The sequence below is a fragment of the Paenibacillus sp. YIM B09110 genome (assembly GCF_037167145.1).
In the GTDB taxonomy this organism is placed as follows: domain Bacteria; phylum Bacillota; class Bacilli; order Paenibacillales; family Paenibacillaceae; genus Pristimantibacillus.
Genome location: NZ_JBANSP010000012.1, coordinates 1 through 57,671 on the forward strand (window position 1 = coordinate 1; position 57,671 = coordinate 57,671).

The 57,671-nt window shown below is 49.8% G+C and carries 45 protein-coding genes and 1 riboswitch (1 of these 46 running past the window's edge); of the genes, 39 read left to right on the forward strand and 6 right to left on the reverse strand.

The window, feature by feature from the left end; genetic code table 11:
* Both V8F51_RS18240 and V8F51_RS18245 read left to right on the forward strand, forming a co-directional pair.
* Nucleotides 1–299 (forward strand): hypothetical protein (locus tag V8F51_RS18240; RefSeq protein ID WP_337101784.1); only part of this gene is annotated, 299 nt, incomplete at its 5' end.
* Nucleotides 277–3,030 carry a CARDB domain-containing protein gene (locus V8F51_RS18245; protein WP_337101786.1) on the forward strand — a complete coding sequence of 918 codons (2,754 nt, stop codon included), beginning with the start codon at nucleotides 277–279 and terminating at the stop codon, nucleotides 3,028–3,030. The genes V8F51_RS18240 and V8F51_RS18245, both read left to right, overlap by 23 nt.
* A gap of 57 nt (nucleotides 3,031–3,087) precedes the next feature.
* On the opposite strand, the gene V8F51_RS18250 is transcribed toward V8F51_RS18245, so the two are convergent.
* Nucleotides 3,088–3,306, reverse strand: a complete 219-nt coding sequence (locus tag V8F51_RS18250; protein WP_337101787.1) for a hypothetical protein — start codon at nucleotides 3,304–3,306, stop codon at nucleotides 3,088–3,090.
* A gap of 348 nt (nucleotides 3,307–3,654) precedes the next feature.
* Between V8F51_RS18250 and V8F51_RS18255 the strand changes: the two genes are divergently transcribed.
* The 11 genes from V8F51_RS18255 (at nucleotide 3,655) to V8F51_RS18305 (ending at nucleotide 20,001) form a co-directional block, all read left to right on the forward strand.
* Nucleotides 3,655–4,611, forward strand: a complete 957-nt coding sequence (locus V8F51_RS18255) for an ABC transporter permease (protein ID WP_337101788.1) — start codon at nucleotides 3,655–3,657, stop codon at nucleotides 4,609–4,611.
* A 10-nt stretch (nucleotides 4,612–4,621) separates the two neighbouring features.
* Nucleotides 4,622–5,509, forward strand: a complete 888-nt coding sequence (locus tag V8F51_RS18260) for a carbohydrate ABC transporter permease (protein ID WP_337101789.1) — start codon at nucleotides 4,622–4,624, stop codon at nucleotides 5,507–5,509.
* 91 nt (nucleotides 5,510–5,600) lie between these two features.
* Nucleotides 5,601–7,214 carry an extracellular solute-binding protein gene (locus V8F51_RS18265; RefSeq protein ID WP_337101790.1) on the forward strand — a complete coding sequence of 538 codons (1,614 nt, stop codon included), beginning with the start codon at nucleotides 5,601–5,603 and terminating at the stop codon, nucleotides 7,212–7,214.
* A gap of 73 nt (nucleotides 7,215–7,287) precedes the next feature.
* A complete protein-coding gene (locus V8F51_RS18270) occupies nucleotides 7,288–9,516 on the forward strand; it encodes a helix-turn-helix domain-containing protein (RefSeq protein WP_337101792.1) in 2,229 nt (742 codons plus the stop codon).
* Nucleotides 9,517–9,542: 26 nt separating this feature from the next.
* Nucleotides 9,543–11,639: a glycosyl hydrolase 115 family protein gene (locus V8F51_RS18275; protein ID WP_337101793.1), complete on the forward strand. Its 2,097-nt coding sequence runs from the start codon at nucleotides 9,543–9,545 to the stop codon at nucleotides 11,637–11,639.
* 331 nt (nucleotides 11,640–11,970) lie between these two features.
* Complete coding sequence (locus tag V8F51_RS18280; protein WP_337101794.1) at nucleotides 11,971–15,471, forward strand: NEAT domain-containing protein; 3,501 nt, start codon at nucleotides 11,971–11,973, stop codon at nucleotides 15,469–15,471.
* A gap of 155 nt (nucleotides 15,472–15,626) precedes the next feature.
* Nucleotides 15,627–16,520, forward strand: coding sequence for an AraC family transcriptional regulator (locus tag V8F51_RS18285; protein ID WP_337101795.1), 894 nt, complete (start codon nucleotides 15,627–15,629; stop codon nucleotides 16,518–16,520).
* Nucleotides 16,521–16,703: 183 nt separating this feature from the next.
* Complete coding sequence (locus V8F51_RS18290; RefSeq protein WP_337101796.1) at nucleotides 16,704–17,711, forward strand: zinc-dependent alcohol dehydrogenase; 1,008 nt, start codon at nucleotides 16,704–16,706, stop codon at nucleotides 17,709–17,711.
* Nucleotides 17,712–17,726: 15 nt separating this feature from the next.
* Nucleotides 17,727–18,563 carry a sugar phosphate isomerase/epimerase family protein gene (locus V8F51_RS18295; RefSeq protein ID WP_337101798.1) on the forward strand — a complete coding sequence of 279 codons (837 nt, stop codon included), beginning with the start codon at nucleotides 17,727–17,729 and terminating at the stop codon, nucleotides 18,561–18,563.
* A 17-nt stretch (nucleotides 18,564–18,580) separates the two neighbouring features.
* Nucleotides 18,581–19,468, forward strand: coding sequence for a sugar phosphate isomerase/epimerase family protein (locus tag V8F51_RS18300; RefSeq protein WP_337101799.1), 888 nt, complete (start codon nucleotides 18,581–18,583; stop codon nucleotides 19,466–19,468).
* Between the two features lie 56 nt (nucleotides 19,469–19,524).
* Entirely contained in the window at nucleotides 19,525–20,001 is a 477-nt protein-coding gene (locus tag V8F51_RS18305) for a DinB family protein (protein ID WP_337101800.1), read from the forward strand.
* A 70-nt stretch (nucleotides 20,002–20,071) separates the two neighbouring features.
* On the opposite strand, the gene V8F51_RS18310 is transcribed toward V8F51_RS18305, so the two are convergent.
* Nucleotides 20,072–21,175 carry a helix-turn-helix domain-containing protein gene (locus V8F51_RS18310; RefSeq protein WP_337101801.1) on the reverse strand — a complete coding sequence of 368 codons (1,104 nt, stop codon included), beginning with the start codon at nucleotides 21,173–21,175 and terminating at the stop codon, nucleotides 20,072–20,074.
* Between the two features lie 258 nt (nucleotides 21,176–21,433).
* Here V8F51_RS18310 and V8F51_RS18315 point away from each other — a divergent pair, with 258 nt between their 5' ends.
* The 9 genes from V8F51_RS18315 (at nucleotide 21,434) to V8F51_RS18355 (ending at nucleotide 34,284) form a co-directional block, all read left to right on the forward strand.
* The gene (locus V8F51_RS18315) at nucleotides 21,434–22,831 is read left to right on the forward strand and encodes an MFS transporter (RefSeq protein ID WP_337101802.1); all 1,398 of its coding nucleotides are present in this window, start codon (nucleotides 21,434–21,436) and stop codon (nucleotides 22,829–22,831) included.
* Nucleotides 22,831–24,882, forward strand: coding sequence for a hypothetical protein (locus V8F51_RS18320; RefSeq protein ID WP_337101804.1), 2,052 nt, complete (start codon nucleotides 22,831–22,833; stop codon nucleotides 24,880–24,882). The genes V8F51_RS18315 and V8F51_RS18320 overlap by 1 nt, the downstream gene beginning before the upstream one ends.
* Nucleotides 24,883–25,064: 182 nt before the next feature.
* Nucleotides 25,065–26,705: a response regulator transcription factor gene (locus tag V8F51_RS18325; RefSeq protein WP_337101805.1), complete on the forward strand. Its 1,641-nt coding sequence runs from the start codon at nucleotides 25,065–25,067 to the stop codon at nucleotides 26,703–26,705.
* Between the two features lie 53 nt (nucleotides 26,706–26,758).
* Nucleotides 26,759–28,465 (forward strand): sensor histidine kinase, encoded by a 1,707-nt coding sequence (locus V8F51_RS18330; RefSeq protein WP_337101806.1) that lies wholly within the window; start codon nucleotides 26,759–26,761, stop codon nucleotides 28,463–28,465.
* A gap of 232 nt (nucleotides 28,466–28,697) precedes the next feature.
* Nucleotides 28,698–29,630: an ABC transporter permease gene (locus V8F51_RS18335; RefSeq protein ID WP_337101808.1), complete on the forward strand. Its 933-nt coding sequence runs from the start codon at nucleotides 28,698–28,700 to the stop codon at nucleotides 29,628–29,630.
* Nucleotides 29,631–29,652: 22 nt separating this feature from the next.
* Complete coding sequence (locus V8F51_RS18340) at nucleotides 29,653–30,564, forward strand: carbohydrate ABC transporter permease (protein ID WP_337101809.1); 912 nt, start codon at nucleotides 29,653–29,655, stop codon at nucleotides 30,562–30,564.
* An 88-nt stretch (nucleotides 30,565–30,652) separates the two neighbouring features.
* Nucleotides 30,653–32,254: an ABC transporter substrate-binding protein gene (locus tag V8F51_RS18345; RefSeq protein WP_337101810.1), complete on the forward strand. Its 1,602-nt coding sequence runs from the start codon at nucleotides 30,653–30,655 to the stop codon at nucleotides 32,252–32,254.
* Nucleotides 32,255–32,279: 25 nt separating this feature from the next.
* Complete coding sequence (locus V8F51_RS18350; RefSeq protein WP_337101812.1) at nucleotides 32,280–33,638, forward strand: hypothetical protein; 1,359 nt, start codon at nucleotides 32,280–32,282, stop codon at nucleotides 33,636–33,638.
* Nucleotides 33,631–34,284, forward strand: a complete 654-nt coding sequence (locus V8F51_RS18355; protein WP_337101813.1) for an SGNH/GDSL hydrolase family protein — start codon at nucleotides 33,631–33,633, stop codon at nucleotides 34,282–34,284. Before V8F51_RS18350 ends, V8F51_RS18355 begins: the two co-directional genes overlap by 8 nt.
* 84 nt (nucleotides 34,285–34,368) lie before the next feature.
* Here the strand turns inward: V8F51_RS18355 and V8F51_RS18360 are convergent, their stop codons facing one another.
* Together V8F51_RS18360 and V8F51_RS18365 are read right to left on the reverse strand one after the other, a co-directional pair.
* Nucleotides 34,369–34,767 (reverse strand): VOC family protein, encoded by a 399-nt coding sequence (locus V8F51_RS18360; RefSeq protein WP_337101815.1) that lies wholly within the window; start codon nucleotides 34,765–34,767, stop codon nucleotides 34,369–34,371.
* 346 nt (nucleotides 34,768–35,113) lie between these two features.
* The gene (locus tag V8F51_RS18365; RefSeq protein WP_337101816.1) at nucleotides 35,114–35,827 is read right to left on the reverse strand and encodes a hypothetical protein; all 714 of its coding nucleotides are present in this window, start codon (nucleotides 35,825–35,827) and stop codon (nucleotides 35,114–35,116) included.
* A gap of 107 nt (nucleotides 35,828–35,934) precedes the next feature.
* Between V8F51_RS18365 and V8F51_RS18370 the strand changes: the two genes are divergently transcribed.
* The 7 genes from V8F51_RS18370 to V8F51_RS18400 all read left to right on the forward strand — a co-directional run bounded on the left by V8F51_RS18370 (nucleotide 35,935) and on the right by V8F51_RS18400 (nucleotide 44,039).
* The gene (locus V8F51_RS18370; RefSeq protein ID WP_337101817.1) at nucleotides 35,935–37,734 is read left to right on the forward strand and encodes a sensor histidine kinase; all 1,800 of its coding nucleotides are present in this window, start codon (nucleotides 35,935–35,937) and stop codon (nucleotides 37,732–37,734) included.
* Nucleotides 37,709–38,770: a response regulator transcription factor gene (locus tag V8F51_RS18375; RefSeq protein WP_337101818.1), complete on the forward strand. Its 1,062-nt coding sequence runs from the start codon at nucleotides 37,709–37,711 to the stop codon at nucleotides 38,768–38,770. The genes V8F51_RS18370 and V8F51_RS18375 overlap by 26 nt, the downstream gene beginning before the upstream one ends.
* Nucleotides 38,771–38,871: 101 nt before the next feature.
* The gene (locus V8F51_RS18380; RefSeq protein WP_337101819.1) at nucleotides 38,872–40,161 is read left to right on the forward strand and encodes an ABC transporter substrate-binding protein; all 1,290 of its coding nucleotides are present in this window, start codon (nucleotides 38,872–38,874) and stop codon (nucleotides 40,159–40,161) included.
* 28 nt (nucleotides 40,162–40,189) lie between these two features.
* A complete protein-coding gene (locus V8F51_RS18385; RefSeq protein ID WP_337101820.1) occupies nucleotides 40,190–41,077 on the forward strand; it encodes a carbohydrate ABC transporter permease in 888 nt (295 codons plus the stop codon).
* The gene (locus V8F51_RS18390) at nucleotides 41,074–41,913 is read left to right on the forward strand and encodes a carbohydrate ABC transporter permease (protein WP_337101821.1); all 840 of its coding nucleotides are present in this window, start codon (nucleotides 41,074–41,076) and stop codon (nucleotides 41,911–41,913) included. The genes V8F51_RS18385 and V8F51_RS18390 overlap by 4 nt, the downstream gene beginning before the upstream one ends.
* A 26-nt stretch (nucleotides 41,914–41,939) precedes the next feature.
* The gene (locus V8F51_RS18395; RefSeq protein ID WP_337101823.1) at nucleotides 41,940–43,574 is read left to right on the forward strand and encodes a glycoside hydrolase family 5 protein; all 1,635 of its coding nucleotides are present in this window, start codon (nucleotides 41,940–41,942) and stop codon (nucleotides 43,572–43,574) included.
* 333 nt (nucleotides 43,575–43,907) lie between these two features.
* Nucleotides 43,908–44,039: a hypothetical protein gene (locus tag V8F51_RS18400; RefSeq protein ID WP_337101825.1), complete on the forward strand. Its 132-nt coding sequence runs from the start codon at nucleotides 43,908–43,910 to the stop codon at nucleotides 44,037–44,039.
* Here the strand turns inward: V8F51_RS18400 and V8F51_RS18405 are convergent.
* Both V8F51_RS18405 and V8F51_RS18410 read right to left on the reverse strand, forming a co-directional pair.
* Nucleotides 44,036–46,396 (reverse strand): MMPL family transporter, encoded by a 2,361-nt coding sequence (locus V8F51_RS18405; protein WP_337101826.1) that lies wholly within the window; start codon nucleotides 46,394–46,396, stop codon nucleotides 44,036–44,038. The two genes, V8F51_RS18400 and V8F51_RS18405, sit on opposite strands and share 4 nt — an antisense overlap.
* Nucleotides 46,397–46,442: 46 nt before the next feature.
* Nucleotides 46,443–47,057 carry a TetR/AcrR family transcriptional regulator gene (locus V8F51_RS18410; protein ID WP_337101827.1) on the reverse strand — a complete coding sequence of 205 codons (615 nt, stop codon included), beginning with the start codon at nucleotides 47,055–47,057 and terminating at the stop codon, nucleotides 46,443–46,445.
* Nucleotides 47,058–47,401: 344 nt separating this feature from the next.
* Between V8F51_RS18410 and V8F51_RS18415 the strand changes: the two genes are divergently transcribed.
* From V8F51_RS18415 to V8F51_RS18460, 10 genes are all read left to right on the forward strand, one after another.
* A complete protein-coding gene (locus V8F51_RS18415; protein ID WP_337101828.1) occupies nucleotides 47,402–49,156 on the forward strand; it encodes a DUF5605 domain-containing protein in 1,755 nt (584 codons plus the stop codon).
* Nucleotides 49,157–49,358: 202 nt separating this feature from the next.
* Nucleotides 49,359–49,793: a MarR family winged helix-turn-helix transcriptional regulator gene (locus V8F51_RS18420; protein WP_337101829.1), complete on the forward strand. Its 435-nt coding sequence runs from the start codon at nucleotides 49,359–49,361 to the stop codon at nucleotides 49,791–49,793.
* A gap of 203 nt (nucleotides 49,794–49,996) precedes the next feature.
* Complete coding sequence (locus tag V8F51_RS18425; RefSeq protein WP_337101830.1) at nucleotides 49,997–51,760, forward strand: ABC transporter ATP-binding protein; 1,764 nt, start codon at nucleotides 49,997–49,999, stop codon at nucleotides 51,758–51,760.
* 43 nt (nucleotides 51,761–51,803) lie between these two features.
* Nucleotides 51,804–53,540, forward strand: a complete 1,737-nt coding sequence (locus tag V8F51_RS18430) for an ABC transporter ATP-binding protein (RefSeq protein ID WP_337101965.1) — start codon at nucleotides 51,804–51,806, stop codon at nucleotides 53,538–53,540.
* 61 nt (nucleotides 53,541–53,601) lie between these two features.
* Nucleotides 53,602–53,703: riboswitch (guanidine-I (ykkC/yxkD leader) on the forward strand.
* Between the two features lie 88 nt (nucleotides 53,704–53,791).
* A complete protein-coding gene (locus tag V8F51_RS18435) occupies nucleotides 53,792–54,133 on the forward strand; it encodes a DMT family transporter (protein ID WP_337101831.1) in 342 nt (113 codons plus the stop codon).
* Nucleotides 54,130–54,444: a DMT family transporter gene (locus tag V8F51_RS18440; protein WP_337101832.1), complete on the forward strand. Its 315-nt coding sequence runs from the start codon at nucleotides 54,130–54,132 to the stop codon at nucleotides 54,442–54,444. Before V8F51_RS18435 ends, V8F51_RS18440 begins: the two co-directional genes overlap by 4 nt.
* An 81-nt stretch (nucleotides 54,445–54,525) precedes the next feature.
* Complete coding sequence (locus V8F51_RS18445) at nucleotides 54,526–55,248, forward strand: helix-turn-helix transcriptional regulator (RefSeq protein WP_337101833.1); 723 nt, start codon at nucleotides 54,526–54,528, stop codon at nucleotides 55,246–55,248.
* 182 nt (nucleotides 55,249–55,430) lie between these two features.
* Nucleotides 55,431–56,189, forward strand: a complete 759-nt coding sequence (locus V8F51_RS18450) for an SDR family NAD(P)-dependent oxidoreductase (protein WP_337101834.1) — start codon at nucleotides 55,431–55,433, stop codon at nucleotides 56,187–56,189.
* Nucleotides 56,190–56,211: 22 nt separating this feature from the next.
* Nucleotides 56,212–57,213 (forward strand): zinc-dependent alcohol dehydrogenase, encoded by a 1,002-nt coding sequence (locus tag V8F51_RS18455; protein WP_337101835.1) that lies wholly within the window; start codon nucleotides 56,212–56,214, stop codon nucleotides 57,211–57,213.
* Nucleotides 57,214–57,495: 282 nt separating this feature from the next.
* Nucleotides 57,496–57,671: the start of a hypothetical protein gene (locus tag V8F51_RS18460; protein ID WP_337101836.1), read on the forward strand. It continues 913 nt past the right edge of the window; the window shows 176 of its 1,089 coding nt (coding positions 1–176); it begins with the start codon at nucleotides 57,496–57,498; the stop codon falls past the right edge of the window.

Below are 57,671 nucleotides of genomic sequence, written 5' to 3' on the forward strand. Positions count from 1 at the left end.
ACACCAACACCAACACCAACACCAACACCAACACCAACACCAACACCAACACCAACACCAACACCAACACCAACACCAACACCAACACCAACACCTACACCTACACCAACACCTACACCAACACCAACACCTACACCTACACCTACACCAACACCAACACCAACACCAACACCTACACCTACAGTTACGCCAACCTCTTCGCCAACTCCGACGCCTCCTGGCAGCAATATCGCCATAGGCAAGCAAATTACGGCCTCATCCAGCGTATTTACTTATGTGGCGGCCAACGCCAACGATAACAGCACCGATACCTATTGGGAGGGCAGCAGCAATCCAAGCACGTTGACGCTCGATCTCGGCACGAACCACAATTTGACATCGATCGTGCTAAAGCTGAACCCGGCTTCGGCATGGGCAACGCGCACGCAGACCATTCAAGTATTAGGCCACGACCAGGGCACGAACACTTTCAGCAATCTCGTGTCGTCCCAGGCGTACACGTTTAATCCGGCAACCGGCAATACGGTCACAATCCCGGTAACGGCAACCGTGAAGCGAGTCCAGCTTTCGATTACGGGCAACACCGGCGCGTCGGCCGGCCAGATCGCGGAGTTCCAAGTATTCGGAGCGCCTGGTCCAAATCCGGATCTGATCGTGACGAATATGTCTTGGACGCCGTCCTCGCCGATCGAGACGAATGCCATCACGCTTAGCGCTACGGTCAAGAACAACGGCAACACCGGCTCTGCCGCGACGACGGTAAACTTCTACCTTGGCAACGAGCTGGCGGGTACGGCTCCGGTAGGCGCGCTGACGGCGGGATCGTCGGCGACGGTATCCTTTAACGCAGGCGCCAAAACAGCCGCAACGTACCCCGTCAGCGCCAAAGTGGACGAGAACAACGCGGTCATCGAGCAGAACGAATCGAACAATGGCTACAGCAATCCGACGGCTCTCGTCGTAGCGCCGGTTGCAAGCTCCGACCTTATAGGAACGGTATCTTGGACGCCTGGCACGCCGGTCGCAGGCAATTCGGTCGCGTTCTCGGTCAACTTGAAAAACCAAGGCAACATCGCTTCCGCAGGCGGCGCGCATGCCATAACGCTTGCCTTGAAAAACGCTGCGGGCTCTACGCTGCAAACGTTCAGCGGCTCGTACAACGGTTCTCTGGCAGCGGGCGCATCCGTTAACGTGAGCCTGCCGGGTTCATGGACGGCAACGAGCGGAACCTATGCGGCAGCATTGACCATCGCGGCCGACGCCAACGAATTGTCGGTGAAGCAGGCCAATAACAGCAGTACGTCTAACCTGTCGGTTTATTCCGCGCGCGGAGCCAGCATGCCGTATACGCGGTATGACACCGACGATGCATCCCGCGGCGGCGGCGCGGCGCTGCAGTCCGCACCGACGTTCGACCAAGCTCTGACGGCTTCGGAAGCTTCCGGACAGAAATACGTTTCTCTGCCTTCTAACGGCTCGTACGCGGAGTGGACGGTCAGACAAGGCGAAGGCGGAGCAGGCGTCACCATGCGGTTCACGATGCCGGACTCGGCAGACGGCATGGGGCTGAACGGCTCGCTCGACGTGTACGTGAACGGAGTCAAAGCCAAAACCGTTCCGCTCACTTCCTATTACAATTGGCAATATTTCTCCAGCGATCATCCGGCCGACGCGCCGGGCGGGGGGCGTCCGCTCTTCCGCTTCGACGAAGTACATTGGAAGCTGGATACGCCGCTCGTGCCGGGCGACAAGATCCGCATCCAGAAGAGTAACGCCGACAGCCTGGAATACGGCGTCGACTTCCTTGAGATCGAACCCGTGCCGACTGCCATCGCCCGTCCTGCCGGCGCGGTCTCCGTAACGGATCACGGCGCCGTTGCGAACGACGGACAGGACGATCTAACAGCATTCAAAGCTGCGGTTACAGATGCTGTAACTTCCGGCAAAACGCTGTACATTCCGGAAGGCACGTTCCATCTGGGCAACATGTGGGAAATCGGTTCCGCCAGCAATATGATTAACGATATTACGATAGTGGGCGCAGGCATCTGGCATACGAACATCCAATTTACGAATCCAAGTTCCTCGTCGGGAGGCATTTCGTTCCGCGTGCAGGGCAAGCTGGATTTCAGCAACATCTACATGAATTCGAAGCTTCGCTCGCGGTATGGACAGCAAGCGGTATATAAAGCGTTCATGGATAATTTCGGAACGAACTCCAAGGTGCATAACGTCTGGGTCGAGCATTTCGAATGCGGATTCTGGGTAGGGGATTACGCGCATACGCCGGCCATAATCGCAAGCGGACTGCTCATCGAGAACAGCAGGATACGAAATAACCTCGCCGACGGCGTGAACTTCGCCCAAGGAACGAGCAATTCGACGGTTCGCAATAGCAGCTTGCGCAATAATGGCGACGACGCTCTGGCCGTATGGACCAGTAACGTCAACGGCGCTCCTGCAGGCGTTAACAACACCTTCTCCTACAACACGATAGAGAACAACTGGCGCGCGGCGGCCATCGCGTTCTTCGGCGGCGGCGGCCACAAGGCGACCCACAACATGATCATCGATACTGTCGGCGGTTCCGGCATCCGGATGAACACCGTATTTCCAGGCTACGACTTCCAAAATAATACGGGCATCCTGTTCTCGGACACGACGATCATTAACAGCGGCACCAGCCAAGATCTGTACAATGGCGAACGCGGGGCAATTGATCTGGAAGCGTCCAACAGCTCGATCAAAAACGTCACTTTCACGAACATAGACATTCTGAACACCCAACGAAGCGCAATCCAGTTCGGGTATGGAGGAGGTTTTCAGAACATCGTATTCAACAACATTAACATTAACGGAACGGGACTGGACGGCGTCACGACATCGCGCTTCTCGTCACCGCACCCTGGCGCTGCCATCTATACGTACACGGGCAACGGTTCAGCCACGTTTAACAACTTAACGACGAGCAATATCGCGCATCCAAATATTCATTTTATCCAGAACGGCTTCAATTTGACGTTTCAGTAATTATAAACGGGCAAATAAAATCCCTCCAAGCTTCCTTGGAGGGATCCTTTTCGAAGTCTAAGGGGTAGTCGTTGAATCGTCTTCCGCATCCATTGGATCATCAGTCATGATGGGCTCATCGCCGGCAGGCGCATCGGTAATGGTTCCGTTAGAATCGTTATCGTTCGTTCCATCAGCATTATTGTTGCAAGCCGCTGCTGATAATACGAGCATGACGCTCAGAGCAGATACGAGCATGAATTTGGATAATTTGTTTAACTTGCTTTCGTTTGACATCGTTTTTAATCCCCTCTCGGCTAATGATGGTAGTGGTATTGCTTAATGAGTTGTTAAACGCCCAGCCGAAAGTTGAAACGAAATACCCGGTGAGAAATTTCTCATTTGAGGGGGTTGCCTTATCGGCGCCCCCCTTTTTTGTATGCAATCAACTCTATTCCGCCGATGCGCCGAATTCAGATAAACCCAGCAGCAACAAGGGTTTCGGAATTCGGATAACAGTCGGAAATGTGTCTATTGTGCCTTCCGATGCAGCCGCCGTATAGTGTGGTTAGTCGACCCGAGCAGGGCAAGCTTGCGAAGGGCAGATGTAACAACCGATGCTAGTCACAGGGAGAAGGGATGCACATGAATCGAAGTTCTACGCAAAGCAACACACCATTAATACATGCAGGCAAGCGTCGTCGAATAGTAACAGGAGCCTGGAAGGATTACCAGTTGTATTTATTACTCATTCTCCCCATCGCGTATTTTGTTTTATTTAAGTACGTTCCGATGTACGGGGCAGCGATCGCTTTTCAGGACTACAGCATTTTTAAAGGCGTAACCGGAAGTGCTTGGGTCGGATTCGAGAATTTCCAGCAGCTGTTCGGAATGAGTCAGTTCTATCAGGTTGTCCGAAATACGCTGCTGCTGAACTTGCTTGATTTATTGTTTTCATTTCCGGCACCGATCCTGCTCGCTATTCTACTGCATGAGCTAAGGGTTGTCTGGTTCAAAAAAGCGGCTCAAACGATACTCTATCTGCCTCACTTTATTTCATGGATCATTATCGGCGGTCTCGTGTACCAAATGTTCGCTACGAACGGCGGCCTCGTCAACAATCTTCTAGTTGCGATAGGGTTTGATCCGATTCCGTTTCTTACGGATAAAAATAATTGGCTGCTCGTATACCTCGGAACGGGCATATGGCAAAGCGCCGGCTGGGGAACGATTATTTATTTAGCTGCATTAACAGGCATTAACAAAGACTTGTATGAAGCGGCGGAGGTTGACGGGGCAGGCAGATTGAAAAAAATATGGCATATCACATTGCCAGGCATCCGCTCAACGATCGTCGTTATGCTCATTATGCAGCTTGGCCATATTATGACAATAGGTTTCGAGCGTCCGTTCGTCATGAGCAATCCGCTCGTAATGGACTATGCGGAAGTAATAAGTACATTCGTGTACAAGGTAGGTTTGCAGTCGGCACAGTTTTCGCTAGCTACGGCAATGGGCTTGTTCCAGGCATTGGTCGGACTGGTGTTCGTGGTTGGGGCGAATACGATAGCGAAGCGATCGGGAGAACAAGGTCTATGGTAGGAGGTGCGGTATGAAAAATGTCATTCAACAGAAAGTATCCAAGCTGCGGATCTCGGATGTCGTCATTATGTTAGTCGTTAGTGCGGCTTTGATCGTGTGCCTCTTGCCGTTCTTGCATATTATCGCGATATCGCTAAGCTCAAAACATTTCGTGTTATCCAATCAAGTGACGATTTTTCCCCGAGGCTGGGACTTCCATGCCTATGAGATTGTGTTCACCGATACGAGAATGTTATGGTCGATGGGGCTTACGATCGTCCTGACGGTAACGTATACCATCATTAGTATGTTGATGAGCATTAGCGCGGCGTATCCGCTGACGAAGGATCGACTGAGGGGAAAAGCGTTCTTCATGCTGCTCATCGTGTTCACGATGTTTTTCAGCGGCGGCTTAATTCCCGATTATTTGCTCGTCAAGGAGCTCAGGTTATTGGACAGTCTGCTCTCGCTCATCGTTCCGGGTATGATCAGCGCCTTTAACTTAATCATTCTGCGGACGTTCTTCTTATCGATTCCGGCCAGCCTGGAGGAGTCGGCGCAGCTTGACGGCTGCTCTCACATTGGGACGCTAATTCGCATCATCCTGCCGCTGTCTCTGCCGGTTATTGCGACGCTCAGCTTGTTTTATGCGGTCTCTCGGTGGAACGGATATATGGATGCGCTCTTCTACATTACGGACTCGGAATTGTATCCGATCCAGCTGAAGCTGTACCAGATCGTCATGAACAGCATGGTGACGGACTTGACGGCTCAGGAGGGGGCGGCTCAGCTCGATGTCGTTCCGGAAGGCATCAAGGCAGCCAGCATCATGTTCGCTACGACGCCGATCCTAATCGTCTATCCTTGGCTGCAGCGCTATTTTGTATCCGGAGTGATGATTGGTGCGGTTAAAGGCTAAATGATTCTATAACGATCGGTTATCCCTCTGTTTAGGCAGAGTTGTATAACATAGAGGAAAGTTGAAACGATACGTAAAGGGGAGCTAGAAGATGAAGGCGAAGCAAAGGAAATGGTTACTCTTATTAACCGTCGTAATGCTGCTTGCAAGTATGCTGTCTGCCTGCTCGAAACCTGCGGACGATGGCAATTCCGAGTCGACAGGGAACGAGGGAAGCGGCGGGAGCAAAGAGACTGTCACCTTGAAGGTGGAAGTGTTCGACCGAGGCAATGCTCCGGCCGGTGCGGGACCTGTCACCAATAACTTCTGGACGCAATGGATTCAGAAAAACTTCGGCGATCCGAATAACATTAAGCTGGAATTCGTGCCGGTGCCCCGCAACCAAGAGGTGGATAAGCTGAACGTGCTCATGTCGACCGGCGACGCTCCCGATCTTGTGTTTACTTACGACATGAACACCATATACAATTATGTGAAAGACGGCGGCTTGACCGAGCTTGACGGGCTCATCGAAGAAAAAGCCCCGAACCTGAAGAAGTTTCTCGGTGACGAAGTATTAAGCTACGGTATATTCGAAGGCAAGCAATATACGATTCCGGCAAAGCGAACGCTGCAGTTCACGCAGTCATCCTACATTCGCAAAGACTGGCTCGACAAGCTGGGACTGCCGGTTCCAACGACGACCGAGCAATTCTACGAAACAATGAAAGCGTTTAAGGAGAAGGACCCGGGCCAAACGGGCGGCAAAATCATTCCTTATTCCTTCAGCGCGATGAACGGTACGACTATAACGAGCCCTGGCGTCCTGATCAGCTCGTTCGTAAAGGATATGACGGAAGAAGACTTCTACGCGTTGTCTTCGGCGAACTACATCCCCGAACTGACGAAGCCCGGCTACAAAGAGGGCGTGCAGTTTATGAACAAATTGTATACAGAGGGCCTTATCAATCCGGACTTCGCGCTCGACAAGGACGGCAAGCAATTCGAAAGCGACGTGTCGAACGGTTATGTCGGCGCCTTCACCGCTTTGGCTGCCCATCCGACCTTAATGCAGAGCGGCAACGTATTCGATACGCTTAAGAAGAACGTTCCCGGTGCGGAATATGTCGCTATCGATCCGTTCACGAATGAGGAAGGCAAGTCGCCGAAAGCGATCTACGACCCGACGGGCATCCACATAATGATTCCGAAGACGAGCAAACATGCGGCGGAAGCGATCAAATATTTGGACTGGATGTCGCAGCCGGACGTATTGTACGCGCTCACTAACGGACTCGAAGGGCAGCATTATACATTGGAAAATGATATTCCGAAAGCCATTACGACGGACGAAGCGAAGCAAACGTTCTATAATAACAGCGATTTGGCGATCGTCATCAACGGCAAAGATTTTGGTTCACAGGAAAAAAATATCGAAGTCGTCTCGCTTTCCTTCCCGGACTATACCGAACTGGCTAAGCAAACGATTATCAACGCGCTCAAAGACGGCTATACGCTGCCGCGCTTCGATCGCCCGATCGAATCAGAGATCAAATACGCCAAGACGCTCAAGGACAAAGGTGAAGAGACATTGGTGAAGAGCATTTTGGCTAAACCGGATCAATTCGACAAGGTGTTCGATTCCAATGTCGAGGAGTTCCTGAAGCTGGGCGGCCAGGCGGTTATCGATGAACGCAGAACGGCTTATAAGGAAATGAACAACTAAACGCGTAACCGGACAAACCCCATCCATAACATGGGGTTTGTCCATATTTGCAAAGGGAAAAGGATGGGGCCTTATGAAAGTCAACAACAACTACATTAAACGGATGCTGCTCTCATACCTCCCCATTCTGCTTGTCACGATCAGCATGCTCATCTTTGTTTTTTTCTCCGTCATTAACCAGCTGCATGTCCGAAATGCGATTCAGGCGAATGATTTGACGGCCGAATACGTCGCGAATATGGTAGACAGCTCGCTCAAGGGCATTTCCTTCGACGCGCAGAAGATGATCGAGGACGGCGGAGATATGCAGCGTTTTCTCGACGGCCCTTCGGACCGAGCAACGGACTTCGACGCGTCCAACTTGCTGAGCAATCTCATGGTTCGTTACGGGCTGATCGATTCCGTCTATCTGTACCGCGCGAAGGATGGCAAGGTACTGGATCAGAGCACGATTCGTCCGCTTACACAATTTCCCGACCAGGCCTATTTCAGAAGCGTGCTGGAACAGCCTTATACAGGTGTGTGGTCCTCGCCTAGAATGAAAGGAAGCGAAAGGAGCAACGAGGTTCGCGTCAGTTCGTTGGGTTTCAAAATTCCGCGTGATTCCGGAAGTCTTGGTTATGTGATCGTTAATGTCAAAATTGCTTCGCTTGAATCATTTATTGGACAGATGATCGACCCGGCTATTACTGAAGCGGAGCTGTTCGACGCCGCAGGGCAGTCTTTCTTCGAAGACGAGCGTCAGGCATCGTCACGCAACAGGCTTAGCGTGGACATTGTCTCTGATTATACGGGCTGGACGTACCGTATCGGCATTAAGGGCGGACAGCTATTCGATTTTCTGTTTCACGGCAGTACGGTGTGGATCCTTCTTGGTCTTAGCGCCATCGTATTTGCGATTGGGTCGACCCTTTATGTGACGCGAAGAAATTATAAGCCGATCGAATCGATCATGCATCGGATCGAGCGCTTCTCGTCATCCGTTAAGGCAGGCGATCTCAAAGAGAAGGAAAATGAATTCTCCTTTATCGATCAGGCTATCGAGCGTTTAATAACGAACAATATGGTATTTCAAGAACAGCAGCAAGAGCATCTGGTTATTCGAAGACAGCAGTTTCTGCAGCTTCTGCTCAAAGGGGAAGATGAAGGCGAACGTGAGGAATGGGAGCAGGAGCGGGAGTTCTACGGACTTGCTGCGGGTAAATTCATCGTATCGCTCGTAGAGCTCGACTATTATGGACAATTCGCTATGAAGTACAGCCCGAACGATCAATCGTTATTCAAGTTTATTGTCAGCAGCGTTGCAGTTGAGCTCGCCGAGCAGAACGGCCTACGCGTCGTAGCGGAGTGGATAGCAAAGAATCAGCTTGTGATTCTGCTTATTTCGAACGAAAGCGGAGCATTGGAGCATCAGATGCTGCAGTTATCCGAGCATATCCGGGCATGGGTGGATAGCCATCTTGACTTCACCGTCACGATCGGAGTCGGAACGCCTGCGGAGGACGAATCCCGCATAGGGGGGTCATTCGACGACGCTATGGCGGCAGTAAGCCGCAAAGTGTCCTTCGGCGTGAATCAAATTATCGACTCGGTCGAAGTTAAGGGCAAGTCGGACAGCGAATGGTTTGCCTATTTGGAAATGATTCGCACCATCGTTCGCCAGCTCCGTATGTCGGAGGATGAATGGCATAACGAACTGAAGAGACTGTTTAGCGAAATGGCTGTCCATCGCCTGCGCAAAGATGACGTCGATCGTCTGCTGGACTATTTCGTATTTCATCTGGACTATGAATTGGAAGGCGTACTTCCTGAAGTAGTTAAGCCTTGGCTTCAAGAAGCCAAGCCGAACCTGCTCGCCGTCATGGCGCAGTGCGATACGCTTAAGCAGCTTGAAGACGGCTTTGTTGCAACGCTAACCGGGCTCTATCAGCATATTGAGGAGCTTTCGCAGAGCAGGCGCCACAATGTGCTCATGAGAGAAATTCGCGATTACGTCGCGGAACATTTCATGGACCCGAACCTTTCGCTTACGCTGCTAAGCGATCGTTTCCAGATCAATTCCAAATATTTGAGCCAGCTGTTCAAAGAAAGCATCGGCCAGAACTTCAGCGATTTTCTCATCGGACTTCGGATCGATTATGCAAAGCGGCTATTAAGGGACTCTGATGTTACGGTTCAGGACATCTCGGATAGGATGGGATATGCCAATCCAACGTCGTTCATACGAGTATTCAAGAAAGTAGTCGGCTTGTCGCCGGGACAATATCGGGATTCGCGAATGAGGGACACGGAACTAAACTAGGGCGATAGACGAAAGGGAGTTGGATTGTGAATCAACATGTAGTTGGTCAGATGACGCTAAAGGGGAAGGTGCGCATTCAGGCTCCTACCTTGCTGACTCCGCCGGTCCGGCATGCGCTCCGAATGCTGGCTAGAGACTTCGAAGCGGTATTGGGCGAGGAACCCGAGATTGTATCGGAAGCCAGCGGAACGGCGGTTATCACGATAAGATCGGCAGAGGAACGGGATCGCTGCGCGCAGCGTGCCGAAGCATTCTGTTTCCGAGTTTACGAGGATAATTGCACAACAGGTATAAGCATTATAGGGTATGACGAGCTTGGACTCGTATACGGCATTTTGGAGTTCAGCAGAATCTATCTCGGAATTGAACCGTTCTGGTACTGGGTCGATCAACCTATTATTCAGAAGGATGCAATTGCTATTCTGTGCAGTGACTATGACGCTCCAGAGCCGAAGGTTCGTTATCGAGGTTGGTTCGTAAACGACGAAGTATGCTTGATTGGTTGGAAAGACGTGTATCCGCCCTCGAAAGAAGTGTGGGAGCCCGTCTTCGAAGCGCTGCTTCGCTGCGGGGGCAATATGGTTATTCCGGGTACGGACTTGCCACGGGACGGCATCCATTACAAGCTCGCCGCAGAGATGGGACTATGGGTCACGCATCATCATGCCGAGCCGCTGGGCGCCGAGATGTTCCTGCGCGCGTTCCCTGGAAGAACGGCAAGTTACCAGCAGGAGCCGGAGTTGTTCGAGCGCTTGTGGCAGGAAGCCATTGATGAGCAAAAGGATATGAAGGTTTTATGGGTGTTGTCTTTCCGTGGCCAAGGGGATGCGCCTTTCTGGATGAACGACCCCTCCTTCGATACTTCGGAAAAACGCGGCGCCATGATCAGCAAAGTGATTCGGAAGCAGTATGACATGATCAGAGAAGCGGTCCAGAATCCGGTCTACTGCGTCGCTTTATACGGCGAGATTGCCGAGCTGTACAAGGGCGGATATGTCGATCTGCCCTATAACGTCATCAAAATATGGGCCGACAACGGTTACGGCAAGATGGTATCCCGCAGGCACAATAATCAGAATCATCGCGTCTACTCTCTTCCTGCGGAAGATGACGGAGGAAAGCACGGTCTGTATTATCACGTGACTTTCCACGATCTGCAAGCGTCCAATCATTTGACGATGTACCCGGGGTCGGCTAGCTTCCTAAAGGGTGAGATCGAGACGGCTTTCGCAGCAGGGGCGAACGAATATTTGTTGCTAAACTGCGGCAACATTCGGCCCCATGTCTACCAGCTGGATATCATAAGGGAGCTGTGGAGTACGGGGACGATCGATGCCGATCGGCATTTGGGCCAGTACGTAAGTCGCTATTATGACGGCTGTCACGAGGAACTGGCGGAGTTGTACAGCAGCTATGCGGAAGCGGCTATTCCATACGGGCAGAATGGGGACGATCTGGCAGGGGACGAATATTATCATCATCCCGCTAGGCAAATCATCGGCCACTGGCTGCAAGGGGGAGCGGAGCTGCCGGACGCCAGGCAGTTCTGGGCCGTAGGCGACGTTCCTTTTGCAGAGCAGGTGAAGCGATTTGAAGAAAAGCTGGAGCTCGGAATGAAGACGTGGGGAGAGTGGCTTGAGCGCTGCGACGGCGTACTGGCGAAGCTGGATCCGGCGGATCAGCGCAGGGCGGTCGACCAGTTGCGTTTTCACGGGGCATTTCACTTATTCGGCTGCGAAGGCTTTTATTGGTTATGCCGTTCCTACAGAGCTTTCAGCGAGCAACGCTATCCGCAAGCGTTCGTCTATGCCTCGGAATCGATGTGGCGTTATGCGGAGGGGCTCGAAGTATTGCGAGATTCCGAGCATGGGAAGTGGGGGCGCTTCTATGAGGCGGACTGGCTGACGAATATACAGAGCACGGTGCAAAATGTAGATACGCTGCGGCGTTTCATCCGCATGCACGGCGACAGCCCGGACTTCTTCCTATGGTATAAGGAATATCTGATGCCGGAGACGGAGAAGCATATTTATTTGGAAAATACGCATCGTAATCCATTGTCCGACGACGAGCTGGCGCGGCAATTAAAATCCTATTTCTCTCGACCTATTTCTCTAAAGTAACATGATAACGGGATAGAGCAGGCACGTTTAATGCTCCATCCCGTTTTATTTGGTGGATAGACAGGGAATAAGGATCGGGCGAAGGGAAACAAATTTGCAGGACAGTCCTGTTCATTTGTAATCTATTGTTCATCTTCTGTCCATACTTCATTTGTAAAATGGGAATGTTGCGTGTAATAGAGGGATAACCATCATCTCTTACTGATAATGAGAATCATTATCCTGAATATAGACGGAATAGGAGGAATGCTTGGAGTTGAGCTGAAAGGTTCGTTTCATCCGATCTACAAACATCATTTATCAATTAAACGAAGAAAAGGAGTTTTTCGAAGTGAAGATTTTCAAAAAAACGTTTGCCTTTTTACTAACGCTGGCCTTGCTTGCCGGAGTCGCATTGCCTCATTCCGTATCCGCGGCGGTTGATGCCGGAAGCGTCATTCCTGATGGGGAATATCCGATTGTTTTTCGTTATTTGAAGGACGGCACGACAGACACCTCGGCAGCGAACGGGTTTATGGTTGCCGATTCGGGAAAATTGATCGTATCGGGCGGGCAAGCCGTGTTAGAGCACGAAGTGGCGAAAACGACCTTCACCACGTTCGCCTATCTAGGATCTCGTAAGCCGGGGGCTGCAAAAGCAACGATCGTATACAGCGGCAGCCTTCAATCCGCCACTGGTCTCGAAGGTTACGAGGAGGTTACCGTTCGCGATGCGGTTAATCCGGATAATGTAGTGGTACGGCTAGCCATTGAAGACATCTGGAAGAAACAAGACGTGGTCATGCACATTGATGACAAAGAAAATATTTTTGGATTGCCGATCATCTATAATAATTGGTACAATGCTCAATTGCAATTGTTCGCGGAAGACATTACGTTGCCAGTCTCTCCGGAAGAGGAAGAAGAAGAGCAGGGCGTTACGCAGGAGCAGTTCGATGAGCGTCTTGCCGAAGGGTACGCTCTTCATGAAGCCGCGGTAGAAGGAAATTATGACGGCACTTACAAGTCGGGCTCCAAGGCTGAATTGTATGGCAAGCTGCAGTCGGCCGAAGAACTCGCGACGGGATCGTCGGGAGATGCTTCGACGTTGGATGCCGCATACAATATCGCGGCCAAGGCCATCAAGGCGTTCAAGTCGAGCATCGTTATCGTTGAGAAGGCTCGACTAATCCAGTGGATCGAAACCGCGACGGAATGGGTGCAAGGCAAAACAGACCGGGGCGAAGCTGAATCCGGTGTGCCAAGCGCGAATCATTCCATTTCGGATGGCGAATACCTGCCTTTGACTAATGCAGGCAGCGGATATGTAGGGCCGACAACGACATTGAAGTCGCTCATAGCCAGTGCCCAGACTGTAACCGATAACACCTACGCGACGCAGGCTGAAGTGAACGCGATGCGCAACGACGCGATCGCCAAATCCGATTATGAACTGTTCGATAAGCAGCGTGTTGCTGCTTATGATGTTGAAATTATGGTGCTGGATTCAATAGGCGCGGGAGCTCAGATTTCGCCTCACGCTGGGGATATTAGCCCTCATGCGGCTATTCTGCAACAAGCAGGTCCAGACTACTACAACGGATTTGCTAATTTTATTTTCTACAATACAGACAATACGCTGGTTGCGAACTCGATCAGGCAAACATCCGCGGCGGCGGCTACAGGCGGCATCAATACGAGCTATGTGAGCACGGCTGCCCGCGTTGTCAGTCATCCTGACCTGGTAAACGCGCCTGAATTCCTCGCGGAAATCGAAGGCGAGCATGCGGATACGGTCAAGGTGTATCAGTCGGAAGTCAGAAGTGCAAATCGCACGTATTTGCAAACGGATGAATTATGGCAAGGCTTGTGGAGGCTGCAATATCCGATGGCGCTGCCGGAAGCGCAAAGAAAAACGGTGTTTATTAGCTTCAACAAAGCGTATTTGGCTTCTCTGCAAAGCTTGATCGAAGAAGCAGAGCAGCTTCATGACGGAGCGGGCATAGGTGCAGGGGCCGGTCAGCACTCCGCCAATCAACTGGAGAAATTGCAAGCAGCGATCGATGAAGCCGGCTTAACGGCCGAATGGCTTGCCGCGCCAAGGCCGACTATTCTAAGCGCAACATCGCAATTGCAGGATGCAATCGATGCATTCGAAGCATCCGTGACGAAAACAGTGTATTTCTCGGCGGTTGATGCCGCGAAATCCGAATTTTCACGAATGAACGCCTACTTCCAGAAGCCCGCGCTCGTATCGACCAACGACGACGGAAGCCTGCAAGTGACGTTGACGATTACCGGCAGTTCGTCCGTTCCCGAATTTAAAGTGAAACAAGGCGGATTATTTACGGAAGCAACGAACGTATCCAGCAACGAAGCGGCGAATACAAGAGTAGTCACCTTCAAGGCCGACAGCTTGGACGGACTGCTGGACGCTCAGGTGCGTACCGTGGTTCCATCGCAAAATTACGATGTTACCCATGCCATTCGGTTGAATTTCAACGACGCGGACAACGTGGCGCTGATCGCCTTGATTCAAACCGCGAAGACGGCCTACTCGAACGCGGCGTCGAAGCAAGGGCTCGATGCGGCTAAAGCGGCATTGCTCGCTGCCATTGTGCAGGCGGAATCGGAGTCCGTACGGGTACCTGCCCAGCAATCCGATTCCGATGCGGCGTTGCAAGCCTTGCAAACCGCGCTGAGTACGTTCAACCAGGAGGTCGCGAACTCCAATCCAGGTACCGGAAATCCGGGTACGGGCAATCCGGATCCGAATGAGCCGGCATACCCTGCGAACGGCTTCTACTATGTGGACTTCCGAATATTGAAGGACAATACGGATGCCAATTCCATGGCCTATGATTATGTCGTAAGTCCGGCGCTCGTAGAGGTTAAGAACGGCAGCAAAATCGTTAAATTCACGGTGAAACAAAGCAATGAAATCAAATCGTTTACGATAGGCGGCAAAAGCGAATCGGTCGCAAGCCGCAACACGAAAAACAATACGAGAGTCGTGTCCTTCACGTTGACTTCGTTGACGAATAAGCTGAACGGAACCGTCCGAATCGACTGGGACGCATTTAATTATCACCATACTTACGACATTCAATTTTTGTTCGACGAGAGTTCGGCGATTGCGGCTACGGAGAGCAAGCCGTCCGTACCGGGCGCCGAGGATGACGGTAACGTCGGAGTCGATGACGGTAAAGTGGACGAGATCAATGGTGGCGGCGAACCGACGGATGAAGGGGAAGGAACCGCAGAGGGCGAAGAACAAACGGAGCAACCGGGTACTACGGAGAATCCGGGCAATCCATCATTACAATTCACCGACACGGCTAATCATTGGGCGAAAAATACGATCGAGCAAGCGATTAAGCTTGGTATCGTGAACGGCTACAACGACGGAACCTTCCGTCCGAACGGAATCGTAACGAGAGCCGAATTCGCGGTTATGGTTAGTCGCGCATTGCAGTTGGAGGGAGATGGCGACGGCGAAAGCCTGACGGACTGGAGCAGCGTTCCGGCCTGGGCTCAGCCATTCGTGGCACGTGTGGTGGCCGAAGGCATTATTAGCGGCTACGAAGATCAGACCTTCCGTTCCGGCAATTCATTGACTCGTACGCAACTGGCGGTCATGATCGCCCGCGCGGCGAAGCTGGAACTGAGCGACGCCGATGGGCTTTCCTTCGCCGATGCGGCTGATGTGCCTGTATGGGCGCGCAAAGAAGTAGCTGCTGCGGTCAAAGCAGGCTTTATCCAGGGCAAAGGAAACAATACGTTCGATCCGAACGCGACGGCTACACGGGCTGAAGCTTTGACGTTGATCATGCGTTTGTTGGAAGAAAAATAATAGTAGCGATTGAGATAACGGGATGGATCGGCTGTCATGGCTGCTCCATCCCGTTTCGTCTTGTTTGAATTTATTGCTTTACTTTTAATCCCCGCATGGTGCTATGCTTAATACAGAAGCTCAACGTATATTGCATTTTGCCAGGAGGATCGCAATTGAATCATCATTTATGGTTGAATAACATTTCCCCCTTTGTTCGAACAGGAAGAATTATGAAGTCGCATTCTTTAACGGGAGAGTGGATGGATCATGATCATGTCTATACTTATATCGAGCAAGGAGAAGCAGAATTCATTCTTAGTGGCGTTAAATATGAAGTAGGTGAAGGAGATGTGATCGTCATGCATCCGATGATGTCTCATCTTATTCGATCTACATCAGACCTTGCCCTTATTCAATATATTTTTCATTTTGATTTGTTTTATGACGAAAACAGGAGTCAATTGAAGAGCACAAGCGCAGCTCATTTTCGAAGGGATGATATTTTGGCTAAGGAAATGAGCTTGGCTGATATACATCCGGTAGCTCATTTGAAGCTAGCGGATCGAATGGAGTGCAAGAAGCGATTTTTACAATTGCAACAGGAAATAACTAGCCCCGTCCAACAAAATATACTGCTAGTTAAATCGCTTTGTCTGGAGTTGTTGCATTTATTTATCAAAAACCAGCCTGAACATAATCAAAGCAAAGGGAAAATGACTAAAGGCTGGCCGGCCATTGAGAAAGCCATCGTGTGCATGAATCAACGTTATCATGATCCTCTTCTGAAAAACGATGATGTGAGCAGCTATGCGGGCGTAACGCCTAATCACTTGTCTTATTTGTTTAAAAACCAGCTTGGCATAACCGTATATAATTATTTGAAGCATGTCAGGATCGAACAGGCAAAGCTTCACATTTTATCGGGTAATAAGTCGATTACGGAGATTGCGGAAGAAGTTGGCTTCTCTAGTGTTCACCTATTTAGCCGCTCTTTCAAGGAGCATGTTGGAATAACGCCAAGCAAGTATGCCGCATCACAGTCAACAAACATGAAGACCGCGCATTAAGCTTGCATTGTAATAAAAGGTGCCTGAATCTTCCTTCGTTTAAGGGAGTACAGGCACCTTTTTGTATGCGGAGGCTAATCTCAAATTGCGTAGCCACAGACAAAAAATCATTTTTGCAGGCAAAGACATTCTGCTTGCAAGGGTTTACATTAATAGGGAAATAACGATGAGGAGTGAACGTGAATGAATAATAGAAAAATTATGTTCGTAAGTCCTTGGCAAGTAGAAACGGTAGAGGAACCATTCCAAGCAAGAAAACCAGGAAATGGCGAAGCTCTTGTTCAATTAATTTATTCGTTAATTAGTCCTGGTACAGAGCTTGCGATGTTATCTGGCAAGGAAGGCTGGGCGCCGCATCCTGTATGTCCCGGTTACGCCAGCGTTAGCCGTATCGTGGAAGTGGGGGAGGATGTAACTGATTTCCGCAAGGGAGATACCGTGTTCCATTATGGAAGTCATCAGGAATACCAATATGCAAGCACGAAAGACGTGTTTATAAAAGTACCTGAGGGTCTCGATCTAAGATGGGTACCTTTTACCCGTATGGCAACGGTAGCTATGACCTCCGTGCGGGTTTCCAATATTGAGCTGGGCGATTATATTAGCGTATCTGGATTAGGGCTTGTTGGCAATTTAGCGGCACAACTGGCGCGCTTGCAAGGGGCAACGGTTATCGGTGTTGATCTTGCTAAGGAAAGATTGAACACAGCTCGTGCATGTGGATTAGATTATCCGCTAAACGGGTCAGAAGAAAATGCCAGAGATCGAATGATGGAGATTACCGGCGGCAAAGGTGTGTCCACACATATTGAGGCAACTGGTGTACCAAAGGTTGCCGTAGACAGCTTGAGCTATATCGGGTCCTTAGGGGAAATCATATTCTTAGGCAGCCCGCGAGGAGAGTACAACGCAGATGTCACGCATGTGCTGAACCATTGCCACTTGTACAATCTTGGCTGTATTACGTTCAAAGGTGCTCATGAATGGCGTTATCCGACTGAGCCGAATCGGTTCGTTAAGCATTCCCTAGTCAGAAACTCGCATATTGTCTTTGATCTCATGAAGCAGAATCGTTTGAAAATCGAACCATTGATTAGTCATGTTATTAAACCGGATCAAGCGCCAGATGCTTATGAGGGATTGAGAAATAATAAAGATCAGTACAATGGCGTATTATTTGACTGGTCATAAGGAGGGGAAGCAGATATGCTCAGAGGTTTAACCCGCGCGGGTGTCGGAACGATTGGATCGGACGAGGATTACATTCGTAAGGCTGCAAAGTTTGGCTTTCAGTCTGTAGACCTTAACCCTGTAGATTTGATTAGAGAGCATGGTCTAGAAGAGGCCGTTCAATTACTAGAGAGCAATGGAGTAGTTGTGGGGTCCTTTGATCTCCATGTGGATTGGCGTTCATCTGAAGAGCAATTTGTAGAAGGACTGCCTTCATTAGCGGAAGCGGCGGCGGCAGCAGCTTCATTGCGTTGTTTTAAATGCTGCACCTACATTTTGCCTGCAACCAATGAGCCGGCGGCATCCTTTATGATTGCGGCAACAAGGAGACTGCGAATCGTGGCTGAAATTCTCGGAGCTTACGGAATTTCATTAGGATTAGAGTTTGTAGGCAGTCATCACTTACGCACGCAATGGACGAATCCGACGATTTGGAGCATGAAGGATACGCTTAGCTGGATTGAGGCGATTGGGTCTCAAAATGTGGGATTGCTGCTCGATTCCTACCATTGGCACACGAATGGCCTAACGACCGGGGATCTATTGAAACTAAAGCCGCAACAAATTGTCCATGTCCATATTAATGATGCGAAGGACTTGCCTATCGACCAGGTAATCGACAACGATCGTTTATATCCGGGAGAAGGAGTAATTGATCTGAGAGGGTTCATCTCTAGCCTGCAAAGCATTGGTTATCGGGGAGTCGTTGCGCAGGAGGTCATATCTCCATCCGTAGATCAAAGCTCAGATGTTTTGCTAGCTAAGTCTCAGGCGGGATTTGATATGGTGTTTGGTCAGGTAGGCGTAATTTAGGACAAGGAGATTGGTATATGTCTGCTTTTAAAGGAAAGATAGCCGTGCATGCCATTACATGGGGAGAAAATCATCTTCAAGCGATGAAAGATATTTCAGAGCTTGGCTATCGGGCGATTGAACCGTGGGCGTCGTTTGTATATCGCTATGAGGATAATATAGAAGCTTATCACGAGCTATTAGATCAGCATAATCTTCTGTTAACAGGTTTGTATGGAGGGGCTTCTTTTGGCACAGACAAACGCTTTGGCAATGTAAGAGTTCGACAAGAGCTTATTGACGAAAATGTTCGATTGGCAAAGCTCATTGCCAAATGCAACGCGGAAATATTAGTATTGGGTCCGGGGGGAACGGGAGAGCTTCCTTCTACGATCGAGGAGCTTAAGATCATGGCCGATACGATTAACGAAACGGCTAAGGCAACGTATCAGCTGGGTATCAAATCCGCTCTTCATCCACATTTATGGACCGAAATTCAGCACGAGAAAGATATAGATGCGTTAATGGAGCTATTCGTGCCTGAAGTGTTTTTTGCTCCCGATACCGCGCAGCTGCTTGGAGCGGGAATGGATCCTGCAGCGGTCATTCGCCGTTATCGCGATAGAGTAGCTTATCTGCATCTAAAAGATTTGACGATTCAAACTCGGAATACAGAAGGAATAGATGCAGTGAGTAATCAGCAGCCCTTCTTCTGTGAGCTTGGTTTAGGTTCTGTTGATTTCGATAGCGTGTTCAAGGCGCTTAATGACATTCATTATGAGGGCTGGGTAACCGTTGAGGTTGATCAATCTCGTCATACACCAAGGCAAAGCTTAGAAATTTGCCGTCAATATCTTGAAGAGAAGCTGCAAACGAACGCATCTGCTTGGATACCTGACGATGGGGAAGGCCGGCCTAATTTGTAATTGTCCTCTGTCCATAATAGAATGGAACGGACACTGACTTTGGAGGCTAACATCACATGTATCGTAATGCGGAAGATTTTCTGGAAGATTGGTCGGCGACGTCCACAGGCACATTGGCCGTTATGAAAGCGATCACGGACGAGAAGATGAATACGGCAATCGTGGAAGGCCACAACTCGCTCGGCTGGCTTGCTTGGCATCTCGTAGGTTCGGCGGGAGCGTTCGGACACTTCGCCGGTTTGCAAATTCCGGGCGTAGAGCGCGGCACGCCAGTGCCGGCGCATATGGCGGAGATTGTAGAGAAATACGAAGCGGTTATTGAAGCGTATAATCGTGAAGCGAAGGCTCTGTCCGACGAGCAAATGGCGGAAGAAATCAACGGCTTCGGACGAATGACCCCGCGCGGCAAGTTCCTGCGCAAGCTCCTTGACCATGAAACGCATCACCGCGGCCAAATGACCGTGTTGCTTCGTCAAGCGGGCCTCGCGGTACCGGGCGTGCTCGGGCCAACGAGAGAAATGCAAATGAAATAAGAATGACATCATAAGGGAGTCCCAAGAGCCGATGGCTGTTGAGGCTCCCTCTTTATCATTTGGTGTTCAATTACCTCGAACGCTTCCGGTTCCGGTATTGCTTAGGCGTTACGCCAGCGTGTTTCTTAAATACCTTCACGAAATGAGATTGATCATAAAAAGTGAGCCGCTCACTAATGCTTGTAATCGTATCGCCCGAATGGTCGAGCAGTTTCTTGGCCTCCTCGATTCTTTCCCTCTGGATGTAGTTCATGAGAGTCAGACCGGTTTCTTTCTTGAACAATTGTGATAAATATTCGGAGTTAAGTCCGGATACATCAGACATCTGCTGCATCGTCATTTCTTCGAAGAGATGCAGGTAGATGTATTCCTTGCATCTATAGACCGGCTTGGATACGTTGTTATTACGGCATTGGCTGACACGCTCGGCGAAATCCACGATTGCAGCGAATACAACAGCTTCCACCGCAGCCAAATCGGTCAGCTCTTCAATATGCTTAACATGCAAGCCGCATAACGTACTGGATAACTCCTCGTACACTCCGCCTTGGGTAGCCATATGACTGCTTAAGGTGACTCCGCCGATAGCGAGATTTTTCACGTTACGAAGATGGCTTCGTTTCGAATTGACCTCGCTAATATAATCAATGTTGGTCATTTTGGCCAACTGCTTGATTAATTCGTTTTTTTCTCCGCGTTTAATTAATTCCAGCAAATGCCCTTGTCCTGCATTACCATCGTGGAAAATAGAGTACTCCCGGCGATCGGTGAGCTCCCGTTCTTTTTCCTGCTGCTGATCGGATAGGCCGTACTGCAAGGTGGATTCGATTACGTCCGTAATGTCCAGTGCTTGTTGATTGATCATCCAATTAGCCGAAACGCAAATATAGAGTAATCGCAAGCGGTCCACGAACGGGAGACTGCGATAGTATTCCGTCCATTTGGTTCGTTTCTCATGCGGTATTCCATGTTCTTGCCAGAATTCGGCGGACGGTTCCGAATGATTATGCCGGAGAGCCGGGCCGATGACGATGACGGCTTGACATTGCAGGTTTCGAATGACCGGAACGACGGCAAACTGCTCCGTGTAGTTGGTTTCATGTACGACCAGGCAGCTGAGCTCGGTTCCTTTGGCTGCGGCTGAACGGAATAGGTCGGCAGCATCGGAAAACATAGGGTGATCAGGCAAGCCGGCGGCCCAAAAAGATTCCTTTTGCAGCTCGGAATTTAATTTGCAGTAAACAGGGAGACCAAAGCTTTCGTGTATCAATTTACATATATAATCCAAATCGTCTATTTGATCTGCCAAGGACATGGATGACACCTCGATTTTGTACAATTTATATATATAACTTACCATACATGGAGTCGGATGTATGCGATAATCCTAATGTAAGTGCTTTCAAGCAAGCATTTTTTAAGGGGGAATTTTATGGCATCAATTGAGATGACTGAGAAAACGGTCGCCAATGACGGCGAACATCCAAAGCTTAAGATAAGCGAAAAGATTGCGCTTGTTGTCGGAAGCGCGCCGAATACGTTCCATTATCAAATCATTCAAATGTATTTGCTGTTTTTCTACACGGACTTTATGAAAATCGACCCGGCTTTTGTAGCCGCATTATTTCTCATGATTCGTTTTGTCGATGCGCTAATCGCGCCTTTATTCGGCGCATTGTTGGATAAAATCAGAACGCCGTGGGGGAAATACACGCCCTGGTTTTTAATTTTGGGCGTTCCGTTCGGGATTTCCGGATGGCTAACCTTCACGGTTCCCGATATGAGCGAGACCGGAAAGCTTGTCTATGTCGTAGTGACGTATACGATTTATAGTCTTTTCGCCTCAATTATCACGATTCCAAGCAATGCAGTCGTACCTGCCGTGACCAAAAGAATCGAGGAACGAATCTCAATTGCTCAGCTAGGCTTCTTGTTCATTCTGATTGGAGCTTTGATTGTTCAAGTAGGCACCGTGCCGCTATATAAAGCTTTAGGCGGTGGAGACGATGCCAAGGGCTTCTCGATCTTAATGGCTGCGGCGGCAGTGATGACGATTGTAATATCCGTCTTTCAATCGGTACGAGTGAAGGAAAGGTATGTTCTAGCCGTAAATAAAGATCAGAAAACGCCTTCGTTTAAAAAGATGATCGCTGCGACGTTCACGAACAAATATGCCGTCATTTTATATGTGTATTTGTTCGCCGGTTCTATCTCTTCCGGTATTCGGTCCGGCGTTCAAATCCATTTTTATAAATATTTTTTTGAGAACGAAGGATTGATGGCCATTGTTGGAATCGTTGTTTTGATTCCAACTCTCGTCGGAGTCGCATTCAGCCAAAGGGTCATCAGACGGTTTGGACTCAGAAACACGGTGCTGGCTGGCGTGATCGTCGGATTGGCTACATGTCCCGTCTATTTATTCATCCCTGCCAATAATGTTGGTCTCCTGATTTTTATTGCCATTTCGGTTCTCACTGCTTTAATCGGCGGGTTTGCCAGCCCTGCTCAAGGCGCTATGATGCCCGCTGCGATCGATTATACCGAATGGAAGAGCGGTCTGAATTTAAATGCATTTATGAGCTCGTTCAACGGATTTATCCAAACCTTTGCAACAGCTATATCCGGAGCGATCGCAGCCGGCGCGCTGACGGTTATCGGATATGTTCCGGGCGTGGAGCAAAGCGAGGCAACTCTTTTTGGCTTCAAGGTATTGGTAGGCGTTCTGCCCGCCGTTTTCGGCGCATTTGCGATATGCATGTACTGGTTTGATCTTACGGAAAAGAAACAAGCCCAAATATCTCAAGAACTTGCGGAAAGAAGGAAAAAATAATGTCCATACATGAAAACGAAAAAGCAAACAATGAAAATTTGTTATACGACGGTCAGCAGGATCCACAGTTCCAACATCCCTATGTGGATATCGATGAATGGCGGGATGAGCCTGTGCGCCATCGTTACATTCACGGCGGATTCGAGGGCAATGATACCCGGTTTTCGTTCTACTTCCCACCTGCGGAAAGTTATGAGAGACGTTTCTTTCAACCCGTCTACCCGGTTCAGGGCAGTGAGGACGCAGCCCAAAGCCATATTGACGGCGTGGACAATAAAATTGGTTTTGCCATTTCCCGCGGTGCCTATTTGGTAGAAACCAATATGGGCGGAGCGTCCGATGATTTTACCCTTGTGTATCGCGCAAGCGCCGCAGTCGCGCTATATTCCCGGGTCAAAGCGGCTGAGTTGTTCGGCTCTCACCGCCCTTACGGTTATATTTACGGCGGCAGCGGCGGCGGGTTCAAAACGATGAGCTTCATCGAAAATACGACAGGCGTTTGGGACGGCGCAGTGCCGTTCGTCATCGGAACACCTATGGCGATTCCGAATGTGTTCACGGTACGCGTACACGCGATGCGAATTCTGGGGGATAAGTTCCCTGCGATTATTGATGCTCTTGAGCCCGGCGGCAGCGGGGATATGTATGCCGGATTAAATGATGAAGAGAGACAAGCGCTTGAAGAAGTAACTAGAATGGGATTCCCGCCTAAGGCATGGTTTGCCTATAAAGAAATTGGAGATGGAGCGCTGACGGTACTATCTCCCGCTGTTATGAGGATGGATCCGTCTTACTTTGAGGATTTTTGGACCGTTCCCGGATACCTTGGTCATGATCCCGTTAGCTCGGCTTCCAGAGCGCGTCTTCAACATAAGACAATTGTGTCGGAGGTCATTCGTCCGAGACAGAAAGAGGTTTCGAATTCTGAAGCAGCAGTGAAAATGGGAGTCGACGACGCGTGGAAAATGCTTACGCAAGGTCAGGAGTCCATACCTTCCTTTAAGCTGGCCGATGTGCCAGAAGGGGATGCCTATCTGGATGGAGCTTATATTCAGATTACGAGCGGCGAGGCTGCCGGTCTGAAAATTCCTCTTGGCGGGATCAACGGAAACATCGTCACGGTTGGAGCGGCATTCGGATTTTTCACATCCGTTCAGACCTTGGAGCTAGTGAAGCCAGGCGACGAGATCGTGCTCGATAACTCGGACTATATCGCTCTTCAGACGTACCACCGTCACCAGGTTCCGACCAGCGATTATTCGGTGTGGGATCAGTATCGGGACGACAACGGCGAGCCGTTGTATCCGCAGCGTCCATTCCATGTCGGGCCTGCTGTTTCTTTCGGCGGGGCAGGCTCTGTTCAAAGCGGCCGTTTCGAAGGGAAAATGATTGTCGTGCAAACGTTAATGGACGAGAGTGCGTTCCCTTGGCAAGCCGACTGGTATAGAACGAAGGTCAAACAATCCTTAGGGGAAAAGCTGGATGATCATTTTAGACTTTGGTTCGTTGACCACGCTTTGCATGCCGATACGAGCTCGAACCATGTTTTAGACGGACTCCACATTGTCACGTACATCCCTGCTCTGCATCAGGCGCTTCTCGATTTGAGCGCTTGGGTAGAAAGAGGGGTTAACCCTCCTGCGAGCACGAACTATCAAGTTGAAGAAGGACAGGTTGTCGTTCCGTCCACAGCCGCAGATCGCAGAGGCATTCAGCCTGTCATTTCTCTCAAGGCCAATGGCGGCGATCGGGCGGAGGTTTCGGTTGGCGAAACGGTCTACTTCAAGGCAGAGATCGAGGTTCCGCCGAATACGGGTGAAGTCGTATATGCGGAATGGGATTTTGAAGGGGAAGCAACCTTTCCGATCGATGCCAACATTAGCCGCGTCAATGAAGTAGGATCACAAGCGGTGGTAGAGGCAACCTACACCTTCGACAAACCAGGAACTTATTTCCCGGTATTGCGCGCTGCGTCGGACAGAGAAGGCAATAGCGGTGACTTGTATACGCAAGTGATGAATCTGGCTCGAGTTCGAGTCGTGGTGAAATAACCCGCAATTTGAACAATATTAACAGGGGAGCTGCTCCAAAAGCAGCTCCCCGTTTTTGTCTATTTTCACACAACCTACGATGCGGCGCGGAAGCGGTGATATACATCACATAAACCTTGAGATAGATCATCGACAAGGTTACAGCTCTCCCTTATACTGGTAAGAAAATCGTGGAGGTGCCTATGTACAAGATTTTAGTCGTTGATGACGAGCCGAGAGTGAGCATCGGCATCCGAAACTTTCTGCTGGCATCGGATCTCCGCATTTCGAGTGTGGAAGTAGCTTTGAACGGGTTTGAGGCTGTTGATTATTTGCGTATGGAGCAATTCGACTTAGTATTGACCGATATCCAGATGAGCCGGATGAGCGGAATTGAGCTGATGGAGACGATCTACATGGAGCAGCCCAATCTGCCAGTTATCGTCATATCCGCACATGAGAAATTCGACTTTGCCAAGAAGTCGCTTCGATTAGGAGCAAGGGACTATCTAGTAAAGCCCGTGGAAGAGGATGAGCTGCTTCTTGTCGTCCGCCGCGTTCTAGTGGAGAAGGAAGAAATCGGCAAGCAATCGCTGGAGCGTTCCATTCAGGAGCAAGGGAAGAACGCATCCGATCCGGGACGGCGTCGTGAAATATTGATGGAATTGGTCACGGAGCGGGGGTTGTCGAAGAAAGAGCTTGACGACCTGGTGGCAGAGCTAGCAAACGAGCTCAAAGGACCGTACTTCGGCGTCATCTCCGTTCGTCTCGATCTTAGCCAAGGCGGCTTCAGTAAACGTGAAGTGATGCTTCAAGATCGTAAGCTGCTGAAGTATGCAGCCTTGAATATTTTTGAAGAAAGCTTATCCGAATGGAACGGATTAACGTTGAACGGCTTCGGCAACGAGTTGATCGGAATCATTCAATTAAATGATCAGGACTCGTCGGGACGATTCCAGCCTTTGCAATCGCAGCTTCATCTGATCGGCCAATTCGTTTCGGTGAACTTTAAGCAATATTTGAACGTGAATACAACAATCGGCATGAGCAGTCTGCATTCCGATGTAACGCTGCTGTCCAGACTAATGGAAGAAGCTCATACGACTGCGGAGTGGAAGAAGCTTCATCCCGAACAAACGGTGTTCTATTATGAGGATATCGCCGCACAGGACAGCCTGAACATGGTGGAATGGATGAAGAAGGTGGAACAATTCGTGCAGCTTATGAAGGGGAACAGTGAGGACCGGCTGTCTCTTCATGTTCAGGATGTTGTCGGACTGCTGAAGGAGCTTGGTCATACGGAAGAACTGCTTAACAGCTATTGCGGCATGCTGGTCTATCGCATCTATGGCCTGCTGCTGGAATACGGGCAGGGCAACGGAACGACCCTGCGCAGGTTCGATCCGGATGTCTTCTTCCGAGATCTGCCTTTCGCAAGCAAGATCGAACGTCTTGTTCCGTACATGGAAGCGGCCGCCCAAGCAATGACCGATATGGCACGGGAGCGGGAGCGAACGATTCTTGCAAGAATTACAGGGTATATCCAGAAGCATTATCATAATCCTGCGCTCAAAATCCAAGATATTGCCAGCGAGGTGCATTTCAGCTCTGCCTACTTGGGTTATTTGTTCAAAAGAGAGACGAAGCAGAATGTTTGGGACTTCGTAACGGAGCTTCGGATGGAGGCGGCCAAATATTTGCTCGCAACGTCGGACAAGAAGCGGTATGAAATCGCATACGAAGTCGGCTACGAGTCTCCAGAGCATTTCAGCCGAATGTTCAAACGTTATACGGGGATTAGTCCGGCAGATTATCGCAAAGGGTCGGGAGGCGTGTCTGACTGAAGCTAAAATATAAAGTAACGCTTGCGTTCGTTATGTTCATCATTGGCCCCTTTTTGATTGTCGGTTGGATCTCGGCCTATAAGGCGGAGGAGTCGATGCAGGATGAGCTTGGGCGCACGATGCTCCAGCTTGTGAAGCAGAATCATGCAACGATAGCGAAATCGATGTCTGCCGTGAACAATAAAACGACTACGTTTCTCGGCAATCATCTATTTGATCTAGCAGGACAAAACAAGTTCTGGCTGAATATCGAAACGTTAGGTCAAATCAATAGCGCGGACAGTATATTGGAGCGCTGGTCCTCGGATGGAATGGGATATACGCTATTTATGATCAATACAGAAGGAAAACGTACATTAATTGACCTGTCCAATAAAGAAATGGGCTTCAAGTATCTCGAAAACGATAAAACCAAAATGCCCGCATGGGCCGAGCAGGCGATTGCCAAACGCGGGGCTGGCGTATTCCGTTTAATGCGTTCGTCGGAAGGCGCCACGAATGTCAGCTTTATTAGAAGTATTTTGAATGCCCAAAATTATAATGACGTCATCGGATTTCTGGTCGTCTCCCACCTGGAGGTGCAGTTAACGAGAGACATGTTGTCTGTGCAACTTCCGGATCATTCCGGCATTTTTTTATTTAATGACAATAATGAATTGCTCATGAAAGCCGGTTCAGCCGAATTACCTGAGGGGAGCCTATCCAAACTGGCACACAAGGAGGATTCGGGATACAACTTCACGAGTCAGGGGGGGAAGCGCTGGCTTTACGCGTACTCCTACGAGCCCGAATATGACACACGTCTTGTTTATCGCGTTCCGCTGGATTCGATATCGAGCAGCCGAACGGAGTTTCAGTGGGTCATTATGATTTTATCTTTTATTTATCTGGCTTTCGTACTGCTGTTCGTCCTATATTTGCTGAGGATTATCGTCAAACCTTTGTATAGCTTGGTATCAATCACGAAAATATATGAACCGGGCGTCCCGCTGGACGTGGGCGACGGTCGCGAACTGCTCCGTTCGGACGAGTTCGGCATATTGTATGGCGCGTTCTTGCGAATGACTAGAAGGCTGGATCGTTCGTTCGAGGAGAACTACCTGATGAAGATTCAGCAAAAGGAAATGGAGCTTGCGACGCTCCATTCGCAGATTACTCCGCATTTGCTGTATAACACGCTTGATTCCATCTATTGGTATGCCGTTGACAAGGGCAATAAGGACGTTGGGGGAATGGTCAAGGATTTGTCCAAGCTGCTGCGAATAGGCCTCAGCAAAGGGAAGTCAATGATTCCGATCGGCGAGGAAATTGAGCATGTGCAAGCCTATAGCCGTCTGCAGATGAAACGGTATCCTAACAACTTTGAAGTATATTGGGACATTGAGGAAGGCGTGAAAATGTACACGACGCCGAAGGTTATTTTGCAGCCGCTCGTGGAGAACGCGATTTTCCATGCCGTGAGCAGCATGGACGGGGAAGGTTCGATATGGATTCGAATCCGCACTGTACAATCCGGGATCGAGATGACGGTCGAGGATAACGGCTTTCTTCCGGTAGATATGGACAGATTGGATCGTATTACTAGAGGAGAGCTTACGGACAAAGGCTACGGCATTCGAAATGTCCATCAACGCATTCAATTGCACTTCGGTGACGCGTTCGGACTGCGTTACACCCGCCGAGAAGGCGGTGGCGTCTTGGCGGTAATCCATTTGCCGATGCAAGAGCATATATCTATTGATTCTAGCTCCGGCGCATAGCCGGAGTTTTTCTTTTCCCACTCTTTATAAGTTGAATAAGCGCTGTGTACAAACGAGCGAAGTAAGAGAGATGAATCTGGAGAAGCGCCAGCGATCGGAAGATCATCCCTTTTTCGCAGCTGTTCATCGTTCAGTATCTCTCCTCAATTACATCACGCAGCCGCTGGAATAGATCATCGTAATAGATGACGGGCTAACCTATACTGAAATTAATCGAGAGGAGTGAGAGCAGGTGAAGGAGAGAGAAGGGGTCGCATATTTCATCCATTCTCTATGGAAGTTCAGGTTTCTGACGATCATGCTTATTCCGACGCTTATCGTATTGATCGTTAACAACTACATGCCGATGTTCGGGGTGTTTATTGCATTCAAGGATATTAATTATATCGACGGTATTCTCGGAAGTCCTTGGGTCGGATTCGACAATTTCGAGTTTCTGTTCACATCCGGTTCGATCTGGAGAATTACGCGCAATACGGTGCTGTACAGCTTGGCCTTTATGGTAGTCAATACTGTGATATCCGTAGCGATCGCAGTCGCCATCAATGAGCTGCGCGGACGAATGGCCAAAACGTATCAAACGTTTCTTATCATGCCGTACTTCCTGTCCATGATTGTCGTCAGCTATTTAGCCTACGCTTTCTTGAATCCGGATAAGGGCTTCATGAATGCCTCATTCTTGGAATGGTTCGGATTGGATTCCGTTTACTGGTATTCGGAGAAAGCGTACTGGCCGTATATTCTCATTTTCATTAATGCTTGGAAAAATGTCGGCATCGGCGCGGTCATCTATATTGCGGCGATAGCGGGCATCGACAACGAATATTATGAAGCCGCCGTGCTTGACGGAGCAACCAAATGGCAGCAAATCGTTCATATCACGCTGCCGTTAATCCAGCCCATAATCATCATATTGACTATTTTGTCAATGGGAAGCGTATTCAATACCGACTTTGGGTTATTCTACCAAGTCCCTATGGATTCGGGCGCGTTGTATCCAGTTACGGACACGGTCGACACTTATGTCTATCGCGTGCTGATCGAGCTCAACGATATCGGAATGTCGTCCGCTGCAGCATTGGCGCAATCCGTATTAGGCTTCATTCTCGTCCTGCTGACCAATTCGGCGGTACGCAGAATCAACCCCGATCAAGCTTTGTTCTAGATTATGACATGAGGTGAAACCGATGAGCATTCCAATTACCCGGCGGGAGAATACGATCTCTCCTGTCGCCAATACTTTGCTAAACGCCGTATTTATTATTCTATCGTTACTGTGCGTGTTGCCTGTTATTCTAGTCGCTATCGTATCCGTTACCCATATCGATAGTCTAGTCAATGACGGATACCGCTTTATCCCTAAGCAATTATCGTGGATTGCTTATGAAAGCTTGTTCAAGGATTATGGGACGATCGTAAGAGCTTACGCGGTCAGTATCGGGATTACCGTTGCGGGAACGGTTTTAAGCGTCATTCTAATGGCGATGTACGCGTATCCAATCTCTCGCCAGGACTACCCGTTCCGCAATTTTTTCACCTTCTTCCTGTTTTTCACGATGTTGTTCAACGGCGGGGTGGTGAGCAAATATATCGTGTTCACGCAAGTTCTGAATTTGCTGGATTCGTACGCGGCGCTGCTGCTTCCGCTGCTCATTATTCCGTTTAACGTCATCATTATGCGGACGTTCTTTCAATCGACGATTCATCCGGCGCTGATTGAATCCGCGAGAATCGACGGAGCGGGCGAATTCCGAATCTTTGCTCGGATCGTTCTGCCGCTGTCGCTGCCCGTCATGGCTACGATGGCGCTTCTCGGCACGATTTTATTCTGGAATGATTGGTTCAACTCGCTCTTGTTCATTCGTTCCGAAGACAAATATCCGCTGCAATACTTGATGCTGCGCGTGTTGAACGACGTTCAGTATTTGCGATCGAACGTGCAGCTGGCCGCGCAAAACCCGGAGCTCATGAGCAATCTGCCGGATGAATCGCTGCAGATGGCGTTAGCGGTCGTATGTATGGGTCCGCTTCTGCTTATTTACCCGTTCTTCCAAAAATATTTCGTCAAAGGCCTTACCGTCGGCGCCGTGAAAGGTTGACCGACCTGCGAGAGATAGTCCCGGTGCAGCGGACGAAAGTCCCGGAGCCGTCAACTATATTAATATTCCAATTGGAGGGTTACGAGCCATGAGACAAAGAAAGTCATTCCCGGTTATGCTTGCAACGCTGCTGGCGGTCATGATGGTACTGCAAGCCTGCTCGTCGGGCGGCAGCAAGAACGCCGACGAGAAGAACGATGCAACGGCAAACGAGCAGAGCAATTCACCGAGCACGGAAGAGGCAACGAACAAGCCGGCCGAGGCTGAGCTTAAGCCTTACGAAGTATCCATCGTATACTTCGGAACGCCGGAAGCCGATGTTGCGCTCGTAGAAAAGAAGCTTAACGAATTTTTCAAAGAAAAAATCAACGCCACCGTCAAGCTCCAGCCTATCGCCGCCAGCGACTATCAGAATCGAACCGAACTGATGATGAATACCGGCGAAAAAATGGATCTAGTGTTCTCGACGTCATGGCTGAATTACTTCGGCAACGTGACGAAGGGCGCTTTCATCGAGCTCGACGAGCTGCTCGATAAGCACGGTCAAGGCATCAAAGATACGCTTCATCCGCTCTATCTGGAAGCGCCTCGCATGAAAGGGAAGCTGTACGCAATTCCTACGAACAAAGAAATTACGCAAGGGCAATCATTCACATATCGGAAGGACATCGTCGACAAGTATAACATTCCGATCGAAACGATTAATAAATGGGCCGATCTGGAGCCGTGGTACGAGAAAATGAGCAAGGAAGAGCCGGGGCTGACGAACCTATTCCTCGCCGGTGGAAATGGAAATTCAGGCGGCGGCATTCATATGATGTTCGAGACGAACTCCAATTACCGGCCGATCGGACCGACACCGGGCAAGACGCAGATGTTCCTTGTCGATTACACAGCTTCCGAAATGAAAGTGAAATCGATTCTTGAACCTGAGCTTGTCGATATCAATAAAAAAGAGTTCGAGCTGTTCCGGAGCTATTACGAGAAAGGCTATATCAACGCGGATGCAGGCACGAGCAAGACGAACGCAGCCGACCTGAGACGCCAAGGCAAGCTATGGATGTCGTCTGGCGTATGGAAGCCGGGGTCGGACATCGAAGTGAAGATCGCCGACAATAACCAATTCGATTATGTGTCGCATGTCGTGACGGAGCCGATCGTGACGACGGACCTCGCTACCGGCTCTATGTTCTCCATATCGAGAACGTCCGAAGATCCGGAGCGGGCGATGATGGTGCTGAACTACTTGCATACCGATCCTTACGTAATCAATCTAATCGTGCACGGCATTGAAGATAAACATTACAAGAAAGTCGGCGATAACCGCATCGAGCCGATCGCCGATTCCGGCTACGGAGCGTCGGCGCTGTTCTGGGTAATCGGCAGCCAAATGCTGAACTACTTGAAGCCGGGCCAGCCGGATGATCTCTATACCAATTGGAAGAAATTCAATGATGAAGCGGTGCGTTTCCCGTTGATGGGCTTCGTCTTCGATGATTCGAATGTAAAAAATGAAATTTCCGAACTGACGGCAGTCGTTACGGAATACAAAATTTTGGGTACGGGCGCCGTTGCGAATCCTTCCAAAATGATCGACGAGCGCAACGGAAAGCTGAAGGCTGCAGGCATCGAGAAGGTACAGGCCGAGCTGCAGACGCAAATCGACAAGTGGTGGGCAGAAAATAAATAAGTTGGAATGAAGGGAAACGCATAACGTGAAACCGGAAAATCTAATCTACACGTTCGTTAGCTACGCGACGCATGTCGACCAAAGCTGGGGGCATGGGATTGCGATAGACGGCATCGATCGGACGGCGGAGCTTGCTCACAAATACGGCATTCCGGTCACATGGATCGTCAATGCCGGCTCCGCTCCGGTGCTGGCCGAGCGCATTATCCGTTGGCATGAGCAATACGGAGACGATGTTATTCTTCAGACGCCGTTCTATGCCGATGAATCGGAGCATTCCAGGGCGAGATTAAAGCGAGCGCTCGAGGAAGGATGGGCCGTTCTGCAGGAGACGTTCCCATGGGCGAAGACGAAGGTCGTCGTGCGAGGCAACATTTATAAGGAGTTTATCGAGGTGGCGGAGGAATTGGGCTTCCAGGGGATATGGGGATATTGCTGGGAGCAGGTCTGGTGGGATGACATTACTCATAAAGGCGTCCCTTGGGGCTCCTGGTACATCGACAGCGGCCGGTTCAAAGCGCCGCATCCCGGCAAGGGGAAGCTCGTTGCCAGCGAATGGACGGCCCGCGATTTGCACGCGACGTATCATTCAGGCAGCCCTTGCATCTACTCTACCGATCCGAATGACGTGCTCCGCGCAGGGCTTTGCACAGGCGATAATATCGAATATTGGAAAAACCTGTTCCATAACTATTTGGACAATACGGCGCATAACGAACAGGTTTATTTTTTGCAGCAGCAGGAAAGCCACGAGATGGAATACACCGAGCGGTTCGCCGTCTATCCGGCTTCGCATGTGGAGGAATGCGCCGGCATGCTCGATCTATTTTTCGACTATATCACGAAGTACCCGATTACGCTGACGACGCTCCCGCAGACGATCGAAGCTTATCATGCGCGCAATGAAGTAACTGCTCCCGTATATATGCTGACCCGCGATACGGCTGTCCGTCCCGAAGTCAATGCGTATACGATGACGCTCGGCGGCACGGCTGCAGGGCCGTGGCCAGACACGTTCCACTATTATGACCGCCATTGCCAAATGGCGTTCGTAGAAGGATCGTGTACGCCGGATCGTTTGCGCAATTACGTTGGCAAAGGCGACATGAGCAGTGAATTCGAGGAAGACGTGCCGCCGGCGTTCGTTAGCGGCTACATGAAGACCGACGATGAGATTCGCATGACGTTCGAGATTGGATATTGGCCTCCCATGCCGTTCGGACTCGTCTATTGGGATGATTTGAAGGAGTATGAGGTCCGCGCCTGCACGGCAGGAACGGAGGCGAAGCTGATCCAAGACCGGCTCGTCTTTCTGCGATTGGATTTAACGGGAGTCCCGGAGAAGGTAGAGCTTACGCTCAGAAGGAGAGTCGATCATGGTTAGCACCGGAAAAACGATTTTGTTTCAAGGAGATTCCATTACCGACGCGGGAAGGCCAAGGGAAGCGGGCCAAACGACGTTAGGTCAGGGCTATGTCAATTTGATCGCGGGCAAGCTCGGTTACGAGTTCGCGGAATCGCGCCATCGCTTCTTGAACAGAGGCGTCGGCGGCAATCGCGTCTCCGATCTTTACGCAAGATGGAACGAGGATGCGATCTATCTTCAGCCGGATATCATCAGCATTCTAATCGGCGTCAACGATGTGTGGCGCATCATGCACAAGCTGCCGGAGGGGGCCGTCGACCGATTCGAACGCGCATACCGGCATTTGCTTGACGAGACGAAGGAAGTCATGCCGAATACGGAATTGATTTTATGCGAACCTTTTATTCTGCAAGCCGGGGTAGCGGCTGAGGAGTGGCGGCAATGGCGAAGCCATTTGGACGGATACAGGGGTATCGTCGCGTCGCTCGCCAAGCAATACGATGCTCTCTTCGTTGCGCTGCAGGAGCCGTTCGATCAAGCGGCGCTCCGCACGGAGCCGTCATATTGGATAAGGGACGGCGTGCATCCGACCGCGGCCGGCCATGAGCTGATGGCCAGGGAATGGATCCATGCCGTGCAGAATAGTAAGCTTGCCATAACCTAGCTAACCCAAAACGTACCGTCTCATTACGTTCGATTTCGGAACGCTAATGAGACGGTTTTGGCATTCAGGTTATAAGAATGCAGATTAGTTTGACGCGGCCGTAATCATCCACGAAACGCCGTATTTGTCCGTTAACTCTCCGTAATAGATGCCGAAGGGCTGACGCTCGATCGGATGTTTCACGTTACCGCCGACGGCGAGCTTGCCGAACGCGTCGCCGGCCTCCTGCTCGGAGTAGAACTCGAGCGCAAGCGAAAGGCCTGTTCCCCGTGTGAATGGCTCGATAGCATCTGCCATGAAGATGGCATGTCCGCCTGCAACCATGACGCATAGGTGCATCACCTTATCCTTCAGCTCATGCTCTGCGCCCATTAGATCTCCGTGCGTGGCGACAGACACGATCTCGCCTCCAAGCGATTGCGCGTAGAATGCCGCTTGGCTTCTCGCATCCTCCGAAATAATATACGGCTTCAAGCTTCCCATGTTCATTCATCCCCCTCAATAGTTAGGTTCCTATCATCCTTTTTAATAGACACAACCAGGTAACTCCCGAGTCGATTAGCGGCTATGTTGGATTCCCGCAGTAACTTTTGCGTTTTTTTGCGTCGAGTAAAGCTATATTGGATATGTGCACTAACTTTCCGAGTACTCACCCAAAAATATCCATTTAAAAACGAAGTTAATGCTATAATCCAGTATAGCCTCGCTGACCAGCATATATCGAACAAAGTTATTGCATAAATCCAACATAGCTCATCTGGGTCGGTATCATCGTACACGCAAAGGGACTCTCGAAGCTCCTTATCATCTAATTCCCTACCTCAAAGGTTTAACCTTCTACAATGTCGTTATACTTCTCGGAAATTTTCGTCCAGTCCGGATGCTGCCGGTCGCTGCTATCGAGCAGTTCCAACAGCCTGCCATCGATCGCCGGATCAACGGAGGCATTCCGATGAATCCCGATATCCAGTGCAACGAGCAGTAGCTTCGCAAGATCCAGCCCTTCAAGACTCGTGGAAAGCAGATCCGCCGGGAAAAACTTCACCAGCATTTTGTGCGCGGCCCCGGTATCCTCCTTGGAGTACATCAGATCGTACAGAATCGCAAAATGTTCCGCATATTCCGCTTTCTCGATGGCTCTGAAGAAGACAGGATCTTTCACTTCCGCATTCGGCGTTCCGATAAAGAGCGTATTGCCGCCCATATCGGTCACTATAAATCTTCTGTCTTCCTTCAAGTCTTTCAGTTTGGATATGCGCGGAACACCCGTACGAGGGATTTTACCAAGCGCTTGTTTCAATCCGGTAGAGAACGCTTCGTGTACCGCATTTACATCATCCACTTTCAAATAACACATACTTGGATTTTCGGCCGGCAACGTTCGTTTGCTGCCATAGAAGTGAATTTCAATGGATCCATATTGCACGACGGCATAAGGATTCGGGCGAGTGTACAACTGAACGATGGTGAATCCGAGGTTTTCGTAAAAGGCGACCTGTTCCTTTATGGACGGACACGGTAAAATAGGAATGATTTTATCCATTAGCGTTCAACTCCTGCCGGGGGATTTAACTTACAACCTTATCGTACAACATTCATGCAAATGATAAGGTTTGGAGAAAATGCAGGCACTAAGAAAGAGGGGATGGCATGAAACGAAAAAGCATCCGAATGCGCTTAATGCTGTTAATGATTCTGCTCGCTACGCTTCCGGTATTGATCGTGACGCTTATTGCAACCGTTAACACGCGAAACTCGGTCGAGGAAGAGATCATTGACGCCAATCTATCGCGGATCGAATGGTCCGAGCAATATTTGAACGAACTTATTGAGCAGATCGATATTCTGTTTTATTCGCTGCAGATCAATCAAGAGCTGGTGTCCGGTCTGGATGATACGGATAACCCCGATGTCAGCGTGCAGTACCGGTCGCTGAATCATATTCGCGAGGCGCTATCGTCGCAGTTCTACACCAATTCCCGCAAAATCGATGAGTTAACGCTTTACATGCATGAAAGCCAAAAAGCGATTACCGTCGATTTTTCCGATAACGGAACCGTCTATCCGTTGACCATCGACGATACCGCTTGGAAGCGGCTGCTGCGCGAGCCGATCAACATCTACTTTAAGCAAACGAATGAAGGCATCTATGCTTATCATAGCATTAACCGGTTCGAGGACCGAATGCTTCTAGGCGGCATCGGCGTTCGAATTAACCGCGACGTATGGCAGCAGGTCAGCCATATCCTGCAGTCGGAGGCGGAGAGCACGGTGTTTCTGCTCAATGACGAAGGAGAGACGCTATCCGGCTCAACGGTATCGGAGCAGACGGACGACATTCGCGCGCTTCTTACTGACCAGATGCTGAGCGGCAACGATGAGAAGTATATCGTAGAGGGCGGTTACTTCTTCTTTATCAAAAAAATTGCCGGCGGCCAGCTCACGATCGTCAAAGCAATTCCGTTCTCGACCGTATCGGAAAGCGCGAGGCCTACGATTGTCGCAGGCGTGCTGATCGGAGGATTTTTCGTTCTATTGTCTCTGCTGCTCTCTGTATTGTTCTCGCTCCGAATTACGCGTCCGATCATCGGACTCGCCAAGTCGATGCGCCATGCTCATGTCAGCAACTTCGAGCAGCATTCCATTCAGAGCCAAGATGAAATCGGGCTGTTGGAGCGGGGCTATAACGCGATGATGGGAAGAATCAAAGAGCTGATCGAGGTGGAGTATCAGCAGGAGATCGAGGTGAAGAAGGCGCAACTGTTAGCGCTGCAAGCTCAGATCAATCCGCATTTTTTGCATAATACACTCCAATTGATCGGGGGCATGGCGTTATCCGTTAATGCGGTTAAGATTCACGAGATAACGCTCGTCGTCGGCGATTTGCTGCGGTATTCCATCAGCACCGACGGCGAGCTTGTGAAGCTGGACGAAGAGCTTCGACATATGCGCAACTATATTTTCATCCAGGAAAATAGGTTCTACGGCCGCTGCCAAGTGGGGTTGGACGTGGACGAGCAGGTGCTTGCCAGTCAACTGCCGCGGTTCACGCTGCAGCCTATCGTAGAGAATGCTTTCGAGTACGGCTTGCAGCCGAAGCGAGGAAGCTGGCATCTCTTTATTCGCATGAAGCGGATTCGGAATCGATGCGTATTCATCGTCGTGGATCAAGGGATCGGCATTGTGCCGGAGCGGCTGGAGGAAATCAGAGATCGGCTCAAAGGCCGCATCACATTGAATACAGAACAACAGCAGCCTACGGGGACGGGGAGAAGAAAAGGCGTCGGCCTCCATAATGTGAATGCGAGAATGGTGCTTCAATTCGGCGATAAACATCGTATGCGCGTGTTCAGCAAAGCCGGCGAGGGAACGATGATCGTCATCAGCTGGCCCTATGTCAATACGGGAGAGGAGTTTGGTGGGAATGCTGAAAGTGTTGATCGTGGATGATGAGCCTTGGTCCAGAGCGGTCATTAAGTCGCTTGGTGCTTGGGATCGTTACGATATGGAAGTGATAGCGGAGGCGGAGGACGGCATCGAAGCGCTGGAGATGATGCAATCGTTCAACCCGGAAGTCGTCATTACCGATATGCGAATGCCTGGGCTCGAGGGGGTCCGACTGCTGGATGCAATGAGAAGCGGCTTCCCGGAAGCGTCGATTATCGTCATGAGCGGATACGATGATTTTGTTTATTTGAAGCAAGCAATCCGCTCTAAGGTTATCGAATATATGCTGAAGCCGATCCGCGCCGAGGAGTTGAATGCCGCATTATCGCTTTGCGTAGAGGAATGGCAGCGCAGGCGCGCGGCAGCCTCACCGGTACTATTCATGGATGAGAAGCTGCTCACGCATTATATGGCGTACCGGCAGCGGATTTACGACCACTTGGTCAGCCTGAACAAGAAGGCGTTGCTAGAGGAACTGGACAAAATGGGACGCGAGCTCGAAAACGCAGTTCCGGAGCAGCAGTTCGGGGCGATGGCCGAACGGGTATCTCGCGATTTATTGCTGATGGCCGAAGAGACGACGAACAGCACGAACGAAATCGCCGGTTTGGAGCTTCCTGTTGCAACCGCTTGGTCCACAAGAGAAGAACTCGTTAACGGTCTCGGCGACGTATACGGTCAGGTCATTGGGGCGATCATGGAATATCAGAAAAACCGGGTTAAGCTCGATATCGGCGAGGTAGAGGCCTACTTGGCTAACCACTTCCTAGAGACGCTGTCGCTGGAGAAGCTGGCCGCGCATTTTCTCGTGACGAAGGAGCATTTAAGCAGAGCGTTCAAGGCGGCTGCCGGCGAAACGATAACTGAAAGAATGATAAGGCTGCGCATGGAGAAGGCCAAAGGGCTAATCAAAGATCAGCAGGCAACGATTAAGGATGCGGCGGAGCTGTGCGGCTACAAGGACCTCGCCTATTTCTACCGGGTATTCAAAAATCATTTCGGAATAACGCCGGGCGAGCTGCGGGGCGAAGAGAGGTAGCACATCAATATTGTACAATTCGCCATGTTAATACGCTGGAAAGACTTGAATTCCTATTTCCTCTACACTGAGAGTGCACTCAAACGAAAGGGGTAATAGAAATGAAGAAAGCGCTTTATATCGTACTTTCACTTATGCTTGTCGCAACGCTTGCATCGGCCTGCGGCTCTAACTCGGCGAACTCCGGAGGCAATTCCGGCGAAGGAACGAGCGATTCGCCCAAGAAAGTCGAACTGAAAGTATTCATGAACTTCCCTCGCTTTAAGGAGCAGTTCGACAGCTACTTCGACCAATTCAAGGCGAAGGAGCTTGCCGAGAAAAACATCGATGTCACGATCAAGCTCGAGATGCCGAATCCTGACCAAGCGAAGCAAATTTTGGAGACGCGCATGGCTTCCAATGACGCTCCCGACGTATTCACGCTCCATGCGATCGCGGATGTGCCAAGGTATTACAAAGCGGGCTACCTAAGCGACATGTCGGATCAACCGTTCGTATCCAAGCTGTACGACAGCGTGAAGCAAACCGTTACGCATGACGGAAAAGTAGTCGCTTTGCCGATGGAGAGCTTATCGTGGGGATATCTCTACAATAAGACGATATTCAGCGACTTAGGCATTACGCCTCCGCAGACGATCGACGAGATGAAAGCCGCTATCGAGAAGCTTAACGCGGCTAACATTAAACCGTTCGAACTATCGTTCCAAGAGTCGTGGATTCCGCAGCTGATGATGGCTTTGTCCCTCGGAGGCATTGTATCTTCAGAGCATCCTGATTGGGTCGAAAAAATGAACAAAGGCGAAGCTTCGTATGGTGACGTGCAAGATGTGTTCAACATTATCGATCTCATCATGGCGAACGGAACGGATAAGCCGTTCGAAGTAGGAAGCGCCGCGGGATCTACCGACTTCGCGAATGGCAAAGCAGCGATGTGGGTGCAAGGTCCATGGCAAGCCGAATCGATTCTGAAAGCGAATCCGGACATGGAATTCGGCGTAGCTCCATTGCCTGTAAGCAATGATCCGAAAGGAACGATGATCAACCTGGCGACTTCGACTTCTCTTGCCGTCTCCCCGACCAGCAAGAACAAGGAAGTTGCGCTGGATCTCGTCAATTATATTCTCGACGACAAAGATTCCTCCGCTCTGTTCGAGGAACTGAAGTTCAATCCGGTTGCCGAGCAGCATAAATACGACACGTACCCATGGGTGACGGAAGCGAGCTCGTATGTATCGCAAGGCAAAGCTTATCTAGACCTGTCGCTGCCGAACGGCGTAACCGACGAAACGGCGAAGCTGCTTCAAAGCTATTACGCGAAGTCGGTAAGCAAAGAGGATATGATCAAGTCGCTCGATAAGACTTGGGCGAATGCGCTGAAAGCAGGCCAGTAACGGATGAACGGTTGGGAGAGTGAGAAAATTGCATAGGACCAAACATCGTAAGAAGACACTCATCCTGCTGGCCTTCGTACTTCCTGCTTTATTGTTGTATGCCGTATTCATGCTCGTTCCCGCGATCGGCGGGGCATGGTACAGCTTTACGGACTGGAACGGACTGAATCCCACCTATAACTGGGTGGGGTTCTCCAATTATGTCGAGGCGCTGACGCAGGATTCCTTTTTTGTAGATTCGGTTTGGTTTACTTTGAAATATGTCATAGCGATGGTTGTGCTGCAAAATGTTTTGGCTGTCTTCCTGGCGGTATTGATTGAGTCGCGCGGGCGCAGCAAAGGCTGGTTTCGGACGATCTTCTTCATGCCGAATATGATCAGCATGATTATCGGCGGGTTCATGTGGTTGTTTATTTTCACCAAAGCTTTGCCTTATATCGCGGAGCATGCCGGAATGTTGTTCCTCGATCGTTCGTGGATCGGCGATCCGACCTATTCCTTCTACGCGATCGTTATCGTCTCGTTATGGGGAGGCGTTGGTTACCTCATGGTCATCTATATCGCATCCCTGCAGGGCGTCGCCCAATCGCTGAAGGAGGCCGCAGCCATTGACGGGGCTAACGGTTGGCAAATCTTCCGCAATATTACGCTGCCGATGATTTATCCGGCGGTGACGATCGGTATATTCGTCACGTTAAACAATTCGTTTAAGGCGTTCGACGCGGTATTCGCGCTCACCGGAGGCGGACCTGGACGATCGACGCAGGTCATTGCGCTTAATATTTTCGAGGAAGCGTTCAAAATGAGCGGCCGGTACGGCTACGCAAGCGCGAAAGCAATGATTCTGTTCCTTGTAGTCCTCATCATTACGCTGGTACAGCTAAGAATCATGAAGCGGAAAGAGGTGGAGGCATGAGGAACGGTTCGAGACGTTTGGCGTTCTCCATAATCGTCTGGGTTGTGCTTGTGCTAGGGGCTTGCGTGACGCTGTTTCCGATCTATATGGGCATTCTTAATTCCTTGAAGACGGAAGGGGATATGATGAACAACATCCTGTCCATTCCCGCGCAATTCGAGTTCGGCAATTATAAGGATGCGTTCGAGAAAACGAATTATTTGCGCAGCTTGGGCAATACGGCGCTTGTATCGGTTGCCGGGCTGGTCGGCATTATCGTATTCTCATCGATGGCCGGGTATAAGCTGTCGCGAACGCCGGGCAAGCTGAGCACGTTTTTGTTCAATTTGTTCGTCCTATCGATGCTTATTCCGTTTCATTCAATCATGATCTCCTTGAACCGCGTATCGATGGCGCTCCAGGTGCAAGGCACATTGGTCGGCTTAAGCATGATCTATGTCGGGCTCGGCGTATCGATGGCCATCTTCTTGTATCATGGCTTTGTGAAATCGATTCCTCGGGATATCGACGAAGCGGCGGTTATTGACGGCTGCGGAGAATTGCGATTGTATGTTACGGTCATCTTGCCATTATTAATGCCAATTACGATGACGGCGGCCATTCTGAATCTGCTATGGATGTGGAACGACTTCCTGCTTCCGCTTCTTATGCTGTCCGATTCGGATCAATATACGCTGCTGTTATCGATCAATATGTTATTCGGGCAGTACGGGAACAACGACTGGGCGGCTATTTTGCCGGCGCTCGTACTCACGATGCTGCCAGTCATCGTCGTCTATCTATTGCTGCAAAAATATATTCTTAACGGCGTAGGCGACGGGGCGGTTAAAGGTTAAACGTGATGTGGAGAGGTGAGTTAGCGGTGAATTTTGATCAAAGGGAAGTTAACGGTTTCCTGTATGCGGACGGAAAGAAACTGAGAAACGGCGCGGGCGAGGAATTGCTGCTTCGCGGCGTCGGACTCGGAAGCTGGCTGCTTCCCGAGGGCTATATGTGGAGGTTCCCGGAGAAGGGTGATCGGCCTCGCCGTATTGAAGCGATGATCGCGGAGCTGATCGGCGAAGAAGATGCAGTACGTTTCTGGCAAACGTACTATGAGAACTATGTCGCGGAAGCTGATATTCGGCGCATGGCCGAGGAGGGCCTCAATTCGCTGCGCATTCCGATCAATGCGCGGTTTCTTGCGAGAGAAGGCGTATCGGAGCCGGAGTGGCATGACGAACATTTGGCGATGCTCGACCGTATCATTGGCTGGTGCAGAACGTATCGGATCTATGCGATTCTTGATCTGCACGGCGCGCCGGGCGGGCAAACGGGAACGAACATCGACGACTCGGAGAATGATCTACCGGAGCTGTTCACCGATGAACGGAACAAGCGGCAAACGGTAGAGCTATGGCGCATGCTTGCCGAGCGCTATAAGGATGAGAGGATCGTTGCTGGCTACGATTTGCTCAACGAGCCGCTTCCGAATTGGTTCGCGCAATATAACGACCAAGTGATGCCGCTATATGTCGATATCATTAATGCCATTAGAGAAGTCGATAGCAAACACCTCATTATATTGGAGGGCGTGCATTGGGCGACGGACTGGTCGATCTTCACGACGCTGCCGGACAATAACGTGCTGCTGCAATTCCATAAGTATTGGAACAATCCCGAATCGGAGAGCATCCAGACCTACCTGGACAAACGGGACGAGCTGAACGCGCCGCTGTTCATGGGCGAAGGCGGAGAGAACAATAAGGACTGGTACACGGGAGCGTTCCGGTTGTTCGAGGATCACGACATTTCGTGGAACTTCTGGACGTGGAAGAAGCTGGACACGACGAATTCGCCTTGTTCGGTGAACTTGCCGGAAGGTTGGCACAAGCTGGTAGCCTATTTGGAAGGCGGTAGCAAGCCGGAGGCTGCGGAGGCGCAGGCGATTCTTGATGAATATTTGAGTAACTTATTAATCGAGAACTGTACATACCACGCCGATGTTGTTTCTTCGTTATTCCGCCGGTTGCCTGTACGTATCCCCGCCATCTTCTACGGGTATAAGGGCGAGGGCGTGAGCTTCGGCCGTGCTTCTTCGGATAAGGCTGCCGAGGGCATTGCCGGTTTCCGCTCGAATGACGGTATGACGTTCCGTTTCGTCGACAGCGAGCGCGTCGAGGCTAACTTCCAGCATGGGCAAGGCCAGGAATGGCAGCCGGACGAATGGCTGTGCGTCGAGCTGGCAGCCGGTGATTGGGCGGTGTATGAATTCACGACAGGAGAGCAGACTGCTGGTTGGACTGCGGAGCTTATGGTGCGGCTAACGGATGAAACCGCCAAGCTATACGTAGCGCTCGATCAAGTGGATATCGGCTGCATTAGCGGTCAAGCTTTGGAGTGGAGGACAGCGACAGTTAGCAGCGGAGCAGCGGTAGAGCCCGGCCTTCATAGTCTGACGATCCGTGCGGAGAGCGGTCCTGTGCAGATTCAATGGTTGAAGCTGTCGTCGGTGTAGCGGTGTACAACATGTCCTGATGTTCACCCTGGCTCTTTGTTTGATTAATGCGCTCCAACCGCCTAGCAATAGAAAGAACACGTTAAGCTAAGGCGACAGAGTAGATAGAATAGGATGGGTAATCCATCCTATTCGCACAAACTAGGTTACTCGAGGGGCAATAGGATGGGAAACACAGCTTATGGTTGTTGAAAACGACGGTTATGTGGGGAGCAGGCGACATAGTAGATAGAATAGGAAGGGTGATCTATCCTATTCGTACAAACTAGGTTACTCGAGGGGCAATAGGAGGGGAAACACAGCTTATGGTTGGTAATACTTCCCCCATATTCAATGAACCGGCTGATACTAACGGGAGGAAATCCTGTTATTATTACGAAGACGAACAAAAAAGGAAGAACGCCGGAGACTCCTCTGATGAACAGGGGAATCTCCGGCGTTTATTGTTTAGTAGTAGTTGTTTAGTGAGCCTGACGAGGGATCGCCTTCGTCTTCTTTTTGCCTGCCGTGCTTTCCTGTTCCTTCAACTGTGCAAGCAGCTTATCGCCTTCCACGTCGAGGTTCGGAAGCGACTTATCGAGCCACTTCGGCAGCCACCAGGCTTTATCGCCGAAGATCGCCATAACAGCAGGAACAAGCGCCATACGGACGAAGAAGGCGTCGATCAGGATGCCGATTGCCAAAGCGAAGCCGATTTGCTTGATCATAATGTCATGGGCGAAGATAAAGCCTGCGAAAACGGACACCATGATGATGGCGGCAGCTACGACGACTCGGGAAGCTTGGTCGTAACCGTGAATGACGCTCTCCTTGCCGTGATGTCCATGAACGTAGGATTCGCGCATGGAACTGACGAGGAACACTTGGTAATCCATCGCGAGTCCGTACAGAATGCCGGTAACCAGAATCGGCATGAAGCTGAGCAATGGTCCGCCTGTGTCGAAGCCGAACAGGTCATGTACCCACCCCCATTGGAATACAGCTGTCGTAATCCCAAACGTAGCGAGTACGCTGAGAAGGAAGCCAACCGTCGCTTTGACCGGTACGATGATCGAACGGAAGACGAGCAGCAAAATGATGATAGAAAGAATGACGATAATGCCGACGTAAAGCGGGAATACTTCAGCCAGCTTTGACGACATATCGATATTGATAGCGGTAAAGCCGGTCACGCCAATCTTAACGTCATGCGACTTCGCCATGCTGGAATCCGTGTCGCGAAGTTCTTGGACCAAATCTTTCGTCTCTTTGTCCGTTGGTCCAGTCTTCGGAATAAGGCTGATGATAGCCATATCGCCGGTTTTGTTGACGCCCATCGGGGTTACGACCGAGACATTCTCATGCTGCTGGAGCTCCTGAACGAGTGCGCCCAGTGTCTCCATTGTAATGGCGCCAGAGGAACCTTGCGGCTCAGCGACTAAGAGCAGCGGGCCGTTGAAGCCCTCGCCGAAACCATTCGAGATCGCGTCGTAGCTTTGTCTTGCTCCCGTATCTAAGTTCGCAGTCGCACCGGAGGGAATACCCATCTCCATCTTCGTGACAGGAATAGCGGCTGCACCGAGAATGACGATGACGGCAACGACGATAGCCCAGCGCCCCTTGACGACTGCCGTTACCCAGCGGTGTGCGAATCCATTAGGATTTGTATTCGAGTGGCTGCTGACTTTCGCGCGCGCTTTGGCCGAGCAAATGCGTTCGCCAACCAGACCGAGCAATGCCGGCAGTAGGGTCAAAGCAACTAATACATTGGCAAGAACGGCAATAGCGGCAACAAGCGCCATGGCGGACAAGAAGCCGATGCCGATTACAAGCATGCCGCACAAGGCGATAATAACGGTTAAGCCTGCGAAAAACACGGCGCTGCCCGCGGTGCCGACCGCTCGGCTCGCCGCTTCCCGAGCGCTAAGTCCTTGCTCGAGAATCATGCGACGCTGACGGTTCACGATGAACAACGAATAGTCGATGCCGACGGCGAGTCCGACCATCAAAGCTAGAACAGGCGTCATGTCGGTCATATTGAAAAATTTCGAGAAAGCAAATGCTCCGCCTACGCTGATGCCTACGCCCATAAGCGCGGTCAGAAGCGGCAAGCCTGCAGCAACGACCGAACCAAGCGTCATGAACAACACAACAGCAGCAACAGCTATGCCGATCGCTTCAGTAGAACCGATTGCAGGCTTTGTAGAAAGCGAGTCGCTCGGAAGTGCGGTTATGCCAGCCTGCTCGACGGCAGTTACCGCATCGATGACTAAATCAGGCACCTCTTCGGGCAGCGACATTTGCTGAACAGTGAATTGGAATTGGAACAGGGCGACGCTGCCGTCCGATGCAATCATGACGCCAGGCACCGGAGCGCCGTCTATCATCATTGGGCCGTATGGAGGCAATTCACCGGTCGCTCCTTGAGCGCCTTCGGCTGCTGCTTCACCTTGCGCGGCCTGGCCGCCTTGCGAAGCGGCGTCAGTCATTGATGCTCCTGCTTGCGCGGCTAGTTCAATCGGATTAATGACATAATCAAGCGTGTACACTTTATTGACGGCTTCGCTGATCGCGTTCAAGCGCTCTGCCGTGTCAAGGCTTTCGCCTTCGGGAGAGGTAAACACGATGCTGGCCTGCCCGCCAGAAGCTTCCGGCAGCTCGGCCGTCAACTGGTCTAACACCTTCTGTGATTCGGTGCCCTCGATTTTCATATCGGAGGTGACATGGATGCCGTTGACTCCTAGCATAGTTAGCACAATTCCGAGGATCGCGATCCAACTGACAATAAAATACCATGGTTTGGAATAGGCAGCTTTGCCCATTCGGTACAGGAAAGTGGACATACGTTAGCATTTCTCCTTTGTTTGCGGAAATATAGGATGTAATGAACTAAAATCCTTTGCGTAAGTAATCGAACATCGTATCCAAATAGTGATCGAACGTAACCGCATCAGGCGTTTCCGGTTCAGGTTCACCCGATAGCAGCACGTTCATACTCCCGTCAAGCAGCGGCAGAACAGCTCCGAATACGGCGCCGACGAGAAGATGAGTGTATCCTTCAGGATAACGTCCGCGGGACAGATCGCTTATCGTTTCCTGTGCCGTTACTTGCAAGGTGTGAAGTGCGCTGAGAATGTACGGCTCAAGTGTCGGGCTTTGCTTAGAAAGTGAAATAAGCAGTTGCAATTTCGATAGATGCTCGGTTGTCAGCTGCAGCTTCATTAAATTGTACAGAATATCCAGCGGAGGCATATCCTCATGTAAACTTCCGATCCAATCCTCGACTTTATCGGCGCCTTTAAAGATGACAGCGGCTATCGCCACTGCTTCCTCCTTGCAGGAATAATAATTCGCGAACGTTCTTCTAGAGTATCCGGCGCGCTGCACAATATCCTCGACGACGAATCCGTCCAACCCTTTCTCAAGCGCAAGTGCGAACGCAGCATCGGCTAACGAATTGGCTGTAGCTTCTCTTTTTATATCGCGCAAGCTTTGTTTGTTCATCATACATTCGCCTAAGCGCTCACCTCATTTCATATCTATATTATTGCCCAATGGGCAAACATGCACAATGAGCAAGGTGTTACAGATTTGTGGCGATTGACGGCAAGCGGTACACACGGCCTTTACGGAGGCAATAGCAAATGATATTGTTTAGTTTAGTTTAGTTATATTTCAACTAATTATCGCTTAATATTTTACTAAAATGTGTTGACTGAGTAATTTCCAAATGATAAATTTAAATCAATTCATCAATTTCATTGTAAATTGTTAAGTTTGTTTAGTTGAATGTGGATCCGTTGTGAAAAAATGAAGCTCGGTTTCGTGGTTTGAGGAGGACGTAAAATATGACATTTAACGAGAAAACCCATATCGGCATCCTGCTTAGAAGCGATGCAGCACGTGAAATTATGATTCGACGAATACCGTCTCTGCTCACTGCACCTGAAAATATGTTGTCCATGATAAATGGTTTAACCTTGGAGGCATACAATCAACTTAGCTCAGGGGACTCGTCGAAATCGGACTGGCTGGCGGAAACGCTGGCCGAATTGGCCGTAATACCAGCAAATCTACAGGCTGCTCCATCAGAACCGGATATCGTTCCAACCACCGAGTACGAATCGGCCAGCGTTCCGGCAGCCTCGGCAGCCGTTATAGCGCCTGAACAAGGAGAGCAATGGGACGTATATGAAATTATGTTCAAAGGTCCGGCACATGGAAATCCTTATACAGATGTTACCCTTGCTGCAGCATTTCATTCCGGCGAGAAGACTATTCAGCAGGCTGGGTTCTACGACGGCGATGGCGTATATCGAATCCGTATCATGCCTGGCTCTCAGGGAGAATGGACGTTCCGGACAAGCAGTAATGCGAGATCGCTTGACGAGATTGAAGGCAGCTTCCGAATCGGCGAGCCAACGCCTGGCAACCACGGTCCGGTGAGGGTGAAGGATACGTTCCATTTCGCCTATGAGGACGGCACAACCTATCTGCCTGTAGGAACAACTTGTTATGTGTGGACCCACCAGGGAGAGGAATTGGAGCAACAGACTCTAAGAACGCTGCAGGATTCACCGTTCAACAAACTAAGAATGTGTGTATTTCCAAAGTCTTATGATTACAACTCGAACGAGCCGATCTACTATCCTTTTGAAGGTTCATTGGAGGAAGGCTGGGATTACAACCGGTTTAACCCGGCATTTTTCCAGCATCTTGAGGAGAGGATCGCTGATCTTGGCAGGCTGGGTATCGAGGCAGACTTGATTCTGTTCCATCCTTATGACCGCTGGGGCTATTCGGACATGGGTTCAGCTGCCGACAACCGTTATCTTCGATACATTACCGCTCGGCTTTCCGCCTACCGCAATGTATGGTGGTCGCTGGCGAACGAGTACGATTTGATGTGGACGAAATCCGAGGAGGATTGGGATCGTTTTGCAAAAATAGTTACGGAGAATGACCCGGTCGGTCATCTTATTTCGAACCATAACTGCTTTAGCTTATATGATTTCAGCAAACCTTGGGTCACGCATTGCAGCATACAGCGTATCGATGTCTATAAAACGTCCGAATCAACGAACGAATGGCGTGCAAAATGGAACAAGCCGGTCGTCATTGACGAGTGCGCGTACGAGGGAGACCTTGAGCATGGTTGGGGTAATATTACCGGTGAAGAGATGACCCGTCGCTTCTGGGAGGGAGCGGTTCGGGGCGGTTATGTGGGGCACGGGGAAACTTATGTAAACGCGGAGGAAATTCTATGGTGGTCCAAAGGCGGCAAGCTGACGGGAACCAGCCCGGATCGGATCGGTTTCCTGCGCAAAGTGACAGAAGATAGCCCAGGCGGCGTGCTGAATCCGCTGCACTCCAACTGGGACGTTCCATGCGCGGGAGTTGCGGATGAATATTATTTGTACTATTTTGGTTTTTATCAGCCGCGTTACCGCAACTTTAATCATAAGCCTGGAATCAGTTATAAGGCGGAGTTAATCGATACGTGGAACATGAAGATCGAGCAGCTTCCGGGAACGTATGAAGGAGAATTCCGTATCGAGATGCCGGGCAAACAACACATGGCCATCAGATTGAAGAAAGCTTAATCGTTCAATAAAGGCTGCTGCAGAGTCATTTCCAATGATTTTGCAGCAGCCTTTGTTCATTTTGAGTCGGAAATCCCAGGGGAAAAGGTTGGGCATGATATAAAAAGTCGTCAAAATACAAATCAAAAGTCGGAATTATGTTAGCTGACTAACAAGTTTTGAGTTATAATTTAGGAAAGAATGAAGGATAAGGAGGTGTAGAATGGATAATGACAGATCGGTTGCGCTAGAGCTTAGAACGGTAAGGAATTTGTTGAAACGGCAGGTTGACGGGTTCATTCACTATAAGTACGGCGATCAATTGACCGGCATGCACGGGTGGGCGTTGAAGTTTTTCGTCGATAACCGGCACAAGGAGATTTTCCAGCGCGACTTCGAGAACCACTTCCAAGTTAGACGCTCGACCGCGAGCAAGATTTTACAGCTAATGGAGAAGAATAATCTTATTGTCAGACAATCGGTTGCCTACGACGGGAGGTTAAAGCAAATCATTCTTACGCCGATGGCAATTGAGTACTGCGAAGCCATTTTTGGCAAGTACGTCGAATTAGAGCGTGATTTAAAGAAGGGTTTGTCGCGGGAAGAGCTGGATACGTTTTTTAATGTGATTGATAAAATCAAAAGCAATCTGGAGTAGCAGCCGCCCTAGTTGTTGGAAAGGCTTAAATTAAAGTAATATAGTAATAAAGCTTATTGTTCAAATATAAGAAAGTATAAATTACTATTTATACTGTGCTTATATTTCACCGCGAAACGTTAGCTGTTGCCGCCGAAGGATGGCGTCAGCCGTTTACGCTTGCATAGCTAACAATTACAGTAGAGAGAGGGCGCGTTCGGTAGATGCTTAAGATCTTAAAGTATTTTAATCCGAAAAATGTGTGGTTTATTATCATCAGTACCGCTTTTATTGTGCTCCAGGTATGGCTCGACCTGAAGCTTCCCGATTATTTGGCCGAAATTACGAAGCTAGTGCAGACCGAAGGCAACTCCTTGAGTCAGGTCTGGGAGCCGGGCGCCTATATGATGATGTGCGCGATCGGAAGCTTAATCGCTTCTTTTATCGTCGTCTATCTCGTGGCGCAGAGCGCCGCATCGCTTGCTAAGCGACTAAGAGGCCTGCTCTTCGATAAGGTCGAATCGTTCTCGATGGCCGAGATGAACAAATTCTCGACAGCGAGCCTTATTACTAGATCGACGAACGATATTACGCAAGTGCAGACGATCGTGGCGATGGGTTTGCAGGTTATGATCAAAGCGCCAATTCTGGCCGTCTGGGCCGTTGTGAAGATTTCCCACAAGAGCTGGCAATGGACGCTCTCTTCCGGCGTTTCGGTCGCGCTGCTTCTGCTCATGATCGCAATCGTCATCTTGTTCGCCATGCCGAAGTTCAGAGCGATTCAAGGATTAACCGATCAATTGAACCGGGTAACGAGAGAAAGCTTGACCGGTCTGCGAGTGATCCGCGCCTATAATGCGGCTCCAAGCCAAGAAGTAAAGTTCGAACACGCGAACAAGGATTTAACCGACGCGAATTTGTACACAAGCCGATTAATGGCGTTAATGATGCCGGTCATGAGTCTCATCATGAGCGGATTAAGCCTCGCGATCTATTGGATCGGCGCTTATCTGATCGATGGGGCGGATGCGGCGCATAGGCTTGGCTTGTTCAGCGACATGGTCATCTTCTCTTCCTATGCCATGCAGATTGTTATGGCCTTCATGATGCTGTCGATGGTATTCTTCATGCTGCCGCGGGCATCGGTATCAGCCAAACGTGTAATGGAAGTATTGAATACGGAACCAAGCATCAAGGACGGCAGCTCGAAATCATCAACCCAGGCTAAGACCGGTGAGATTGAATTCCGAAATGTCAGCTTCAAGTATGCCGATTCGGATGAATACGTGCTTCAAGACATCAGCTTCGTTGCGCGCAAGGGCGAGACGGTTGCGTTCATCGGCTCGACGGGCAGCGGCAAGAGTACGCTCATGAACCTGATCCCGAGATTTTATGACGTGACGGACGGAGAGGTGCTCGTAGGGGGAGTGAACGTCAAGGATTACTCGCTTCGGGATCTGCACAACAAGCTGGGCTATGTCCCTCAGAAAGCAGTATTGTTCACCGGAACCGTGACATCCAACGTCGCTTATGGCGATAACGGGAAAGCTACGGGTTCAGCGGACGATGTGAAAAAAGCGGTAGCGATCGCTAAAGGCACAGAGTTCGTCGAGAAGCTTGAAGGCGGCTACGAGGGAAGCGTCTCGCAAGGCGGAACGAACTTGTCGGGCGGCCAGAAGCAGCGGCTATCTATCGCCAGAGCGGTGTTCCGCAGACCTGATATTTATATTTTCGACGATTCCTTCTCTGCGCTTGATTACAAGACGGACCGCCAGCTGCGCTCCATGCTGATGCAAGAAACAGCGGAAGCTACCAACCTGATTGTGGGACAGCGAATCGGAACGATCAAGGATGCCGATCTGATCCTCGTTCTCGACGAAGGCAGAATCGTAGGAAGAGGCACGCATCAAGAGCTGCTGCAGACCTGCGAGGTCTATCGTCAGATCGCTAACTCTCAGTTGTCGAAGGAGGAGCTCGAAATTGGCTAAACCACAAACTGCAACCAAACCAAATATCGATTTCAAAGGCACAATGGGCAAGCTGGTCGCGTATTGCAGACCTTACCTTCCTCTTATTGTCGCTGCTTTGCTCTTGTCCGTTGTAGGCACGATATTTACGATTATCGGACCAAGTCAGCTGGAGGCGATGACCGATCACATCACCGCGGGTTTAATGGGTGAGCTTGATATGGACGCGATTGCCCGGATCGGGATTCTGCTCTCCGTCCTGTACGGATTAAGCGTCGTCTTCTCGTACTTCCAAGGCTTCATCATGGCTACGGTAACGCAGAAGGTATCGAAGAGCTTGCGTACGCGCATTTCGGGGAAGATCAACAAGCTTCCACTGAAATATTTCGACTCTAATAGCAACGGTGATGTGCTAAGCCGCGTGACGAATGACATCGATACGATTGGTCAAACGATGAATCAGAGTATCGGGATGCTCGTAACATCCGTTACGATGCTGGTCGGCTCCTTGATTATGATGTTCATCACGAATGTATGGATGGCGCTCACGGCGATCTTGTCGACCTTCCTAGGATTTGCTTTCATGACCGTGATGATCAAAAAATCGCAAACGCATTTCGTCCACCAACAAGCGAACTTGGGCGCGATGAACGGCCACGTCGAGGAAATCTTCTCGGGCTACGATGTCGTTAAGGTCTATAACGGCGAGCGGAAGGCAAAGGAAACGTTTAACGAAATTAACGATAAGCTATATGAAAGCTCATGGAAGTCGCAATTCCTATCCGGCTTGACGATGCCGCTTATGATGTTCGTCGGCAACTTCAGTTATGTAGCGGTCTGTATTGTCGGCGGCGCATTAGCGATGAACGATCACATTTCGTTTGGTGTCATCGTCGCTTTTATGCTCTACGTAAGGTTGTTCTCGCAGCCCCTTGGGCAAATCGCGCAGGCCGCGACAACGCTGCAATCGACTGCTGCCGCTTCCGCGCGAGTATTCGAATTCCTGGAGGAGAAAGAGCTCGAGGACGAGAGCGGAAAAACGAAGGTGCTTAAGGACGTTAAGGGTCAAGTCGATTTCCGTAACGTTACGTTCGGTTATAATCCCGATAAACTGATTATCCATGATTTCTCGGCTCGCGCTTTGCCTGGCCAGAAGATCGCCATCGTAGGCCCGACGGGTGCGGGCAAGACAACGATCGTCAATCTGCTGATGCGTTTCTATGAGTTGAATGGCGGGGAAATTGCAATCGACGGCGTTCCAATCCACGAGATTCCTCGGGAAAACGTGCATGAGCAGTTCTGTATGGTGTTGCAGGATACATGGCTGTTTGAAGGGACGATCAAAGAAAATATCGTCTTCAATAAGCAAGGCGTTACTGATGCGATGGTGAAGGACGTCTGCAAAGCGGTTGGCATTGACCATTTCATCCGGACATTGACGCATGGCTACGACACCGTATTGAACGAGCAAGTGAACCTTTCCGCAGGACAAAAGCAGCTAATTACAATTGCCCGGGCTTTGATCGCGAATGCGCCTCTACTCATCCTCGACGAGGCGACGAGCTCCGTCGATACGAGAACGGAGCTGCTCATTCAGGAGGCGATGGACCGGCTGATGTCGGGACGCACCTCGTTCGTCATCGCGCACAGGCTGTCTACGATCAAGAACGCAGACATCATTCTCGTCATGAAGGACGGCGATATTATCGAGAGCGGCAACCACTTGGAATTGCTTGCGGCGAACGGCTTCTATGCTGATCTGTACAACAGCCAGTTCGAGCATGATGAAGCAGCCGTGTAATAAGCGACGTATCGGCTTGACAACCGCACGGTTTCAACGTATATTTTGATGAAATGAATATAGTGAGGTTTTCTAGGGTTCCGCGGCAGGAGATGCCGGTCAGGTCCGAGAGAGAACCCGCAGCCAGTTGGCTGCGACACGGAAGGATAAAAGCCTGGGAGATAAACCGCGCAATGCGGTTTATTTCTCGGGCTTTTATTTTTTTTCATTTAATACGCCATACTAATGGCAATATCAAGGAGGAATGAATGATGAACAAAACGTGGTTATCGGTCGTAATTGCAGCGGTATTCGAGGTGGGCTGGGTCATAGGTTTAAAACATGCGAGCAGTATTTTGGAATGGACAGGAACGGCAATCGCTATTTTTATCAGCTTTTATTTGATGATCAAGGCTACACAATCTCTACCGGTAGGCACCGTATATGCAGTATTCGTTGGTTTGGGGACTGCCGGGACAGTAATAGCTGAGATTCTGTTGTTCGATGCTGAAGTCCAAGCGATGAAAATGGTATTGATCGCTCTATTGCTTCTAGGGGTGATAGGCTTGAAGCTGCTTAGCAAAGAGAAGAAGGAGGAGGTGAAAGGCGTATGAATTGGGTCTATTTGATAATGGCAGGCGTTTTTGAAATGTTTGGTGTAGTCCTTATTAATACGTTCAATCAAGCTCGTAATTGGAAACCATTAGTTTTGCTGATCGCAAGCTTTGGCCTTAGCTTCCTATTGTTGTCGCTAGCGATGAAGACGTTGCCGATGGGTACGGCTTACGCGGTATGGACGGGGATCGGCGCTTCTGGCGGCGCCATACTCGGCATGCTCATTTACAAGGAGCCTCGCAGTTTCTTAAGGTTACTATGTATAGGCGTTGTGTTGGGGGCTGCGATCGGCTTGAAGCTGGTCGGTTAAGTTACGAGGTTGAACCTTTGCCTCTCCAAGATGAAAACCTCCTCAACTCTCTGGTAGAATAGATATGAGGGGGCGCTTACAATGGACTTTCAAACCGATATTTCCGATGATTACGCCAGACAGAAAGGGAATTCCGTACTATCGTATTTGTTGGATTGCGTTCGCGGCGGTCGCCGAAATCAAATCGAGAAAGAGCTGAGTAGCCCGGATTTTCAAACCCACATGAAGCTGATTTTTAGCGATCAGTTGTCCTTTACGTATATGGTTGTTCAATTTCTATGGCCTCAAATCGTACGTTCAGCCGTAGAAGGCGGGATGTCGGAGATGGAGGCATCCGGCATTTACCGGAACTATATCCATAAGGCACAACATGCCAAATCTGTACAAACTTTATTAGATTTGCATCATCAAGTTTTTCTTGAGTATGCCGGCAAGGTTGCCATTGCCCAAAAGGATAACTGCTATTCTCCGTTAGTCCGGAAGTGTCATCATTATATTAAAGAACATCTGTACGATTCTCTTACCGTCAGCGAAATCGCGGAAGCGTTGCACTTCAGCCGAAGTCATCTTTCTCATGTGTATAAACGAGAGACGGGAGAAACGCTTTCTGATCGTATTCGTAAGGAGCGGATTTCCGAGGCCATGCAACTTCTCGAACATACTTCACTGACATTGAACGATATTGGACAAAAACTTGGCTTCAGCTCACAAAGTCATTTCACCGATATATTCCGGAGGGAAACGAGGATCACGCCTCATCAATATCGTCTCCAACCTGAGCGTAAGCACAATAACCTAAAATAAATGAGTAAGTTTAAAATAGAAATAGACCATCTCCTTAGAGGAGAATGGTCTATTTTTTATTTAAACTTTGAAAAGTTAACGTACAAATCTGATATTTAAAGCAACATGCTTGTAACGTTATTAATTCGAGGTTTGCTACAGTTGAGGTGTCAAAAATATATCAAATAGTCGAGGTGTCGCAAATGAAATTTAAAGATAAAGTCGTTGTTATTACCGGGGCTGCTGCAGGTCTTGGAAAGCAAAATGCCATCCGTTTTGCCAAAGAAGGGGCAAAGGTAGCTATTTGCGATATTCAAGAAGCGAAATTAAAGGAAACAGCAAAGCTGTGTGAGGCAGAAGGCGCAGAAGTATTAGCATTAATGATTAACTTAAAAGAACAAGAGCAAATGAAGCAATTCGTGCAGAAGATTCAAGAGAAATTTGGGCAGGTAGATGTACTAATAAATGGGGCGACTTCTTCAAACTATATGGTGTCCTTTCTCGATCAAACCGTTGAGGACTTAGATCACTCCTTGAAAACGCAGCTTTTTGCAACATGGACGATGATGCAGCTATGCCATCCATTAATGAAAGAAAATGGCGGGTCCATTATTAATTTCATCAGCAATGCCGTGCAAGGCTTGGATGGATATGCGTCGTATACGGCAGCTAAAGGCGCTGTTGGCGCACTGACTAAGACTGTCGCTAAAGAGTGGGGTAAATATAATATTCGCGTGAACAACATAAGTCCAATAGCGATAACGGATACGGTCATTAATGACTCTCCGAAAGAGCTGTACGATGTCATTATGACGGAAGTGGCGAAGTCCAGCCCCTTCAATAGAGTTGGAATACCAGAAGATGATGTTGTCCCCGTTATTTTATTTTTAGCATCAGAAGATAGCAGATGGATTACGGGACAAGATATACGCGTTGAAGGCGGCGTAGATATTCACTGGTAAAACCATACGGAGGTGTATCTAAGTGAAAGCAGCAATTTACAAAGGTGTTAAGGAAGTTGTCCTCGAGCAACTTCCCGATCCGGTTTGCGGAGAGGATGATGTCGTCATTCGAAATTTGGTTTCGGGCATTTGCGGTTCGGATATCGCTGCTTACAATCACGGCGGCGAGAAAGTTATGATCTGGCAGAACAGCGAGTTCGGCCATGAAATGATCAGCGAAGTAATTGGAGTTGGTCGTGATGTAAAAGACTTCGCAATTGGCGAACGCGTGTATCCTTATCCAACCTTCGCCAAAGGGGACTTGATGCGCTCCGCGACGATAGGAGGCTTCTCCGAGAAAGTCCTTATTCCAGGTGCCAAGCTGAATCATAGTTTGTACAAAGTGCCCGCCGCCATTACGAATAAGACGGCAGCAATGATCGAACCATTTACTGTCGGATTCTTCGGAGCCAAACGGGCGGAGCCGAAGCCTGGGCAGACCGCGGTCGTGTTCGGTTCCGGAATCATCGGGGTTGCAGCTGCATTCGGTTTAAAAACTCGCGGAGTTGAAAAGGTGATGGTTGTTGATATTAGCGACTTCCGATTGGATATTCTCAAGCAATATAACTTCGAAGTCTGCAACTCGATGAAGGAAGATCTGGGCGAGAAGCTATTCGAAGTGTTTGGCGAAGAAAACGAAATTTTCGGCAAGAAGGTGAACGTTGATATCTTTATTGATGCCGTGGGTATCGAGCAAATTCCGCAGCAGTTCCAGCAATATGGCAAGATAGGAGCGAAGCTGGTCATCATCGGCATTCACCATACGCCACGCGTCGTCGATCTGCAGAAGATCACCATGAGCAGCCAAAATATTATCGGCAGCGCCGGTTATGAGGAAGTTAATTACGTTTTGGATTTCATGGAGTCGAAGTCCTATAACCTAGAGCATCTTGTCACCCATGAGTACCCGCTGGACCAATTCGAAACTGCAATCACGGCAGCAGCAAATAGCGGAGCTGGGCTGAAGGTCGTTATTAATTACTAAATCTCTTTCGGATAACGGAAAGCGAAATGAAATAGGGATTAAAAGTTTGAGCGAAAAGCATCTGATCCAAGGAAGGCTACACCCTTGACTCAGGTGCTTTGTTTGTTCGTTTGTTTGTTTGGCGAAAGTCTGTAAACCGTCATTGAAAAAGTCGTCAAACCGTTAGATAGAAAGTAGTCTGTCCGCTACGATGAAGACAGGATGAGGATTTCTTACTCTCTTCAGCGAAATGTCGATCGATTTTATGAAATACTTGGTGTTCATAAGAAAGGAGTCTATCTAATGAGTAAAAGAATTACTACCGTATTAGGGGACATTAAACCGGAGGAATTAGGGTTTACTACGGCGCACGAGCATGTATTGGGAGACATTTCCTTACTAAGCAGAGAAGTTATGAAGTATAAGGGTAGAATACCTGAGACGATGCTGGAGCTTCGTATGGAAAATCTGGCAGGTCT

Coding starts and splice junctions, on each gene's coding strand:
- V8F51_RS18250 (WP_337101787.1), bottom strand. CDS start 3,306: ATGTCAAACGAAAGCAAGTTAAACAAATTATCCAAATTCATGCTCGTA.
- V8F51_RS18255 (WP_337101788.1), top strand. CDS start 3,655: ATGAATCGAAGTTCTACGCAAAGCAACACACCATTAATACATGCAGGC.
- V8F51_RS18260 (WP_337101789.1), top strand. CDS start 4,622: ATGAAAAATGTCATTCAACAGAAAGTATCCAAGCTGCGGATCTCGGAT.
- V8F51_RS18265 (WP_337101790.1), top strand. CDS start 5,601: ATGAAGGCGAAGCAAAGGAAATGGTTACTCTTATTAACCGTCGTAATG.
- V8F51_RS18270 (WP_337101792.1), top strand. CDS start 7,288: ATGAAAGTCAACAACAACTACATTAAACGGATGCTGCTCTCATACCTC.
- V8F51_RS18290 (WP_337101796.1), top strand. CDS start 16,704: ATGAATAATAGAAAAATTATGTTCGTAAGTCCTTGGCAAGTAGAAACG.
- V8F51_RS18295 (WP_337101798.1), top strand. CDS start 17,727: ATGCTCAGAGGTTTAACCCGCGCGGGTGTCGGAACGATTGGATCGGAC.
- V8F51_RS18300 (WP_337101799.1), top strand. CDS start 18,581: ATGTCTGCTTTTAAAGGAAAGATAGCCGTGCATGCCATTACATGGGGA.
- V8F51_RS18305 (WP_337101800.1), top strand. CDS start 19,525: ATGTATCGTAATGCGGAAGATTTTCTGGAAGATTGGTCGGCGACGTCC.
- V8F51_RS18310 (WP_337101801.1), bottom strand. CDS start 21,175: ATGTTTTCCGATGCTGCCGACCTATTCCGTTCAGCCGCAGCCAAAGGA.
- V8F51_RS18315 (WP_337101802.1), top strand. CDS start 21,434: ATGGCATCAATTGAGATGACTGAGAAAACGGTCGCCAATGACGGCGAA.
- V8F51_RS18320 (WP_337101804.1), top strand. CDS start 22,831: ATGTCCATACATGAAAACGAAAAAGCAAACAATGAAAATTTGTTATAC.
- V8F51_RS18325 (WP_337101805.1), top strand. CDS start 25,065: ATGTACAAGATTTTAGTCGTTGATGACGAGCCGAGAGTGAGCATCGGC.
- V8F51_RS18340 (WP_337101809.1), top strand. CDS start 29,653: ATGAGCATTCCAATTACCCGGCGGGAGAATACGATCTCTCCTGTCGCC.
- V8F51_RS18345 (WP_337101810.1), top strand. CDS start 30,653: ATGAGACAAAGAAAGTCATTCCCGGTTATGCTTGCAACGCTGCTGGCG.
- V8F51_RS18355 (WP_337101813.1), top strand. CDS start 33,631: ATGGTTAGCACCGGAAAAACGATTTTGTTTCAAGGAGATTCCATTACC.
- V8F51_RS18360 (WP_337101815.1), bottom strand. CDS start 34,767: ATGGGAAGCTTGAAGCCGTATATTATTTCGGAGGATGCGAGAAGCCAA.
- V8F51_RS18365 (WP_337101816.1), bottom strand. CDS start 35,827: ATGGATAAAATCATTCCTATTTTACCGTGTCCGTCCATAAAGGAACAG.
- V8F51_RS18370 (WP_337101817.1), top strand. CDS start 35,935: ATGAAACGAAAAAGCATCCGAATGCGCTTAATGCTGTTAATGATTCTG.
- V8F51_RS18375 (WP_337101818.1), top strand. CDS start 37,709: ATGCTGAAAGTGTTGATCGTGGATGATGAGCCTTGGTCCAGAGCGGTC.
- V8F51_RS18380 (WP_337101819.1), top strand. CDS start 38,872: ATGAAGAAAGCGCTTTATATCGTACTTTCACTTATGCTTGTCGCAACG.
- V8F51_RS18390 (WP_337101821.1), top strand. CDS start 41,074: ATGAGGAACGGTTCGAGACGTTTGGCGTTCTCCATAATCGTCTGGGTT.
- V8F51_RS18400 (WP_337101825.1), top strand. CDS start 43,908: ATGAACCGGCTGATACTAACGGGAGGAAATCCTGTTATTATTACGAAG.
- V8F51_RS18405 (WP_337101826.1), bottom strand. CDS start 46,396: ATGTCCACTTTCCTGTACCGAATGGGCAAAGCTGCCTATTCCAAACCA.
- V8F51_RS18410 (WP_337101827.1), bottom strand. CDS start 47,057: ATGAACAAACAAAGCTTGCGCGATATAAAAAGAGAAGCTACAGCCAAT.
- V8F51_RS18415 (WP_337101828.1), top strand. CDS start 47,402: ATGACATTTAACGAGAAAACCCATATCGGCATCCTGCTTAGAAGCGAT.
- V8F51_RS18420 (WP_337101829.1), top strand. CDS start 49,359: ATGGATAATGACAGATCGGTTGCGCTAGAGCTTAGAACGGTAAGGAAT.
- V8F51_RS18425 (WP_337101830.1), top strand. CDS start 49,997: ATGCTTAAGATCTTAAAGTATTTTAATCCGAAAAATGTGTGGTTTATT.
- V8F51_RS18430 (WP_337101965.1), top strand. CDS start 51,804: ATGGGCAAGCTGGTCGCGTATTGCAGACCTTACCTTCCTCTTATTGTC.
- V8F51_RS18435 (WP_337101831.1), top strand. CDS start 53,792: ATGAACAAAACGTGGTTATCGGTCGTAATTGCAGCGGTATTCGAGGTG.
- V8F51_RS18440 (WP_337101832.1), top strand. CDS start 54,130: ATGAATTGGGTCTATTTGATAATGGCAGGCGTTTTTGAAATGTTTGGT.
- V8F51_RS18445 (WP_337101833.1), top strand. CDS start 54,526: ATGGACTTTCAAACCGATATTTCCGATGATTACGCCAGACAGAAAGGG.
- V8F51_RS18450 (WP_337101834.1), top strand. CDS start 55,431: ATGAAATTTAAAGATAAAGTCGTTGTTATTACCGGGGCTGCTGCAGGT.